Annotated in this window: 41 protein-coding genes; 5 read left to right on the plus strand and 36 right to left on the minus strand. The window is 35.0% G+C overall.

Annotated elements, in window-relative coordinates:
* Together DW196_RS09280 and DW196_RS09285 are read left to right on the plus strand one after the other, a co-directional pair.
* Positions 1-675: Cas9 inhibitor AcrIIA9 family protein (locus tag DW196_RS09280; protein ID WP_118251055.1), on the plus strand; the 675-nt coding region annotated here is incomplete at its 5' end.
* Entirely contained in the window at positions 675-2,024 is a 1,350-nt protein-coding gene (locus tag DW196_RS09285) for a PcfJ domain-containing protein (RefSeq protein WP_118251056.1), read from the plus strand. The genes DW196_RS09280 and DW196_RS09285, both read left to right, overlap by 1 nt.
* 570 nt (positions 2,025-2,594) lie before the next feature.
* Here DW196_RS09285 and DW196_RS09290 read toward each other — a convergent pair.
* From DW196_RS09290 to DW196_RS11400, 20 genes are all read right to left on the minus strand, one after another.
* Positions 2,595-3,026: a BRCT domain-containing protein gene (locus DW196_RS09290; RefSeq protein ID WP_158563565.1), complete on the minus strand. Its 432-nt coding sequence runs from the start codon at positions 3,024-3,026 to the stop codon at positions 2,595-2,597.
* Positions 3,005-3,463 (minus strand): CPBP family intramembrane glutamic endopeptidase, encoded by a 459-nt coding sequence (locus DW196_RS09295; protein WP_118251058.1) that lies wholly within the window; start codon positions 3,461-3,463, stop codon positions 3,005-3,007. The genes DW196_RS09290 and DW196_RS09295 overlap by 22 nt, the downstream gene beginning before the upstream one ends.
* Complete coding sequence (locus tag DW196_RS09300; RefSeq protein ID WP_118251059.1) at positions 3,444-5,414, minus strand: DUF3991 domain-containing protein; 1,971 nt, start codon at positions 5,412-5,414, stop codon at positions 3,444-3,446. Before DW196_RS09300 ends, DW196_RS09295 begins: the two co-directional genes overlap by 20 nt.
* Positions 5,415-5,501: 87 nt before the next feature.
* Entirely contained in the window at positions 5,502-5,723 is a 222-nt protein-coding gene (locus tag DW196_RS09305) for a hypothetical protein (protein WP_118251060.1), read from the minus strand.
* Positions 5,723-6,502, minus strand: a complete 780-nt coding sequence (locus tag DW196_RS09310; RefSeq protein WP_118251061.1) for a hypothetical protein — start codon at positions 6,500-6,502, stop codon at positions 5,723-5,725. The genes DW196_RS09305 and DW196_RS09310 overlap by 1 nt, the downstream gene beginning before the upstream one ends.
* Positions 6,503-6,518: 16 nt before the next feature.
* Positions 6,519-8,504 (minus strand): MobP2 family relaxase, encoded by a 1,986-nt coding sequence (gene mobP2, locus DW196_RS09315; RefSeq protein ID WP_118251062.1) that lies wholly within the window; start codon positions 8,502-8,504, stop codon positions 6,519-6,521.
* A complete protein-coding gene (locus tag DW196_RS09320; protein ID WP_118251063.1) occupies positions 8,497-8,847 on the minus strand; it encodes a hypothetical protein in 351 nt (116 codons plus the stop codon). Before DW196_RS09320 ends, mobP2 begins: the two co-directional genes overlap by 8 nt.
* A 2-nt stretch (positions 8,848-8,849) precedes the next feature.
* Positions 8,850-9,119: a hypothetical protein gene (locus DW196_RS09325; protein ID WP_118251064.1), complete on the minus strand. Its 270-nt coding sequence runs from the start codon at positions 9,117-9,119 to the stop codon at positions 8,850-8,852.
* Between the two features lie 300 nt (positions 9,120-9,419).
* Positions 9,420-10,253 (minus strand): hypothetical protein, encoded by an 834-nt coding sequence (locus DW196_RS09330; RefSeq protein ID WP_118251065.1) that lies wholly within the window; start codon positions 10,251-10,253, stop codon positions 9,420-9,422.
* Between the two features lie 14 nt (positions 10,254-10,267).
* Positions 10,268-10,879: a hypothetical protein gene (locus DW196_RS09335; protein WP_118251066.1), complete on the minus strand. Its 612-nt coding sequence runs from the start codon at positions 10,877-10,879 to the stop codon at positions 10,268-10,270.
* Positions 10,880-10,917: 38 nt separating this feature from the next.
* A complete protein-coding gene (locus DW196_RS09340; protein WP_118251067.1) occupies positions 10,918-12,069 on the minus strand; it encodes a lysozyme family protein in 1,152 nt (383 codons plus the stop codon).
* 217 nt (positions 12,070-12,286) lie between these two features.
* Positions 12,287-14,212, minus strand: a complete 1,926-nt coding sequence (locus DW196_RS09350) for a VirB4 family type IV secretion system protein (protein ID WP_118251069.1) — start codon at positions 14,210-14,212, stop codon at positions 12,287-12,289.
* A 137-nt stretch (positions 14,213-14,349) separates the two neighbouring features.
* Entirely contained in the window at positions 14,350-14,916 is a 567-nt protein-coding gene (locus tag DW196_RS09355; protein WP_118251070.1) for a hypothetical protein, read from the minus strand.
* Positions 14,909-15,241, minus strand: a complete 333-nt coding sequence (locus tag DW196_RS09360; RefSeq protein ID WP_118251071.1) for a hypothetical protein — start codon at positions 15,239-15,241, stop codon at positions 14,909-14,911. The genes DW196_RS09355 and DW196_RS09360 overlap by 8 nt, the downstream gene beginning before the upstream one ends.
* Positions 15,242-15,258: 17 nt before the next feature.
* The gene (locus DW196_RS09365) at positions 15,259-17,259 is read right to left on the minus strand and encodes a pLS20_p028 family conjugation system transmembrane protein (RefSeq protein ID WP_118251072.1); all 2,001 of its coding nucleotides are present in this window, start codon (positions 17,257-17,259) and stop codon (positions 15,259-15,261) included.
* Positions 17,260-17,274: 15 nt separating this feature from the next.
* The gene (locus DW196_RS09370) at positions 17,275-19,839 is read right to left on the minus strand and encodes a type IV secretory system conjugative DNA transfer family protein (protein ID WP_118251073.1); all 2,565 of its coding nucleotides are present in this window, start codon (positions 19,837-19,839) and stop codon (positions 17,275-17,277) included.
* A gap of 16 nt (positions 19,840-19,855) precedes the next feature.
* On the minus strand, positions 19,856-22,096 hold the full coding sequence (locus tag DW196_RS09375; protein WP_118251074.1) for a phage tail tape measure protein: 2,241 nt from the start codon (positions 22,094-22,096) through the stop codon (positions 19,856-19,858).
* Between the two features lie 74 nt (positions 22,097-22,170).
* The gene (locus tag DW196_RS09380) at positions 22,171-22,452 is read right to left on the minus strand and encodes a TrbC/VirB2 family protein (protein ID WP_118251075.1); all 282 of its coding nucleotides are present in this window, start codon (positions 22,450-22,452) and stop codon (positions 22,171-22,173) included.
* Positions 22,453-22,456: 4 nt separating this feature from the next.
* Positions 22,457-22,711, minus strand: a complete 255-nt coding sequence (locus DW196_RS09385) for a DUF5415 family protein (protein WP_118251076.1) — start codon at positions 22,709-22,711, stop codon at positions 22,457-22,459.
* 163 nt (positions 22,712-22,874) lie between these two features.
* Positions 22,875-23,039, minus strand: a complete 165-nt coding sequence (locus DW196_RS11400) for a hypothetical protein (RefSeq protein WP_158563566.1) — start codon at positions 23,037-23,039, stop codon at positions 22,875-22,877.
* A 53-nt stretch (positions 23,040-23,092) separates the two neighbouring features.
* Between DW196_RS11400 and DW196_RS09390 the strand changes: the two genes are divergently transcribed.
* Positions 23,093-23,827 (plus strand): hypothetical protein, encoded by a 735-nt coding sequence (locus tag DW196_RS09390; RefSeq protein WP_118251077.1) that lies wholly within the window; start codon positions 23,093-23,095, stop codon positions 23,825-23,827.
* A 5-nt stretch (positions 23,828-23,832) separates the two neighbouring features.
* On the opposite strand, the gene DW196_RS09395 is transcribed toward DW196_RS09390, so the two are convergent.
* From DW196_RS09395 to DW196_RS09435, 10 genes are all read right to left on the minus strand, one after another.
* Positions 23,833-24,108 carry a hypothetical protein gene (locus DW196_RS09395; RefSeq protein WP_118251078.1) on the minus strand — a complete coding sequence of 92 codons (276 nt, stop codon included), beginning with the start codon at positions 24,106-24,108 and terminating at the stop codon, positions 23,833-23,835.
* A gap of 48 nt (positions 24,109-24,156) precedes the next feature.
* Positions 24,157-24,558, minus strand: coding sequence for a type III secretion system protein PrgE (locus DW196_RS09400; protein WP_118251079.1), 402 nt, complete (start codon positions 24,556-24,558; stop codon positions 24,157-24,159).
* Between the two features lie 425 nt (positions 24,559-24,983).
* Complete coding sequence (locus DW196_RS09405) at positions 24,984-30,233, minus strand: LPXTG cell wall anchor domain-containing protein (protein ID WP_118251080.1); 5,250 nt, start codon at positions 30,231-30,233, stop codon at positions 24,984-24,986.
* Positions 30,234-30,384: 151 nt separating this feature from the next.
* Complete coding sequence (locus DW196_RS11405) at positions 30,385-31,605, minus strand: hypothetical protein (protein WP_158563567.1); 1,221 nt, start codon at positions 31,603-31,605, stop codon at positions 30,385-30,387.
* 39 nt (positions 31,606-31,644) lie between these two features.
* A complete protein-coding gene (locus tag DW196_RS09410) occupies positions 31,645-31,851 on the minus strand; it encodes a hypothetical protein (RefSeq protein ID WP_147408683.1) in 207 nt (68 codons plus the stop codon).
* Positions 31,811-32,050, minus strand: coding sequence for a hypothetical protein (locus DW196_RS09415; RefSeq protein ID WP_118251082.1), 240 nt, complete (start codon positions 32,048-32,050; stop codon positions 31,811-31,813). Before DW196_RS09415 ends, DW196_RS09410 begins: the two co-directional genes overlap by 41 nt.
* A gap of 60 nt (positions 32,051-32,110) precedes the next feature.
* The gene (locus tag DW196_RS09420) at positions 32,111-32,299 is read right to left on the minus strand and encodes a hypothetical protein (RefSeq protein ID WP_118251083.1); all 189 of its coding nucleotides are present in this window, start codon (positions 32,297-32,299) and stop codon (positions 32,111-32,113) included.
* A gap of 20 nt (positions 32,300-32,319) precedes the next feature.
* Positions 32,320-32,613 carry a hypothetical protein gene (locus DW196_RS09425; RefSeq protein WP_118251084.1) on the minus strand — a complete coding sequence of 98 codons (294 nt, stop codon included), beginning with the start codon at positions 32,611-32,613 and terminating at the stop codon, positions 32,320-32,322.
* Positions 32,614-33,071: 458 nt separating this feature from the next.
* Entirely contained in the window at positions 33,072-33,326 is a 255-nt protein-coding gene (locus DW196_RS09430; RefSeq protein ID WP_118251085.1) for a hypothetical protein, read from the minus strand.
* A 552-nt stretch (positions 33,327-33,878) separates the two neighbouring features.
* A complete protein-coding gene (locus tag DW196_RS09435; RefSeq protein WP_118251086.1) occupies positions 33,879-34,769 on the minus strand; it encodes a helix-turn-helix domain-containing protein in 891 nt (296 codons plus the stop codon).
* Between the two features lie 239 nt (positions 34,770-35,008).
* Between DW196_RS09435 and DW196_RS09440 the strand changes: the two genes are divergently transcribed.
* Both DW196_RS09440 and DW196_RS09445 read left to right on the plus strand, forming a co-directional pair.
* Positions 35,009-35,908, plus strand: a complete 900-nt coding sequence (locus tag DW196_RS09440) for a ParA family protein (RefSeq protein ID WP_118251087.1) — start codon at positions 35,009-35,011, stop codon at positions 35,906-35,908.
* Positions 35,909-35,911: 3 nt separating this feature from the next.
* Positions 35,912-36,271 (plus strand): replication-associated protein, encoded by a 360-nt coding sequence (locus DW196_RS09445; protein WP_118251088.1) that lies wholly within the window; start codon positions 35,912-35,914, stop codon positions 36,269-36,271.
* Positions 36,272-36,960: 689 nt separating this feature from the next.
* Here DW196_RS09445 and DW196_RS09450 read toward each other — a convergent pair.
* From DW196_RS09450 to DW196_RS09475, 6 genes are all read right to left on the minus strand, one after another.
* On the minus strand, positions 36,961-37,317 hold the full coding sequence (locus tag DW196_RS09450) for a hypothetical protein (protein WP_118251089.1): 357 nt from the start codon (positions 37,315-37,317) through the stop codon (positions 36,961-36,963).
* Positions 37,314-38,624 (minus strand): Y-family DNA polymerase, encoded by a 1,311-nt coding sequence (locus DW196_RS09455; RefSeq protein WP_233541949.1) that lies wholly within the window; start codon positions 38,622-38,624, stop codon positions 37,314-37,316. Before DW196_RS09455 ends, DW196_RS09450 begins: the two co-directional genes overlap by 4 nt.
* Before the next feature lies 1 nt (position 38,625).
* Complete coding sequence (locus DW196_RS09460) at positions 38,626-38,889, minus strand: hypothetical protein (protein ID WP_118251090.1); 264 nt, start codon at positions 38,887-38,889, stop codon at positions 38,626-38,628.
* 124 nt (positions 38,890-39,013) lie between these two features.
* Positions 39,014-39,280: a hypothetical protein gene (locus DW196_RS09465; protein WP_118251091.1), complete on the minus strand. Its 267-nt coding sequence runs from the start codon at positions 39,278-39,280 to the stop codon at positions 39,014-39,016.
* A gap of 11 nt (positions 39,281-39,291) precedes the next feature.
* Positions 39,292-39,498: an RNA chaperone Hfq gene (locus DW196_RS09470; RefSeq protein ID WP_118251092.1), complete on the minus strand. Its 207-nt coding sequence runs from the start codon at positions 39,496-39,498 to the stop codon at positions 39,292-39,294.
* Between the two features lie 274 nt (positions 39,499-39,772).
* On the minus strand, positions 39,773-40,987 hold a 1,215-nt coding region (locus DW196_RS09475; RefSeq protein WP_118251093.1), incomplete at its 5' end, for a glucosaminidase domain-containing protein.

Raw genomic sequence — 40,987 nt, forward strand, 5'->3', positions numbered from 1 at the left:
AAAAAAGAACAACACCAAACAGAAGTCGGTGTCTTTCAATGGCTCACGTTTTACGCTCACGACACCATCACAGTGTACACGATTGACACGTTGTTAGGTTATCTTGAAAAATTGCCACCACAAGCAACTATCACGAAAAAAACGGAGCTTGATGAATATAGTCCACTGTTTTTATCTATTGACGGTATGACAGATAAAGGGAAAACGTACCAATGGCTTGTAATAAGTGATTGTGTTGAATATGAAAAGTTTTTCGAGCCACAAGAAATTAGTTATACCACGCAAGCACTAGACAAATTGCTAAAAGAAATGGAAACGAACACGTCAGAACAGATTGAACGTGTTCACCAATGGCTTTGTAAACAAACCAATCAAGAACTATTTAAAGGCATTTTGACAGACGGTAAAAGCATTAAGGGAGCGTTAGACTATTGTTCAAAAAAGGCACAAGAACACGCAAAGAACGAGCAATTTGCCATGATTGAAGATGATACGGTGTATCAATGGATAATAGACTATTTCATTAACTATGAGTTACCGAAAAAACAAACAACTAAAAAGAAACCGACAAAAAAAGCAGATAAAAAACCAGTCAACAACGTTAAGCAAAAAGAACCAACAAAAACAGAGAAAGGAGCGAGCGAACAACAAATAGATTTGTTCGCCACAATCTAATGACGAACACATTATCTAAACAGATTGGTAAAACACTCACACCACCTAAAGCCTTTTTCAAGTGGTGTGAGAGCCAAATTCCTATTTATAAATGGCAAAACAAGAAACAAACGATACTTTCTAGTGAACGTGACACAGGTACTATTATTGAGAAACGTTTGACTAAAACATCTCGATTAGATTTTCCAGAAAAATTCTATCCGTTTGGTATCATTCTAGTAAGCAAGACACGAATTGAAATTCAATCATATGGCTACTGGTTAGACATCAAAGGTGGAAAAGAAAAACTGGAATATCGACTAACCAACTTCGAACGTTTTTCAAATAATGCCCATATCAAAGCCTACAATGGATATGATAACTGGTATAACGGACTAGTCGCAAACTACGGATATATGAGTAGTCCATACACCAACACTCTTTTTTATCCGAATGACTGGCAGTCAACACTCAAAAAAAACCAAGACATGATGTACCTTGATTTGCCACCTATTCAACGACAGAATATCGCAAGAATTTACAAGTACCGAGAAGAAATCGAATACCTACAAAAAATCGGCAATTATTCTCTATCAGAAAGTATTATGTTTACTGGTAAGTTGCCTTATGGAAATGATTATTTTAGTACGGTTGATATGAGTATCATCACTAAAAAATGGTTGAAACGTTACAAATCACTGTTAAAAAACTCTGATAAGTCATTCAATGAGATAATGCTACAAATAGACGTACAAAAACATCATGGAAAAATGGTAGACGGTGTCAGTCACTTAGTCCACTACAAACAAATGCGAAAGTTACCGAAAGCCATCAAACGAACGAAATTTTTAAATTATATTAAAAAACAAAAGTTCTCAAACTTTTCTATTAGTTACTATTTAGACTATATTAATATGTTGCAGGAACTAAGCACACCGTTAGATGATAGTATGGTGTTTCCAAAAGACTTACAAAAAGCTCATGATAAAGCAGTTGATACCATCAATCAGTTGAAACGTGAACTCAAACGTCAAACCTACGAAAAACGATTAAATCAAATCAAAAACTATGATAAAGAGATAGACGAGTTTGTGTTTCTTGTCCCTAAAGACCTACAAGAGATTGTTGATGAGGGAAACAAGTTAAGACATTGCGTTGGTAATCAAGATTATTTAGACCGTCATGCGAACGGTCAAACAACGATTGTGTTTATCCGTCAAAAAGACAAACCCAATAAACCATATTTCACTATGGAATATGCCAATCAACGTGTCGTGCAGATACAAGGCAAACGTAACCGAGAAGAAGTCCCAACCAATATCTCACAGGCAGTCGGAAAGTGGGAAAAACACATCAAAAAAATTAGTTAAAAAGAAACACTGTTTTTAGGACGTTGTCCTTAAAAAACAGTGTTTTGATTAACAAATCTCATCTATTTATGGTATAATCAATTTGTAAGGGACGTACGTGAATACGCCCCTAAGTAGAACCGTTAAAGACGGTAGCTGAATTAAGTTAAAAAATAACCGTAAAACTAGCCAAAGTTTAAATGACGGTTATTTTTTTTGTTCTTTTTTATATTCTACAATAGCTTTAACAAGATTGACAATCGCAGTAACTAAACTGATAATTGTCATTGTTAACGCTAAAATAGAGTCAAACAAAAATGCTACTCCTTTCTCTAGTTTTAGGAAGTACAATCATATGCACCACCTCACTTTCGATTAGGTGTAGCTACCGTCATTAACTTTTCTACTCTTTAATTATACCATAAACACACGTCAAAACCTAGTTATATCAAGGGTTTTGACGTGTCTCTTTTTGTGTCTGCCTGTGAGTCGCCTTGCTCCGACCGCCACCACCGCTGTCGGCGACTCAATGGAAAGCTCATTACTCAATCGCTTTCCACTCTTGATTAAAGCCCACTTTTGCTACCTATTCTAGACAATTGGGTAATGCTTTTCTAATGAAAAAATAACCATTGAAATGAACTGGTTATCAGGACAATCATCTAATTCAAGAAATACGTTACTTAATGGTTCCTTCATCCGTTGGATAAATTGACGCTCTTGATTACTAGAAAGGTGCTTTAAATGATATAGCACCCACAGAATGAAGTCTTCTTCGTTAATTTGAGTGATATCGTATTGTTGTGCTGCGATTGTTTTTTTTGACTGATTATCAACATTAAATAAGTCAATTGAAGAAAATCCTTTAACAAGCACCGTCGTATTGGTACTGACAAAGGGCTGATAATGACTACCGAATAGTTCTATCAGTTGAATCGCAATATCTCGCTTGAAAGTTTGTAGTCGTCCAGTAATCACAAAGTGATGAACTTGATTAACTGCTAAAATAATCCCACCTCCCAAAGAAATAAGCCTAAGCTAACTCCATTATAACTGGCGTGTAGTAAAACTGAAAACCAAAGTCGACCTGTTTTTAGGTAGACGTAGGAGTAGATAAGTCCTGCGACAAAATAAGGTACAAAGTAAACTTGCAAGTGACTAAAAGAAAAAAGTAAAGAAGAAACACAGATACTTGCTAGATATGGTAAATACCGATTGAAAAAAGTGATGGCTTTTTTCCGAAAGAGCCACTCTTCAAACAATGGCATGACACTGATAGACAACAACATGGAAAAAATACTAGGCAAGTCATTCGTATAGTAAGTTTGATCCACAGATGGAACTAACCAATCTCCTATTACAACGCAAAGGACTTGAGAAAAAATCAGAACTAAAAGAGATAAGACATAAAACACCATCAGTTGTTTTCTTGTAAAAAAATTATCGTCCGTATCCACCATCCAGTGTCACTCCTTCTCGCTTAGAAAAAGCGTCCTGTCGCAAAAAACGCAAGCTATCATTCCAATCCCATTTTTCAACAGATTCCATTCCATGAGGTTTTTGAGGTATCTCATTCGTCAACAAGTCTTTTTTGATACGTGTTAAACTATTCCAAAACTCATGACCAGCAGAATCATTGTCCACACAGACAGAGATACTTTTAGGTGCTTGATTCGTCTTATTATAGCTACGTTTGACATATTCTAGCATCTTATCTTCCTTGCCATTCTGAATGCCTTCCAAAGAAATTAACCAGGTATCTGTCATATCTTTAGGATGCAAAGTAGCGTAACTTAACGCGTCAATACTTGATTCGAAAAATTTTAAGTGCGACGGTTCACCGAATAGAACATTAAAGCCATGAGTGGAAGATGGAGAGTTTTTTTGAATTCCTTTCCAGCTACCACGCTCATATTTATCTGATTGTATCGTTCCTTGTTCAGTACACCCAACAATCTCACCATTATCATGCCAACAAAACAAGACGTTTCCTCGTTTGTCTTCACGAATGTAACCAGCATCATGAAGATTATCAACAAGAGTTTCATTGATACCACGCTCATTGACTAAATAATTTTTTGCTCGATGAAAGGTGTTGTTTTCTTTTGTTTTATCGTATTGATACGATTCTTTTTCAATCGACTGTCTCGTGATACGTTCAAATGACGGATCATTTAATAGCATTACGGCTTCTTTAAAATCAGTCACACCTAATACTTGTTGAACGAAATGAATTGAACTACCTCCTTTCATCTCAGAATTAGGGGCAAAATCATAGAAAGAATTGGTATCAGTAAAAATTGCGACACTCTTATTGTCTGTCAAACGATACTCTCTATTAGAATGTTTATAAGATTGAATACCATGAAACGAAGCAACATCTAATATACTGACATTTTTTGCCTCTTGAATGGCTTCTTTTGTTAAAGATAATGGTTTGACTGCTTCTTTTGATAATATCGGTGTTTGGTCATAGTCTAATGACTCATAACGAGTATGAATTTCCTCAATAAACGACATAGCAGTTTGATGAACGCCTTTAATTAATTCTCGTTTGTCTGCAATATCTTGACCATTATTTGTCCACTGTGCAATATAACCGATTGATTTTTCATCTGTGTCTAGTCCAAAGTGTTTTGAGACAACATTGGATACAAGCTCCGCTTGAAATTCGCGTTCAGGAGTGGTTAACCCATCTTTTGCATGATGAAGTTTAGAATGTGCCATTTCATGTATCAATGTGGCTAATTTATTACGTGGTTCTAGTCGTTGATTTAATTGAATCAACTGACTACCATCATTTCTCCTAATATATTGTCCTTTTGCGACTGTTTGAATCGGTTTCTCTTGAACAGGAACGCCATTTTGTTGACTAATATCTTTTAACGTTTGTAGCATCTTATCTTCGTTTCCTTCAAATGAGAAGTCATACTGTCGATTAGGAAAAATATTAGGTAAGTCTGCTGGCGTCGCATTCGTTTGAGAAATATCAAACACATTACCTAGCTTATAGGCCATTTCTTTTTTCATTGGTAATTTGTTTTCTTTAATTAATTTTCGTTCTTCAGGGGAGGTTTGATTGTAACGTTTAATATGACCATCTAGCCCCTCATAAACATTGTAGGGTGTTGGGACGAGAACTTTAATGGCTTTCTCTCCCTTATTAACGTGAAAACCTGCATCACTAAATGATTTAAAACTACCGACTGCCGTTGCACCCTCGAACTGGTCATGGATCAACAACTGATTTCTAAAAGAATACGTATGAAATTGTGACATGAAATCAAGTAATTCATTGATATCCGATTGATTTGTAAGGTAAGAATCAATTTTTTGTGTCGCACTGTCGATGTAATGGTTAATTTCTTGTCTAATTTCTTGTGGCGTTTTCTTTTTATATTGTTTTGGCATACAACTCTTCCTTTCTTATTTTAACTAAAAAAAGAAAAAGACATGTCCTAAATAATAGGAATATGTCTTTTAAAATAGTCATTTTGTTTATTCATTAGTTGGTACATCGTGAATAAAGGTATTTGTTTCTTGATCAAACAACATAATCACTGGATAGTTATGACTTGTTTCTAACGCTCGTTCTGCCTCTGCTAAAACAGAAGGACTAACCTTTATTCTTTTTCTAACACCTAACAAATCAAATGTTTCCACTTCAATTTCTTGTGTGTGATGATTAATTCGATGGACATATATTTCTGTTGGATACATTAATCTTCCCCTCCTTTCCCTATCAAATACCCTTCTTCTGTTTCAATGGATGTGACGGACTGTTTTAGTTTGATTCCACTAAATCGTGACTGAACGACAACATCATAAAAAGCATCTGTTGCGACTGGCCCTTCCCAATCTGTACTTAACCGACTGTAACTTCTTCCATCTAACTGTACGTCAACAAAAGGTAACCACTTTTTATTAATCTGCGTAAATTGGTTTGGAGAGTAAACGATATAATTTAGTTTAGAACGTTTAAAAAAGCCAAACTTGCTGGTAGGAGAAATAATATATAGGTCACGTAACAAGTACAATTTTTTAATGTAAATGAGACGTTTTAGAAAGAATCCAATGCCTAAAAAGATATAAAGAAAAAGGACTAATGCTGTCGGCGATATGTATATCGGTAACTGTATGATGCTGATCAGTATCAAACCATAAATAACATTTTTTACAAATGAGGCATAGTCCATTTTGTTAATATTAAAAACAAGAGTACAGGATAGGATACCAAAGAGAAAAACTTGAAAAAGTCCGTAAAGAACATTGGATACCTCATCAAAAAGTATCTTCTCTTCAGAAGTGGGGATACTTTGTCGTAGGTTATTAAGGACGTCAACTGGTATATAACATACCAGCATAAACCCAATCGTAACCAAGCAGGTATTTACAATAGCTAGTAAGAGTTTAGATAGTGCAATGGATTCAATTTGTTTAAACTCTTTTTGAGACATACGGTGTTTTAGTTTAGATAGTGTTGTTTTAATAGTTGTCATGGTTTTCCTCCTAATTTTAATAACCTAATTCTGCCTCGTGTTGTGCAATCGCCACTTTTCGATCTAAGCGTTCTTTCTCAAATTTGTTACGTTCCACGTCATAGTCTTTTTCGAGAAGTCGTGCCACTTTATTGACTGCTCGTTGTGAGTAGTCAATGGCAGATGGTCGGTAAGGTGTCGTATAGGATTTATCTAAATCTTTTTTCAAATAATTCAGCTCAGTCTGTGTGCCTCGTGTGACTTGTGACCGTTCAAAAACGCCTCGTTCAAACGTTTTTTGCTCACCAGTATTAGAATCTTTATAGGTATGAGTGATAAACGTTGGCTTTTCAAAAGTATTAGGTCGATAGCCTAACTTTACCCAATCCTCTAAGGGAAAAACGGTACGAGCATTTGGATGATTTTTTAAAATTTCGTCACGTTGTTCTTTTCGATAACGATAAATATTGGTAGGTAACTTGTTTGTGTCAGTGTTGATTTTTTGTGGTTGACTCACAACAGGTTCTTTCGTATATTGTGATGGAATCGACCATTCTTTTGTTTGAGAAATATCGTAAACATGCCCAACACCAAAATGTGATAACGTCTTACCGTTATCTTTCATAACAGGAACAGATATATCTAAAGGTTCTGCATTAGCTGTAATAAGTCGGCCTTGTTTATGCCAATAATGACGACTACCCACCATGCTAACATCTGGTATTTGTTCCTTTAATTTTTTTTGATTGAACTGAGAATAATGCGACAAGTTTGATTGAGGTTGATGCTTTATGGTTTGGTCGATTTTTTTTTCATCCGCAACAACATTAGGAGCAAATCGTTTCGCTTCGATTTGCTCCTGCTCGACTTGTTTTAAATGTTTAAGTAACGCATTTCCAAGACGAACATCCATGTCCGCCATCTTATTTTTAAAGTAATCCTCTTGCTTGTCGTTACGATACAAACTATTTCTAAATTGACTTTCTTCTTTAACGAGTTGTTTAAACGAATCAAATTCTTTATTGGTCTTTAATATCGTTTGAACGGCATCATTAATCTTTTCTTTCACATCACTTGATAAACGATTGTACTGCCATCTTTGTTTTTCATTTGGTAACACATCACGTAACTGATTCAATTTATCTTTTGCCAAATGGTCATGTGGTTGTTCTCGTATCGTCACAACTAATTGATTTCTTAATTGAGATAGTTTTTCCAATTCATTTGAACGGTCGATTAACTGATTGACAAAAGTTGCTTTCATTTGATTGATAGTTTTCTGCCTTTTAAATCCATTTCTTACTTCTTTTTTTTCACCAGTTTTCTTATCTGTAATAGAAATTAATTCTCGCGTATTTTGAGATTCAGTTGTTGAAAAATGAATGTGGAAATGGTCTGTATTGTAATGAATTGCCCCGACCCATTGACCAGTGTCTTCTAAGTTTTCTAATTCAAAATATTTCTTCATCATTAACCGACCAGCTTGTTTTAATTTTGTACTATCTAACTTTTTTGTATTTGGATCGTACACTCCCTGGTCAACTAAAAACTGTGTATCAAAAGAGACAACATCTTGAAAAAGAAATGCTCCATTCTTTGACGCATCAGCAAAAAAATCTTTGTAAAAATCTTTCTGTTCAGCAGTCAAAAAATCAGACTGTTTGTCAAATAAGCCACGAACTTCTAAATGTTTTTCTTGTGTAGAAGGAGTTGTCATCTTTCCTTCAAATTCGGTCAATTTTTTTTCAATCGTGTTTCTTTCAACTTGTTCCTTGTCAGAAAGAGTGGTTGTTTTTTCTAAGGCTTGTTGTCGCCCTAAATAATTTAAATAAGTCGAAAAATCATTCTCGTCAAGTTGCTTAATCATATCTAACGATAAGATGTCATGAGCTTCTTTCTCAATCCCTGCATCTAAGAACTTATCCTTATCAACTTGTCTGTCTTGCCTATCTAAATAATCGACTGCTCCTGTGTCATGACTCGTCACAAATTCAGATGTCAAAATAATGGATGGACTACTCATTGAACATCAGTCCGTTTTGTTTTCTTTTAATGTCCTTTTCACGTTCCTCGACTGCTTCTTCATATAAACGTGAAAGACGTTTGTCATGTTTTGTGGCACTCATACTTTCTGCCATAAACACCATTAAATGTGATAACACGTTGACTTCCTTATCAATCGAGTTGAGTTTTATTTTTAACTCGGTCTCTTGTTTTAATTTTTCATTGTAGTAGTCATGAATGATTTTCCGAACAGCCTCAGTATGTGTAGCAATATTTTCCTTCTCCATGATGTCTTCAATCATTTTTTGTGTTTCCTCTTTAATATAAATATTTTTTTTTCGTTCATAAGGTTTATCTGTCAAAATTAGTTGCTCCTTTCTTCGAATAGTTCTTGATAAGTTAATGCCAACATTGACACAGCTTCTGTTAGACTATCCATACGTTGACCGACCTTTTCAATTTCCGTTAGCTCATCCCTGAGTAAGTGATTATGATAGTGTTGATTTAATATCAACCCTATCACTTGATTAACAGAAACTTTGTTGTCATCTGACGATAGTTGGTCGGCACGTTCAACTAAAAATTGATACGTGGCTGGTTCAATATTTCGAACGGTTACTCGGTTATCTTTCATGTGTTAATCCCTCCAATGTATCTTGCTAATTAATTTTAAAGAGAAAGAGCATAATAGAACCCTGACGTCACTTTGTTCCTAATAGGCGGTGCCTATTGGGTTTCAAGCCATTTTTAGTGACGTCACTTTTATTTTTTTTAGAACATATTGGAACATACTTTAGAACATCTTAGAACATAGTTCAGAACATATCGGAATATACTTTATGGTACTTTAGAACATAGTTCAGAACATATCGGAACATACCTTAGAACATCTTAGAACATAATCTAGAACATATTGGAACATACTTTTTTTGCCTTAAAAAAGTGAATCAACCTGCGTTTTACTCTTTTCTAGCTCCTCAATTTGAGAATAATGTTCCTCAATTTCCTTTTCTTTCTGTGCAATTTGAGAGCGATAATCTTCTAATGTTTGTTTCGACTCCTCTTTTTCATCTGATACTTGTAGTTTCATATCCGATTCAATATTCGCGATTAAATTGTTCGTTTCTTTGATATCGGAACGTAACCCTTTAATCTCTTTTTTCAAAGTTTGAATTTCTAAATCGGTCTCTTTTAGCTGAGTATCAACTGCTTGTTCTTTGAAGTATTTTGTCTCTTCTTTGATTGGTTTATTAGTTGTTTGACTGTCTTTTGAATACAATTTTATTTCCGATTCGTAGGGGTCACTTTCTGGTGTTGTTCGACTTTTGACCACAATATCTGTTCGGACTGCTTCATATTCTTTTGGAACATTAGATACAACGATTGAAAAATAGCGTCGACCAATACGTGTTACTTTACTCTTTCGTTGTGTCGATAAATCTGTTTTAACCACACTTGTTGCGGTTAATTCTGTTTGATAATCTTCTTGTAATGAGCGGTCACCAGTCAACCATAAAATCAATTGATATCGTTTCGTATTTGGATCATAAAAACGATTAATTACTTTAAATTGACCGTTGGTACTGGACTCAATTACCTTACCGTTTTCAGTTGCTAAATACTTGCCTTCATTTGGATTAGTGATACTTAGTCCAATAATTAAGAGATACAGTGAGGCAATTACTGTAAGCAAAATCTTGTAGTAACGTTCATTGTTTTTCGTAAACTGATTCTTTTTTTTCGGTGTAAAACGGTCTAAAAATGTCATATATTTGCTCCCTTCTACTCCTTAAATTCAATGGTGTGTTGATCCCAAAGTGAGATAATATTATCTGTCATTTTGATATGTGTTAAGGCGGTATAGCTTAATTCGTCACGCTTTGGAAATTGATAAGTTAAATCATATCGAACAAGATAATCACCGTTTAAAGCAGAGTAAAAAGTAATGTTTTTAATAGAGACGGTTTCTTGTTCATCTACCATTTTATAGGTATGGTTGTGTGTTTCTTCTTCAGCACTTGCTGTTGTTTTTTCCGTTGTCTGTCTTTCAACTGGAGGGACAAGTTCCTCAAATACTTCTGGTGTCATGAGTGCTTCAATCGGTTTAAATCGATTATCTTTTGTTTTCGGTGTGTATTCAAACAAGCTATACAACACCTGGTTAATGACTTTTTTATCTGCTTCTACTTTCTCTAGTGCTGTCGATGTATTGGCATCTATATAATTGGTTAGATTCTGAATTTTTTTATCTTTTTTCTCGATATCTTTATCATATTTTTGTTGGATAGTTTCCACTTTTTCGGGTGTGGTAGTTAGTGTGTAAAATGCTAATCCATTCAACAACAAGCTACCTCCTAATAAAAGGATAACGAATCCCATCGCTCTGTTTTTCATGTATTTCCTCCTTAAAAAAATAAAAATATAGCTAACGGTTAAGGTAATTTTAGATAGGGTGCAGGGTCAACGTGATCACCAAACATAGACTTTCTTATTTCAAAATGAAGATGTATCCCTGTGCTGTCGCCTGTCGTTCCGATGATACCTAACACATCACCTTGTGAGACGGTTTGACCAACTTTTGCAATCAATTGACTTTGATGAGCATAGGCCGTCCATGTGCCATTATTATGTTGTAACACAATATAATTTCCGTAAGAATAATGGTACTCTGCCACTACCACCTTACCTGCCATACTCGCTAATATTTTTGTTCCAGCTGGTTGTGCAAAATCTTGACCTAGATGATATTCTGCTTGTCCTGTAATTGGACTGACACGATTTGCAAATGGACTGGTTACGACTGGTGTACCATCAAATGGAATTCGATATTCCCCACTTCCGACGTTCCCATTGCTACCTCCTTGTGCCGTTGGTAGATACTGTTTTACCAAGCCAACATAATGAAAGTTACCACCATTTAGATACAAGTAAGTCCGTCCATCAGCAAGTGATACCGCATTGACATAGTTGTATTTAGCTCCTGATGTATTTCCTAAAGACTTAGATACAACATCACGCGAAAAGGCTTCAGAAAGATTGGTACTATGTGTTTTTCCGTTCTTTCCAGCATAAGATATATAGCCACTTCCAAAGTTATATGCCTGTACCGCAACCCATACATCTGACCCTTGTGCTTCTGCTAGTTTAACGTTTGTCGCAAAGTATTTTATCCCTTGTTCAAGCGAATCAATTGGATTGGTAAAGCCATTCGGGCCCATTCCTGCGGACTTACTACTTTGCATAATGTCTAATCCATTTCCACCACTTTCCACCATGATAATACCGAGTAGAATATCAACGTATTTCGATACGTCATTCTTAGAGGCAATACGTGATACATCATTTTTCCAACGTAAGACGGATTCAGGCAAAGGCAAACCTCCGCCACCTACATTGTCCGACTCATCTGTTGACGTTGAGCCTGACGTAAACAAAATAAGGAAAATCACCCCAACCATGACAATACCTAATAACACAATGAGATTAGATACGATGAATAGGGCGACTTTCCATAATAAGCTAAATTTATCGGCACTATTTGCTTTACCTCGCAATAATTTTTGTAACTGATTCAAGGTTTTCATTGAAGTTCCCCCTCCTTTCGCAGTCGTTTTCTACGACTCCAAATCGAAGGGATAGTTCGACCCAATCGTTGAGAAATTTCTTCATCCGAGAGGGTCGTACTGTATTCCACTAACAACCTATCATCATCTTCTGTCCATTCTCGACGATGGCTAAAATGATAGGCTGAATCGATTTGAGCATCAGAACGTTTTTTCATTGAAACCATCCTTTCTATTCTTAATGGCCACCTGCGAAACGTTCCAATTGTTCAGCCGATGGATCAACATTTATCACGTAACTTTCGTTGTTACCAAAGCTAAAGAATGCTTGCCTTTTCTTCAGAGAACGAATGCTATCATAGTCTGATTCTGAGTACCCACTGCCCATAATTCGTTTCAGTTTACTGATAACCGAATCATCAGTATGTAAGAATATTTTTGTATTACACAACTCAAAAATCTGACTAATCTTTTGAACAGCTTCATCAGACGCATTCTCAAGTAATACCTCTTGAAAGGATTGAGTCATGAAATCAATTCCTGCCGAGAACTTACGCATTTCTTTTAAGAAGTCAATAATGACTTGTACGGCAAAGAGATTTTGTGTGTTCACGACATTTTGACACTCATCTAAAAAGAACTTAAAGAATACGACATCTTCTTCGTTAATTTGCTTTGTTTCCAACAAATATTTTTGTTTTCGTCCGTTCTTCATTGCTTGACTCCAGGTCATATTCAAAGCAGTAAATAACTGTGTTTTAAATATCTCATCGGGATAATTACTAATGCCATCAATGTCCCAAAAGACAACTTGTTCATTCCCTAAGTCACGAATGGTCGTATGACCATTAAACATATTGCCATTATCAAAAGCCATTGACTGTAAGACTTCTTTAAAATCTTCTAACGCTTGGCGTTTCATTGGAGTAACAGTTTTATATTCATTTTTTGTCAATTCATTTTCAAAAAAGTGATAAAATTGTTCCATGATTGGATACTCATTAGAGGGACGTCCTGTGATATGAATATCGTTTCTTTTTTGTTGGAAATTAGATGGTAGTAGTCCAAAATGAACATAGAAATTGTCAATAATTCGACCAATCGCTAATTTATCGACTGAACGAATATCAGGGTTCATGAATGATACCATCGCTAACAATTTAGATTTGTGTTGCTGATAGCTTCCTAATTCATCAATGTGTAAGCCTGTGGTGTCTGTTCGAGTCGCAAATACTTCTAAAGGGTTTAACATACCGTCTGTCCCCGATAAATCAATAATTGTTCCACCTTGCGAATCAATCAAACGATACCAGTCACGATTTTTTTCAATCCCATATATAATCGTATTTCGACCAATGAGACTATCCTCAATTAATTTTAATAACGTTGATTTCCCATACCCCATCATTCCAACACCAAACGAACTAAAGGACGCCCTAGAATCCGTCACACGAAATGGATCATAAACAAAAGCACCATCTGTTTCAGTCCGACCAATATAAGACCCTCTAGGGTCTATTAAGGACTGATGATTAAAGGGATACCCACCACCAATTTGTAAGGCAGTAACAGGTATCCCTTGTTTTCCACTTATTGTTTCTACATTTTCTTCGTATGACTCAAAGAGTGATAACCACTCTGCTTTTTCTTCAAACAAATAAATACTGGCAGAGTAGTCTAAACCACGTAACTTCGTTTGAATATCATACACACGTTCATCTAACTTTTCTAAATTATCTGCACTAATGAATAGGCGTAAATGAACTTCTTTCATGATTTCTCCACCTTGTGTAATCTCTAATCCTAGTTGTTCTAAATTTTTAAACTCAGATAAAGCATCATTTCTGGACGTGTAGGTTCGCTCATTTTCTGTTCGATCACTAAATTCTGACATCGATGTATTTAAACTTCTTATCGTTGTTTGCTTATCTGCCGTTGCAATGGCAATATGACAAATGGTATTTAGGTTTTCTACTAGTTGCATTAACCAAAAGATAGACAATCGTTTTGGTAACTTATAGACGTGCAATATGGCATAACATCCATCACCACCTCGTACGTACTTTGTAGGAAAGTCAATATTGCCCTTTGGATAGACACGTTGAACAAATTCGAAGTCATATCCCTCTTTCTCGTAACGTTTTATTTCTTTTGCAGTTATCACTGTATTTCCTCCCTTTTAAATTGTTGTACTTTACTTACATAGATTCATTGAATAGATAGTTTTGTTACTTTCTGAAGATAGACTATGATGAAAATAAAATTGGCAATACAAAGACGTAGAACTAAAAGTTCTTTTTATTAAATTTCTGTATTCATATTACACAACTTAAAGACTATCTTCTCCACCTCGTCTGAGGTTAAATAAGTGATTGAAAGATCTGAACTAAAGCGATTAATTAAGCGAATATTCCCTTCTAATTCATCTCGTGTCTCACCAAATACCATGAGAAAAAATTCTAGCTCTGGCAAGTTTTTTTCGACCCAAAAGAGTTTATTTAGGTTTTCTTGACAGCTTATTGATTGATACAAATTCCCTTCACTTCTTGCACGAATGAGATGTCGTTGCCAAAACTGGATATTTTTTTCTAATGCTGGAGGAAATTTAAGTGACACAATATTTAAACAATCAACATAGACCCTCAACAATGTCGTTAAACTATCCATTAAACGCGTTTGTTCCTTTTCAGATAAACTAAATACGTTTTGTGTCGAGATACGCAAATAGGCTTGATAGGTATCTTCTTTCGTTACTAAAAAAGAATCTTCCATACGTTTGTATGGAAAATCCTCTAAAATACTCGTTATGGCTTCTTTATTTCTTTTTGGTAAAGAAAATTTAGACTCCTTTTTTAATACATTAGCCATGATGTTGCTCCTTTCCCTTCTTCTTTATGAATAAAAAATCATTGCTTAAAAAGTGTCGCTTGTCCCTAAATAGAAATAACATTAACACACTAAAATTATTTCTATTCGGGTTATTCAATGATGGTAAACACATATACAAACACACTAATAGGTTTGTAATCTGAAACAAAATATATATTTTAGGTGCAAACTGGAGATATTTTTGAAGATAGTCTCCTGCAAAATAAGTTGCTCCTAAACAAGCAATGTCCATCACATAAAACACTGCAATCTTAACTCTTGCACGAATGCTGGTAATGGTTCGCATATTTTTATAGTTATCCATTCTTGCCTTTTTCCTTTCTATTTTTTATCAAAGAAACCGTCATATTTATTTGGTTTAAATTGAACGGTTGAAGCTGTCGGTTGTGAGGATTGTGTGGTTACTTTTGTTGGCTTTACTGATACTGATGACGACTCACCATTCTTTGATTGAGTGGACGTTTGTTGAGTAGTTGGTTGTACTGGACGATCACTTGTTGTGTTTGTACTATATTCAGGCGTAACCAATGGCATATCAGATGATGACTGATACTGTGTTTCTTCTATTGATGGTTGATAAGAGTCAATAGAAGCCTCTGATATCCCCTCTACATTAGAACCACTAGATGTTGGAGTATTAGCTTTTACAGGCTCATTGGTATTCGTTTTCGCTGATTCTTCTACGGAAGGTTGATAGGATTGAACCGTCGCTTTTGATAAATCATCCACATCTGAGGGACTAGGTGGCGTATTACTAAACCTCACCGGTTCATCATTAATGCTTTGTGCCGACTCCAAAGGTTTTTCTGATGTAGGTTGATTAGATTTTTGTAATTCACTCGCTCGTTTACTATGACCTGTAACAACGCCATCCATTTTTCCATCTTCAAAATTATTTTTCACTTCATTAAGTGGTGAAGTAACCGCACTCTTAGCTTGTCCAGCTTTGTCTTTCACTGTATCTGTCACAGCATCTTTTCCATCGGCTAGCTTATCTTTTACTGCACCACCAAATCCACGTTCAGAGACGTGACCCATCGCATTTCCAACACCGTTAGCGACTTTTGGTATTCCTTCACTCGCTTTTTGATAAGATTTTTGAGCGATGTCTTTTGTTCCTTTGGCAACATTACTAACGACTTCACCTGCTACTGGTGCAACTGCTTGACCAGCTTTCACTACACCTAACATTCCCATTGCACCAATAATGCCATCTTTCACAGATGTATTTATACCAAAATATTTTGCTACACTGTCTGAGCCTTTGATAAAACCAACTGCTCCTAAAACGCCGATAATAAAGAACGCAAATAAATTCACTTTTAAACCGACTAAATAGTTATAAAAACTATTGAATAAGACGGTACTTATACCAAGTGCTGCGATTGAAAAAATAGCTCCAAAGATATCTAACATCATCTGTTTTGATTTCTTAGCTGTTTCAATATCACTCATTAAGACAAGTGGTGCGTAAATTTTCATGTTCACTAAATCAACGATGATGATAATGAACTTACAAAACTGCATGAAAAAGAAAACCGTCAACACAATAAAACTAACGTTCATTGCACTGTTATTTGCACCATATCTGAACGTCCCTTCTTCAAATAGTGTAAACCAACCATTTTCTATGTCCTTTTCAGTCATTTTCCCTTGTGCATCTAATGCAATGTACTTACCTAGACTCTTTGCTTCATCATTTTTTGTACTAGAGGCCAATTTATTGATATCTTCAGGTAACAAAATTTCTTGAAAATCGACATACTTTAAGTTTTTTTCTGTGATTTTATTTTTCACGCTATCTGGATTCGATAGTGTGTCATACCCCTCACTGGCTAAATATTCTAAATCCGCAACATTCGTCCGAATGATATTAAATGCCACACTTTGATTTTTACTGTTCGATGTTCCTTCATCTGTCACCAATGACTTACTCTCATTGTAAAGTGTTTTATTTAATGCAACTGTTTTATTCATGATGCCAGGTAAGTTAATCATTAAACTGGTTAAAATAATGACGTAAAACACGCTATCTTTAATTTTAACTTTTTTTCCCATGATCAATTTATAGCCAAGATAGATAACCGTTAGAGCTAATACCGTCCACGATACAACCTGAAATCCTTTGTAAATTGCCCCAACTCGTCCACTATCTAAATAGCTAAACATCTTAAATGCGATGTCTATAAATCCTTCTGCTGCCGCACACATGTGATACATTGCCATCGTAAAGCCCCATTTAACGAAACTCCATATCCATGAGAACAAACTGGCATGCTCCACATAATCACTGTATTGTTGTAAAAATTCTAATGAACTCACAAAACCCCTCTCTTTCTAACTTAATAGTCTGTACTGCTCAATTAATGCCTCAACTTGCTGTCGTTGAGGTAACCGTCCTAGAAAGCTCTTAATTGTTACTTCGATATTGCCCTCAATCGCTTGAACAAACTTATCTCGGTCATCATCTTCAGGAATCATTTCCCATAAGATATCTTTAATTTTCATCAAGATATCTTCTTGTGTTTCTTCAGCGTCGATAACCTGTTCTACTCTTTCAAACTTGATATCTGATGACGTTGTTGTAGACAAGTTAAAGAACGGTACACCAATACTTGCCTTGATTTTGTTATAGTCCCATGACAATTTATTTAGGTCTAAATAACGGTGTGTACAAGGAGTATTTAGCTCCGACAATGGCGTACTCGTATCAATGTACTGACTTAACTCAAACGTATGTCTGAGTGGCATTGACGTCTCTTTTGTATTGAATATTGGGAACGGACGGACGATTTCCCCTTTATTATTCTTTCGATTTAGTCCTGCAATAACAATCGTTTCCCCTTCAAGTAATGTCTGCATACGTGTTTTTTGAATGAGTTCCTCACCTTCTACACGACGTTGACGACTTGCCTCTAACTTATTCGCCTTATCACTAATGGATTGTTCTTCAATCGTTTGTGACCCCAAAAGAGAATGAATGGATTTAACCGTATCATCATCTTTCGACATCACATAACAGGTGTTTTGACAATTATCGAGAATTAATTTTCCAAGTTCTTTTCCATGCTTCTCATAAAATTGGTTGTATCCTTGTACGAAAAAGTTCCATAAGATACCTCGTCCAAGTGAGGCAGTCACATAGTTTGGCATATCCGCAATCAATGCCATATTGCCATATTCTTCTAAAATCATATGTAATCGACGAAAGAGTTGATTGTTGTTATCTGAATAAGAACAAAGTTTAATTAGGAGTTGATAAACCTGACTTATCACAATGGATACCACAGGATGCAAACTCTTATCCTCGTCTGCCACGCACATATAAACAGAAATAGGATGGTCACAGTAACTCATCGTCACTCCTTTTAACAAGTCTCCTTGATTCGTCACTGTCACATCTACTCGGTAATCTTTCGTAAGTGTTGGATCATGCTGATAAATTTTATCAATCGTCACAATACTTTCTAAAGTATCTTGTTTCGTTGAATTAGGGTAACGAATAGTGACAGTATCGCCTTGCCTTAAATCGTAGTCATAAAAATACATGGCCATTCCACTAATAGTCGGTTCAACCACACGCTCGCCTAATAATTTAGACCCTCTATGAAATTGTAACGTCACTTTCTCATAAGCAAGGGATGGATCAAATTGAATCATGATGTCTTTTGGAAAACCAAGTTTTTTAAAGTCTAATGTATTTTGACTCGTTAATTTGGCAATGGATTTTAATTGAAATATTTTCAATCCTCGAATGGCCGTACTCATAATACTTCCCTTTTCTCTATCTCCTGCAAAGTTTGTCGATGAAAATTGAGCTTTGGCTGAGCTTCCTGCAGGTAGTTTCTCAAAATAGACATCCAGTGCATTGTATTCTTTTGGATCAAATTCTACACGCCACTTTTCTAATCCCATCTCAATCATGAATTGAGACACGTTATACAGTGTGACCTTTTCGTATTCTCCATCTTCTTCTGCCATTTCAAGAAATGAGAGAATCACCGCATTAACCACACCTTGTGCTGTTTCGTTAAAGTGTTTGCTTGTCCCTGTATCTTTACCAGTATTATATAAATTGTGTGTTAAAGAATTAATCAGTAATTCTGCTTGATCCTTTTCGCCTATTTGCCAGTAAAAAATAGCTGTCGCTAACAACTGAACACTCATTGACCGCATCGGGTCAATCAAATCAAGAGAATAGGTATCATAACCGCGTGATTCTAACAACCCTTGTGTCCCACGTAGGATTTCTTTTTTCACATCATTAATCATCATTGAGGCTTGTTTTCGTCCTCTTGATAAATTATCAATCAAAGCAAAAATATAAATTTCCGTTTTACCTGAACGAGAAATACCAATTACAACGGTATTAGATGTCGCTGTATCAATGTAATAATAAGCCTTAAAATGACTAATTGGCATGCCACCGTAGCCGTCAAATCGCTGACCAACATGTGGAATTTCTTTAAAATTCGACTGAATATCTTTAAGCTCTAAAAACTTCATGTCTCCTTTTTGCCCTCGATTTAACTGCTTAAATCTCATTGAAAATGACTGATAAAAATAAAAGCCAACAACAATAGAAATGAGTAACATCAGAAATAATATAATCAAAGGTAATGAATATACTCTGATTGTTGATAAACGCCACCACGTATCAGATTTAAACACTTTAAACACGCCTTCTTTGGCAATAACATGAGCAAATCCATTAATGGTTGACCCAACATACACCATGATAAAGAAGAAAAAACATGACACAGCGATACTCAAATAGCGTATCCACGACTTTACTTGACGTTGTTCTGAAGGTAGGTCTTGTCCATCAATTTTCCGACGGAATAATTGTCTAACTTTAGAAAAAACTGTCATATTTTTACCTGTTTTTTGTATTTTTGCCATTTTCTAACACCCTTTCTTAGTCATCTTTCAAGGCTTCCTTTGGCAAACGTAACTCACGATCTCCAGGTAAACGTGTTTTGGTATTAAGTTTTTTGTATTCTTCTATCATCTTTTTTTCATTTCCACTTAGAATCGCTTCATCTAAATGGCCGTATTGACTATCATGAGATTTATTGAAAGCAGTGAGTGATTTTAAGTCATTTGCCTCATACATCGCATTTTCAATCTTATCTAGTTCAGTACCATACAATTCAATCGCTCGATCATACTTCCCTTCATCTAACAGATTAGCGAGTGTTTCTTTACTGTTGACGACTTGTTGTTTCAATTGAGTATTCTCAGAAGAAATACCCTCAAGTGAACGAGTTAAGTCTTTTGTGCTTTCTTGTATCTTAACGATCTCAGATTGAATGGATTTTTTATCCTCTGTTGATTCATATAACTTAAAACCTAAAAATGAAACGGTTAAAACAGATACGACACCCACCGAGTACAACAAACGACGTAAAGTCGATTGATTTTCCACTGGAGGCGTTGGTTCTTTTGGTACTGTAACTTCTATTGTTTTAGGTTCATCTGTTTGTGTTGCCTTTAAAATTTGAGCTTGAATTAAACTCATCATCAACTCATGTTGGTCAGTCTGTTGTTTTGACTTTTGATTATTTTCATTAGCCAAAATATTGACTTCTTCCTCTTTAATATGTAACTCCTTTTCCTTCAATAACCTCTCCGCTTCTTTTTCTTTAGCCATTTTTTCCTGTTCTATTAATGAAAGAAATTCATTTTCTTTTGATACCAGTTCTTCCAGTAATGACTCGATGTACCTTTGTTGTTCTTTGCGTACCGTGTCAATTTCTTCTAGAATGGCTTCTTCGCGTTTAGCTAACAGCCTTTCTTTCTCTGACAACAACTGTACAGATAAATCATGTTGACGTTCAGATTGTAGCGTTGACCGATAAGAATTTAATTCGGTATGAATCGTCTCACTCAACGTATTTTTTAGTTGGTCTAATTTATCAGTTGCATAAACACCAAAGTCAGTGATAACTTGTTGTTTTTCTTCCGACTGTCTCGCTTTTAATTCTTGAATTTCACTATCATGTTTCACTTCTAACGCTTGTATTCGCTGATTTTCTTCCTTTTTCAATTCGTTCTTTAAATCATTTACCTTAGATTCATTTTTAATCGACCATTCTTTTTCTTTTTTTGTGACTTCCTGTGTCACAAATGTATTTAAATCATGGTCAGATAATCCACTGCTTAAATAAAGAGATTCTAAAGTTGATGTCAACGCCACTGATAATTGATTTAGGTTATCTGAGAATTGAACTTGTAACCGTTGAAATAACTGTCTGTCTACATGTTTTCTGATATATGCCAACTGTTTTTCTTCTAACGGTGTTGGGTTGATATCATTAATACCTAATGCATCCGACACTTTTTTTACTGGGTTAGATACAGCCTCAGTTAAATCCATTTCAACACTCGGAACATAACGATTTTCGTCTTTTGTTTGTAAAAATGAGGCGAAAGTTAACGTGGTTTCAACTGATTGAGACATGGTTTCTTCTTGTATCGGTTGATTCTGATTCGTATAATCATCTACTTGATATGTACCATTATTTGCTGGTAGATCGTTTTGAATTGGTTGATTGTCATCTTCTTGTAGCTCATCTTCCCAAACAGGTGTTGTTTGAGGTAACGTGCGTTCTTCCTCAATGACTGTTTCTTGTTTCTTTTTATTGTCACTATGTGATGAGGTTTGGTCAGTATCAGTTGAATAGGCTGGCTCTTTTGTTGATGATTTCTTTTCTTTTTTAGATGGTTTTTTTAATGATGACAACATGCCCGACACCTTTTTAAGTCCACGACTGTTTAATTCATCTGCCTGTTCTTGATAAGGCGTAATGTCTTCTGCTTCTTGATCCATCTGTTTCGCAAGTGATAGCGATAATTTTCTTAACTGTTCTGCTTCTTCAAAATCTGCCTCCTTTTCTGTCTGAATAATATCTTCATTCAATAAATACAAGAGTGAATGTTCACTGTTTCCTAGCTCTAGTTTAGGAAACGATATTTCTTGTTTTCCTTGCGTTAAATCAAGTACAGTTAACGATACTTCAATCCCTTTCTTCGATTGAGAAACTAATTGTTTAAGCTCACTGTCCATAGTTACTAACGGATAATAAGTATTAACTTTTACTGTCTGTCCTTTGATACGTGGCTTAATTGATGTCGCTTTTATGAGTAGACACTCCATCGTCTCATTCCTTTCTCCTAATTTTTATAAACAAAAAACGAAAACCTAAAAAGGTCTTCGTTTTCCTTATGATATTAAAATTTAGCTGCACCCTGTAAATAAGTTGCTAAAGCCATCGCTCCAAAAATGAGCAACGAACCAATGATAATATAAGGTAGTGCTGACTTTGCTCCTTCACGACTTTTATTTGAATACATAAACATGAACCCAATCACTATAACGGCAAGTGCAATTCCAATCGGGGCAATACTTTTTAATTTTTCGATTAAATCCTTACCCGTGTTAGTGATTGAACTCCAAAAATCATGCCGTGGTAAAATAAAACTCATTGCTTTCATCATTAAATACTGTTTCATTTTCTTACCTCATCCTTTCTAAAACTTTTGGAAGCTCTTTTTCTACATAATCGTTGCAAATCTTCTCTAAGATGATGGCTTCCAGTTGTGGATTTTTACCTTGTAGTAAATCAAATTGTTGCTTAGTTAGCTGGTCTTTTTTCCACTCATTGTAATCAACTCCTTTCTTCGCCAAAAGTTCCCAAGCAACGACTTCATACGGCTTGAGAGACTTTGGTCGATTCTTTTTTATTGGTTGGTTAGATGATGATTGACTCATTTTTTTCCTCCTAATGACTTAAATGTTGTTTTTAGGGTAAGTAAAAACCTATCTACTATTGATTCATATCAATTAAGAGATAGGTTTCTATTACTCTATTTAGTTTTGTTTATCGTGATTGAATATCAGTGTATTTTTATATCCGAAATCTTTGGTTTGATAATCATACTTCATAGCTTTTTAAGTTTTTTTCTCCGTATAAATATCCACTTTGTTTTAAGTGTTTCTCATTTTTAAAATATTTAAAAATGGTTTTTTCATTACCAAATATTTTTTTTTTACAAAAATTGCCACTTAAATCTTTCACAGTGATGATTCTTTTGTTCATAATTACCATCCTTTTTTGTGTTATAATTGTTTAAAAAACAAAGGGAGGATAACATGCCTATCAACTATTCCACTCCAAACTATGAATATATTGAGTTTAATTATGATGCTTTTTTTAATGATTTAAGCCACGTTGATTTCTTTAAAAATAAAGAAATAAATCATATTTTTTTAACTCATTGGAAAACACTTCTTGTAGAAGCAGACATTGATATTAAAGAAAACTTTCATTTACGTAACTATGAAACCACTGAACATTTTCCTACCCCACTATTTTTCTATACATCATTAATTGGGGCATCAGCAATTAATATAGATCGCTGTGAAGAAGAAATATTTCAACGACGTTTAAAACCTAATAAAATGGGATTAGAATATTTTTGTAAGAAAGAAGAATTTTTTAAATTAGATGTTCCTCCCTACGAGTTCAAGCATCCAATCTTATATAATCATTATCCATACAATCCTAATATATGGCCTATACCAGTTATTATCTTTGATACTGATTACTCGAATCATGCTGTGACTATTGATGGTAACCATAGAATTAGTTACTGCCTAAACATTAATAGTTCTCAAGCAGTCGAATCGTATATTGTAGATGAAAATTTCTTTAAAGATGAAAGTTTCTTTATGGATAAATACAGCTTTCTTTTATTTACATTTTGGAAAGAAATTCACTTTTTTTTAACTATTAGTAATAAGAAGAATCTTTTCTCGACAACAAAAAAGTATAATAGGCGAAATATCTTACAACACTCTTACCTATCCAATATTATCGAGTTTTAACTCTTTTACTTAATCAAAAGATGTAACGGAATCATTGAATATAACTGATGAATCGTCATTTTAGAAACTATACTAAAATTCATTATTATTTCTTCTTTTAAAAAAAAGGGGAGAACTTTATTATTTAACACACAGTTCAACCCTTCTTTTTGTTGAGCACACAAAATAAATTCTGTACTATGATCTACATTTGATAATTCAATCAACTCCCAATTATCAATCAACTCTTCTTGATACTGTTTGATTACTTTTTCTTCAATAGGTGATTGTGTTAACCACAATCCGTCTTTATAATGAGCAATATAAATCGTAGCTCCCCCCTTTCCACATCATAAAAATTCCTTTTCTTCGTACTCTTCCCGCATAAGAAAAGATTCTACTTGAGGTTTAGTCACTCCTTTGTATTTTTTCATCTCAATTTTGATAAAGACTTGCTTACCTTTTAGAAATTCATACGTTTGTCGATTAAATCCATAACTGATATCTGGTATTTCAACCTTGTTTGATTCGATACTAGCAAGCAAGTAATTCATATTAGATTGTGTGTACACCGTTCCAAACGTTAGAAAGTAAGACACTCGTTCACCCTGCACCCCTTCTAACGTTAAAACAAACATATCTTGTTTCTTTTTCGACTTTTCACGTCTCACGGATACAATTTTTGCCTGATAAACACCTTCTTCGAACTCTTTTGAAATCGTTCGACGTGGTATTGGACGTTGATATTTCATCCCTTTCCTCCTTGATATTTATTCCGCCTAGCCTCACCATAAGACCGTTTTAAGTGGTCACGCTCCGAACTAGAACGTGTACGTGCAATAATATGAATGTATTGATTGCCTTCTGTGACATAAACGTCCGATACACTCTTCACACGTAAATAATAGTTTTGATTTTTATCTAACTTAAATCCAATATCAAAAGGAGACTGTTTGAGAGATCAATTAGTCGCTCCCAGTCCCCTTTATAATCTTTTTTATTTAATCGAAAATTCAATGTTTTTTTTAAACTGTCTTCCTTACACTCCGTAAATTCGGACAAGTGAAACAGCCCTAATGAGACACGTCGTTTAATCACTGCCTCCCTCCTTAATTCCTTTATTTGTACAACAAACAAAGACATGACTCACTTTTACGAGGGACATGCCTTATGTTGACTATTCTTGATTGTCATAGACTTCATCTTCTTCTTTTTTGAAGAATGAACGAATACTATCACGTTTTACCCAAACAACCGTCGCAAGAACAGTATATCCCAATAACTTGATTGCTAAAGTTGCTGGACTATCACCAGTTTGTGGTAAGACTGCTTGTCCCACTTGTTTTGCTTTTTCAGCAACATCTTTTACGACAGATGGAGTTTTCACTTTATTGACACGTTTTTCTGTGATGTGTTCTCCCTTGTCGCCATCAGCATCTGCCCATTCCTGTTTCGCCGTATTAATGATGTCAACACCTGGTTTCACATCTTTCTTCACAGTCACTGGGACATCAATTTTGTAGTATTGACCAAGAGCTAACTTGTCAGTATCCACAATATTAACTTTCTCGCCTTTAGTGCTTGTTGATTCTCTAAACACATTGGCACTAGTTGTGAGAACACCGTCTTTGTCTACGATATTAAAGAAATCAGTCACGTCTTTTCCTTCTTTGTCATAGACTTTGATATTTTTCACATCTAACTCAACAGATGCCTCATCGTAATAATCCGCCATACGTAAATACGTTAATTTACTAGTCACATCAAACGGACGAGCGTCTAACCACAATTGATACACCAATTTTTGACCAGGTTTCACAGTCGCTGTATTGATGTTGGCTTTCTCATTGTTTTTCTCATCGTCTTTGTAAGGGTCTTTGTTAGACTCTTCGTAACGATCCGCCATTTCTTCGTCATCATCCAACAATTTATCGCCACTTAAATCATATTTACCTTCAGATAAATCGAACTTATGAGGTTCAATCGTTGGTGTTTTTGTTTCCACTTCATTAGATGTTTTGTTTTCATCGTCAATCGTTTCCGTAAAGACGTTAATGACTTCATCTGATGATTTGTAACGGTAGAAGCTCGCATGAATCATAAAGCCAACTTCTTTGTCTCTATTCGCATTCACAACCTTAATAAAGTCTTCTGTGGCAGTAAAAATGACACGTCCATCTTTTTCTTCTTTGGCTGTAAAGAATGTCTCAGGCAATTCGTCCCCTTTTTTGTACTCACCAAAATCAGTTGAGGCGTGGGCATGAAATGCACCGTTGTAACGGTCAAACGTTTCATCGTAATTGTCATTAATTGACCAAGAAGTCATAGCCTCACGATTTGCTTTTAGTGTACTTGACTGTAACACGTAGAAGAAATCAGAGTTTAATGCGACATCCCCTTTGTTGATTGACTCGCCATCTTCTTTTTTGATGACATCTTTAACTGGAGGGTCTGAAGGGTCCACCTTATTCACACGTTTTTCTGTGATATGTTCTCCCTTGTCGCCATCGGCATCTGCCCATTCTTGATTGGCAACATTCAGAATGTCTTTGCCGACTTCAACATCTTTTTTCACTTTGACAGGGAAATCAATTTTGTAGTATTGACCAAGAGCTAATTTGTCAGTATCCACAATATTAACTTTCTCGCCTTTAGTGTTTGTTGATTCTCTAAATACATTGGCACTAGTTGTGAGAACACCGTCTTTGTCTACGATATTAAAGAACTCAGTCACGTCTTTTCCTTCTTTGTCATAGACTTTGATATTTTTCACATCTAACTCAACAGATGCCTCATCGTAATAATCCGCCATACGTAAATACGTTAATTTACTTGTCGCATCAAAGGCTTTCGTATCTAGCCACAATTGGTACACCAATTCTTGACCAGGTTTAACATTAATCGTATTTAAGTTCGCTTGATCATTGTTATCGACCTTATCATTGTAAGGATTGTCGTTTGTGTCGCCGTAACGATCTTTTAATTCACTATCATCATCCAACAAGTCTTTTCCTGTTAAATCAACTTGTTCTTTGCGTAAATCAAACTTATGAGGCTCAATCGTTGGCGTGTGTGTGTTCACTTCATTTGAACGCTCATTCTCATCATTAATCACTTCATCAAACACATTCACCACTTCGGTTGAAGAACCAAAACGATAGAAACTAGCATGAATCGTAAAGCCAACTTCTTTGTCCTTATTGTCGTTGATGACTTTAAGGAAGGCTTTTTTAGCCGTAAAAATCAATCGCCCTTTTTCTTCTTTTACACTAAAGAAGTTATCAGGCAATTGGTCGCCTTTTTTGTATGTCCCAAAATTAGTTGCTGCGTGCACATGATACTCGCCGTTGTAACGGTCAAACGTTTCATCGTAATCATCATCAATGACCCATTCGGTCACTTCACCACGTTTAGCATTCAATGTAGATGAATTTAATACATAGAAGAAATCAGAGTTTAACGCGACATTTCCTTCATTAATTGACTCGCCTTTTTCTTCTTTGATGACATCTTTTGTCGGTAAGACCACTGGTTCAACTGGTTTATCTTCAGGGTTATCATTAAAACGCAACGTAGACAAACTAATTGTTGGCACGCTAGGTGTCACTTGCCCAACTGTTCCAGCACTATTTGGATTTTTTTCAGTCGCACTATCTTGTAACGCAAATGAGCGTTTAGAGAATGGTTCGCTAAAATCTTTGTAGTAGCTAGCAGTAATCGTTAGAACATCTTTTTTGGCATCTGTGACCATATGAATGTAGATAGGCTTAATATCGTCATATCCTTCCACACCACTTGATTCATTCAACACCCAATCGCCATACACTAAGTCGCCTGAAGCATAGCCATCGTCACCAGTTATTGGATTCACACCTGTTTTAAAGACCACAGGGTCGGCTTTAGTGCCTTCTAATGGTGTCGCGGTAAATTCGATGTCATTGTATCCTGAACCACCTTGACTGTTAGGTAACGTCACCATCTTATCTAAGGTAATACGTGCTTTGATAGCTTGTTCTTCACTTCGCTTATCTTCCGCAACAACCACTTGTGTTTTGTCATCTTTTTTGGTTAATTCAAAGGTATGTTTTGTTGGATCTACGACGTACCCCTCACCTGCATCGACTTCTAACCAGTAGTATTTACCTAATGCTAAGTTTTCAACGCTTGCAAGCAAGGCATCATCCGTCACATCCACCACAATTGAGTCACCAAAGTTAACGTCTTTCCCACCAATTATCGCAGACGTTACTTTTTCGCCTTTAACTAATTTAGGTTTAGGAATGTCCGTCCATTTCACTGGATCATTCACTTTATGTGGGCTTGAACCAGTTGACGTATCATTATAGAATAATTGGTATTTCGCCGTTTTTAGATTAGCTTTCCCATTTTTTTCTTTTTCCGTTTCCTTATCGACTTTTTCAAGTGTGGTTTTTCCTTTGATTTCTTGGTTAGTTCCTGATGTTTCACCAAAAACAACGGCGGTTTGTTGATCTTTGTAAGTTAACGTCACTGTCTGAGGCTTAAACGTATTCGCCAATCCTGCCGAGCTTTTAACTTCTTCAATCACATATTCACCTAAAGGAAGATGCGTTGCTTTTGCGACACCTTGTGCGTTAGTTTTAACGGTTACCACGCGTCCATCTGTTTTAGAAGTCAACTTAAATTCATTTCCTTCAAGCGAATACTGTTGATTCCAAAGAGACGTTCCCGATTCAACACCTGCTTTTTTAATGGTGATATCCCCTGTAACCTCTTGATTTGTTCCGTTAGCGGTTGTAAAGACTAATTCTGTTTGATTGTCTTTATAGGTTAGGTTAACCGTTTGTTCTTCAAACGATAAGACAAATCCTGTTGAGGCTTCAATTTCTCTAACAGTGTATTGACCAAGTGGTAAGTCCTTTGTCGTTGACGCCTTTCCATTTTCATCCGTCGTCAACACTTTTTTAATCTTACCGTCGGCTGATGTCACCTCAAACTTGTTGCCTTTTAAGGTGTATTTGTTGTTCCAAAGGTTAGTACCTGTTTCTTTCCCCTTCTTCACAATAGAAATTTGTCCCTGAACCGCAGTATTAGTTGGTTTCACTGTGACAGTATCTCCTGACGGAATAGTAACCGTTTGATTCTGTCGTATCGTTTGACCCGAACTCGACCAGTTTGATGATTTCTCACGTAGTGTGACCTCACCAGCTGGTAATCGTTGCGATTTTCCCTTACCGTTTTTATCGAGTTTAATCGTATCAATCACTTTTCCATCTTTATTGACCACTTCAAAAGTCAATTGAGAAAAGTCATATTGGTTATTAGGAAAATTCTTACCATACTGTGTTGTGGACTTGTCGATTTCAATGAATCCACCTAGTAAGTCACTTAAATTCCAGGGCGTGCTACCAAACTGACCAGTCACAATATCCAAGTGGTCATTCTTACCATCGGTATATTTGTACTGCACACTATTTGAGTTATATTGTTTTAACACGATATAACTGTTTGAAGATAACTCAATTGTGTCCTCAACAATCGCCCCATTTGATGAAGACTTAAAGCCATTACCTGAGGGTGTCAATGCCGTATCTTTTGATAAGATGTATCCTTTTGCCCCTTTACTTCCCATGGTGGCTAACTGACTGGCATCAATGTCTGACATCTTAATTGGCATTAACGTGTCATTAGGTAAAGGCTGACCTGTATCAGTATTTATTAATGTAATCGTATAGTGAATCGATTCAATAAACCAAAACCCTGTCCCATCACTCGTTCCACCGTTGATACCGCCCCCTTCGGTAGACCCACCACTAGCACCGGACCCAACATTGGTCGTCGCACCCCATGCCAGAGTGATGACCCCATTTTGAGATTTTGCCCCCATTAACACGGGTGATTTGGCATCTCCCCCAGGAGCTGTCGCTCCATCAAATGTTATTCCCATTGATAAAGGAATTTTTTTCCCTGTGGCCGTATCCACTGCAGAGCCAACATTTTTAATGACTGCACGATCACCTGTTTTTAATAGAATCGCTTTATCAGTTGGATTAAACCCATCTTGCCCGAATACGTAAGTTGGTGATTGCCCAAAACTAGATAAGTTCTTTCCATTAAGTAAGGTGGATTGACTATTCCAATATACTTGATCCACGACATAAGGTGGGGTACTGATTCCTTCTAATAATCCTGAAATAATACCAGTAAAACTTGGATGACTCGTGTCATTAGTCGGTGACTTGATGACTGGGGCGTTATTAATCGTCCCGACTTGTGTTGCCCCACTCGGTAGAGTAAGGGCCTCGACTACGCGTGAGCCGATAGGCGAATTGGTAAGTTGTGTCGCACCAAATCCCAATCCAACAATCGCCGAGCCTAACGCAAGATACTTAACCGCTTGTTTCTCCTTTCCTAGAATATATTCCGAAAATAGCTTTCGTTTCTTCATTGACGACTCTCCTTTGTCTTTTTCTCTACTGTTTAAATTGTCGTTTCCTTAAACAATAGGTAGTTTTTCGTCGTTACGGACAAAATAAAAAAAGACACCTAAAACAATAATTTCTTGTTTTAAGTGTCTTTTATTTAACTACTTAATAAAGCTATTTAAAAAAACCTGACCAATCAGCATTTGACGCATCTTCTTCTGCCTGATCTAACTGGTCCTGATTAGCATACCCACCGCCTGATGAGCTGCCGCCACCATTTGATGAACTTCCTCCGCCATTTGAGCTACCTCCACCTGTTGCGGGTGGATTGTAGTTATTCCCTCCTGAAGAACTGCCGCCACCATTTGATGAACCACCGTTTGAATTACCTCCGCCTGTCGCAGGAGGTGTGTAGTTACTTCCGCCATTTGAATTGCCTCCACTTACATTGTTGCTGTTTGAACCAGCATGACTGCCTTGATTGTTAGTTGAGGCTTGATTGTTGTTTGAGACTTGATTAGAGGTAGCTGCTTTCTTAGATTCGTCTTCTTTTTTCTTCTTATCTGCTTCTTTTTTCTTGTTTACGGCTTCTTTTACTTGATTGAATTTGTCAGTCAAGGTTTTCTTAGTTGCCTCATTTTTAATGCCTGAAACAGCTTTTTCAGCGTCTTTTAACGCATCATCACTTGTCGTATCGACTGGTTTACCCTCTTTAAACAACGCATCCACTAATTTTTGTGTCTCAGCGATTGACTTAATTTGATTCGTTGCACCATCTAATAAGTCTTGAATGGCTTCTTGCCATGATTGACCTTCAACCGATTTATCTTTTACTGGAATGTATTCTAATTGTTTGGTGTTGTTGAATTCTTTAGCGACAGCATCAATGTCTTCTTGTTTCAGATTATCTTTGATACCTAACTCTTTATCGACTTCGTTGCCATTTATTGCCACTTTATCCTTGCCTTGATAAAGTCCATTGATTTTATCTTGAATGGTTAATTGGAATGTCGTTGCATCTGCCAATTTTGTTGTTTGATTTAATAGTGCTTTAAATTCTTTTGCTTGTTGCTTTGTATCATTTAAGTCGTAGTTAATCTCTTTTTTCGCTAGTTTTTTTAATTTGGTCACAATAGCCGTCACTTCATCTTGTTTGACGTCTTTTGTTAGAAATGACGGATTATCTGTTTGACGCAACGCGTCAAGCTCTATATTTAGTTTTTCTAATTGTTTCGTTGCCTGCGACAATGATTTTTTTGTTTGAGAAATTTCTTGTTTTTGAGCCTGAGCTGTCGAATAACTGGTAGCACCAACGCCTCCACCGATAACTGCAACTGCCAATACTGACCCTAATATGATTTTTTGCTTTTTTGTCCATTCACTTAACTTTTTCATTTGTTTATCCTCCTTTTTACCTACGTTTATTATACATGATTAGTTGAAAATTGTGTCCGACTCATTGAAATTAATAAGTGAATCATCGGGTATATAGTTAATATCTACGACATCCTCACTTCTAAATGGGATAGCTTGTTCATTATAGGACATTAGAATATAGTGTCCTTCCTCAATACAGTCAATGATTGTCCCTCTTACTCCATTAAACAAACTCACTGTATCGCCAATTTCGATTGTTGGCATGATTTTCTCCTTTCTCAATTCTAACTATTTTTCCATCAAAGATCATGGCATCTTCTTTTGCCTTATTCAATGAATCGTAACGTTTCGCAAGTGACATAGCACCAGGCTGATTATCTAAAACAAACGTCACCTTATTATCATCATATCCTGAAAAAAAGCCATTACCTATTTTTATGATGAAAACATTTTCCAATGTCATACGCCTACGCCCCTTTTTCACAATAAATGGTGTTCTTTCCAAAAAACAAACTCTAGTGACTCATTTTGATTTAGTTCCATTGCCTACTCTATCCTTCGTCATAATATAGATAAGTGTGATAGCAAGTATCGATAGGATAATCGATACAGCATTCAACATAGTGATGTAACCCCTTGTTGCAATTGAAAAAATAGCGACAAGTATATTGATTGCGTTCACTGTATATACGGTGCGTCTCATAATTGTCATGTTTATCATTCCTTTCTTAGCTACATTAGGTCTCTGTCGATTGCGAGGACTTCTGTCTTATCATCAATTAACTGATCTAAAATTTCAGTGTCTGTCAAAGTATCGCCATCTTCTGTTTCGAGTTGTCTCATCTTGTGTATCGTTTCTGAAAATGAAAGTTCTTTTAGTGACTCTTGAATAACCTCAATGTCTTCTGTTTCTATATCAGCAACATACTTTTGGTAAGTCGTGATTGCTGAGTCTTTATCCGTTGCTTTAAGCAACGCGTAATAAGGTGCATCTGATTGGAACTCATAATATTTGATTGATTTCATATCGATTCCTCTTTTTTTATTTTTTGTGTTCATTCACTTCATTCATTAGCAAACGCCCTTATTTAAGTCCACCGACTGTAATCTCTTTGTTGTGAGAGATCAATCGTCATGTCTTTTATAGATGTTAAGGGACACCTGATACCTTTCTCCTGTTGTCAAATTAGCTTAGAGCTAATCGAGGTATCTAACCATGATGACATCCTGTGCCATCAAGTAGCGTTCACTCTTCCACCAAGTTACTAGCATTAGGCTGCATGTGGTTGTCTTGTTTATACTGGTACTTGTAAGGTCACCTTGCTTCCCCTTACCACAAATCCTTTAAATAGCGTCTCCTTTCACGTTACGCACCAGTTTTATTCAGTTTTCAAAGAACGTTGTCATTTAGAAAAGTGGAACTTATTATTAAAGTTAACTGTTTCTTTGTTTGCTAATCAATGAAGTCAATGAACATCAGTGATTTAGGCTAATTGTTTGTTGACCTGCCATTTTGGCAGACGTTCCTTAGGATGCTTCTTCGCTATGATTTGATTGTTGTACATGACTGTTTTGACTCTTTCATAAATTTGGATGGATGATTCGCATATTGGTTCTTGTGACGTTGACGTGTCGTATCGCATAAATCGACCATCTGTCATGTTAATCCATGTATAATTGTCTGTTGTCTTGACTGATTGAGACTGTTGTTCTAAGTCTTTCACTGTAAATATTTTCATCGTATCCCTCCTAAGTAGTTTATTTATGTACACAAAAAAGAGGAGAAGTTAACTTTTGTTAGTTAACTTCTCCCCTACTGTCGCTCTCTTTTTAACACCAGCTATCATTTAATAAACTCGTATCAGTTTGATATTCTTCTTTGTGTAAGCCAAAGAAAGTTATCGAAACTTTATCGAATGTTTGATATACTATTCATGTTGTAAAGAGATTTGCGACAAAAGGAGGCGTCACTAACAACAGGTACTTTGTTGTTGGCGAAGAATGGTTTTCCGTTGACTCCGATAAGAGTTGGACGCTCTTGTCGTGACGAGGGAAATCATTTGCCTCTTTTCTATTTACACAAATCACATTTAAAGTTAATCATGTTTAATTAACTTTCGTTAAGAAAACAATATCACGACTTATAATTGATTGTCAAATAGAAATTAGACAGATTTTTACCACACCCCATTTTTTACGGATACTGATTATCCGTTTTTTCTTTCACTAAAAAAGAACGTACGTTCGCTTAAAGTATATCAATTAAAAAATTAAGTGTCAATGAGAAAAATCTAATTTTCAAGCCAATTATGCATAGGGATAACAGGAGATATCTCATCTTCTAATCCTAATTTATTTTTTAAATTTCTCGCAATATCAGTTGATGGGTCAACAGAAGCATTATCTAGTCTTTTTTTATATCCGTTGATAAAATAGTCAGCAAATGAGCTAATACCCGTATCTGATTCACTTTTAATCTTCATCCAGCGTAGTTGTTGTTCAATGACATCAGGGTTTAGTAAATCTATAGCAGTTGAAAAATAAACAAGTATCTTTAATATTTCCATTTCATCAATTTCAGAATAAAAAAGTTCTTGAGCAAGGTAACGCAATTCATCCGATGATTGAATCAATTTTCGAAGGTCTTCAAGTTGGTTATTATTTATATTTTTTTCATCATCATCAATGGTTTTAGTTGTTACTGTTCTATTGTTATTGTTCTTAGTTGTTACTGTTAATTTATGACCTTCATTTTGGGGGATACCCCTATCCTTCATTTTGGGGGATACCCTATCCTTCATTTTGGGGGATACCCCATCGTTATCTATACAACTGTCATTATCAGATAATTCTTTGGGATTTGTGTGTAATGTATAAACATTTTTGTAGATAACTTTTTTTTCATTTCTAAAAGCCTCAACTGAAATATAACCACAATCGATTAATAATTTTCTATGACGATAAAATCGATTTTCCCCAATGTTTAAGTCTTCAAGAATTGTCTTCAATTTTGGAAACACAGAATTACCAGCACCAGCATAGCTCACAAAATAAGCATAGATTGCTTTAGCTTCAATAGTGAGTCTTTTATCTTTTGCGACTGCTTTAGGCATGATACCATATCCCATAGAATTAATACCTTCAATAACTAATTTATCTTCAAATTCAAAATTATTTTCCATTATTTTTTCTCCTGTCTTAAAGTCAATTAAAATGTAACCTAAAAAAATTAAATAGTAAAGCCTAATTTAAAGGGAATTACAAAAGATTTACACATTTACACATTTACACAAACATAAATGTGTAAATGTGTAAAAAAATATTTACAAATCATCGTGAGTTGTGGTATTATAAAATTACACAAGTGTAAATGCGTAAATGTGTAAATGTGTAAATGTACACATAAATATAGGAGGTAGCTATGAATTATATTGATTTTCCAGAGGAGTTAACCAAATTAGCTTCTCAATTAAAAAAAAGTAGTAGAGTTATAAATGTTGCAAACCAAAAAGGTGGAGTTGGCAAAAGTACAATTGTAAGAGTATTGCCAACAATGTTATCAATGCTTGGTTTTAAATGCCTTGTTATTGATTTAGATATGCAAGCGAATGCAACTAAATCTTTCTTTATAACACGTAATAACTTACATGAAGATGAAATAACTATATTTGAAAAAACGTTGATGAAAGGAATTGCTGAAGGTTCGTTAGATAAATTAATTATTGATATAACTGACAATCTGCATTTCATACCTTCAGCGATGGATTTAGAAAGTTTTCCAACCTTTCTAAGTAAAAGATTTGGTCTAGTTGATGAGTCAGACTCTGATTATTACAAGGTTAAAGAAAAACAATATTCATATTTTCAATCTTTAATTGATCAAGTAAAAAATAATTATGATTTTGTATTTTTTGATACACCACCTTCAGCGTCAGATTTTACAAAGGCATCAAGCTATGTAAGTGATTATGTTTTAATAGCTTTTCAAACACAATCAGATAGTTTAGACGGTGCTGTTGACTATTTAAGCAATACACTAACTAAATTGAACCAAAACATGAATACTCATTTTGAGGTTCTTGGAGTATTGCCAAATCAATTTTCAAATAAAAAAATTGATATGACCACTATAAATGATGCTATTGAAATTTTTGGTGAAGCTAATGTATTTCAAAATATCTTACCTAATATTACAGAAATTCAGAATATACCTCGTGATGGACTAATTAATGATACGTATTGGAATAGTCGTATGTATAAAATGTTAATACCGGTAGTTCAAGAATTTCTAACACGTATATACATAGCTGAGGAGGAATAGGTAATGAGTAATGAAAACAAGGTAGGACAAAATTTATTTGCAACATCTAAAAAAAGTAATAAAAAAGGACAATATAAACAACCAATAGTTCCAAATGAATTGTATGATGGAATTAAAAATAGTATCAGTCTTTCTAAAGAAAGAGGGACATTTAGAGTTCCACTTGAACAAAAGTTAGAAATAGATGCTTTACTTCAAGTTTCAACAGAATATAAGTATGTTTATGAATTATTAGCAGAATTAGTTTTTGAAAGAGTTTCAACTTTCTCCAAAAGTGATAGAGATAAATATAATAATATTCTTTCTGATTTAAAGGAAAAAGAGATAAAAAAACTAGAGAGAAAAGCAAATAAAAGTAAATGATTTTACACAATTACACATGTGTAATTGTGTAAAAATATCCTTAAAATCTTGAAGCTGCTGAAAAGAAAAAATAAGTATGACAAATAAAAAAGTATTTTTAGATAGTATTGATATATTTCAATAATAAATAATAAATAATAAATAATTAATTATTTATTATTAAGGATAAAGGAAAAAAACTAGTAATTTTTATATAAATATAACCATACGTATCCTTATACATATAAGTATGCGTATGGTTATTTGCATATTGATATACATAGTATGATGTTTTTACATAAGTTCCAAATGAATTATATGATGGAATCAAAAATAGTATAAGTCTTTCTAAAGAAAGAGGGACATTTAGAGTTCCACTTGAACAAAAGTTAGAAATAGATGGTTTACTTCAAGTTTCAACTTTCTCCAAAAGTGATAAAGATAAATATAATAATATTCTTTCTGATTTAAAGGAAAAAGAGATAAAAAAAATAGAGAGAAAAGTAAATGAATTTACACAATTACACATTTACACAATTACAAATGTGTAAAATTTATATCCTTAAAATCTTGAAGCTGCTGAAAAAAATAAGTATGATAAATAAAAAACTAGCAATTTTATATAATCATAACCATACGTATCCTTATACATATAAGTATGGTTACTTGCATATTGATATATATAGTATGATGGTTTTACATACTTGGTTTTATTCAAACCATTTGTTATTGTTAGTAATAGAAACATGACGTATGCTTTCGATAGGTAATGAAGAACCCTCTAAAAATAACAAATATTCACTATAACCTCTGACATTACCAGTGATGTCTTTAGAAAAACTTTGTGTGTTAAAATGACGTTCGTTTAATTGGACACTCACGCATAAATTTTTCAGTATGGCATGCCCTAATATATTAAATACTTCTTCTTCACTCATTTGTCGTTTAGGTAAATAGGTTATATTTTTTTGCTTTGTTTCCTCTTGTTGTGTAGATGTATGTTCAGACAAATAAAAACCCATAAATTTTTTCATTCCTCTATCTTTATAATAATCATTCAACCTCATGTTATCCCATCCATTCCGCCTGCATGGCCACCAACTAAATGACTACGATCAATCGCAGTTGCACCTTCTAATAAACTACTAGCATGTACGATTGAATCAAATCCAAAACGATTTCTTATCATATCAATTGATTTATCTAATGAAGATGTGTTGATTGTTTTTTCTGGCGTATCAAATAAATTTAGTTGAAGGGCTTGTGCTGGTTCTAGTTTAGAACAGCTAACAGCTAAGTTCCTTACCGCAAAAGGTTTGTATTTTTGCTCAAAAAGAGCCAAACAGTAATCAGCAATCATCTTAGATGAATTAGTTGGTGTCACACTAAGTTGTTTTGAAAATCCTTTTTCTACTTCGTTTCGTGAGTACCCAACAGAAATACCAATACAACCAGTTTGTAACTCTTTTTTACGTAATCGAGTCGCTACTTGTTCTGCTATTTCCCTTAAAACAATCTTTGTTTCATTCGGATTAGTATAATCTTTCGTTAAGACCTGACTATTTCCTATACTAGTCGATTTTGGTTGATACTTTTCTCTTATGTTAGATCGATCAATCCCCCAAGCGTGTGCAACTAACTGTTCACCCATCACACCTAAAGACGACTTCAAAGAAAAGTAATCATAATGAGCTAAGTCATATACTGTATAGATACCTTTGTCGTTTAATCTTTTTTTAGTTCGTTTATTAATTCCCCAAAAATCAGTTAACTCTTTAATTTTCCAAACGGTGTTTGGAACGTCCTCATAGTGCCATTCTGCAATCATATTTCTATTATTCTTTGCTTCATTGTCTAGAGCTAATTTACTAAGTAACATATTATCGCCAATTCCAATTGTACAAAATAGACCTAATTCGTGGTAAATCTCTCGTTGAAATTGAACGGCGAATTCATGTGGTGTCATATTAAATAGTTTTTCAGACGCGTCTACACGAATAAACGTCTCATCGATTGAATAAACATGAATATCTTCATCAGCCACATATTGTCTAAAAATATTATTAATATGTGTGTTTTTCTCGATGTATAGGTTCATTCTAGGTGGAACAAAATATAAGTCAGGATGATTTGGTATTTCAAATCGTCTAGAGACATTACTGATTCCAAGTTCTTTTTTTGCACGAGGTGACGTTGCTAATGCAAGACCTCCAGGAGAATCCCCACCACTCATTACAACCAATAATGTTTTGAGTGGATGTAACCCTCGTTCAACGCATTCACAACTGGCATAAAATGACTTCATATCGATACAAAGGTAGTGATGTCGCGGTTCATTATCATAGTCAAAGTATTGTTTCATTGAAACACTCATATTAAGCACCTACTTTATAGTAGTCAGAGGGGTTAATGTGATAGATCATCTTCTCTACTACTAATTGACTTCGACTATTCATATGACCAGCGATTGAAATATTCTTTGTTCCATCAGGTATTAATAGAACTTGTTGGCTAATTGCTTGATTGCCAACAATGCAATTAATGTTTCCTGAAGAAGTGTCTAAAGTAAATCGTACTAATAGTCGAGGAAAGGAGGAGATCACTTTAATTTTTTTTATCCTACCCTTTGAATAAACCATTGTAAAACCACCCTTTCTTAATACTTGTTACTCTAATTATAAGAACATACGTTCTGTTTGTAAAGGAGTTTTTTGAGTAAAACAAAAAAGCCTAAATGAGAAAGTATCCCATCCACGCTTTTATCTAACTATTTTTTTTAATGACAAAGCCACGCTTTTCTTTTTTCTTCTCTTCTTTTCTAGGTGGAATATATTGAGTGACCAACTGCAAACCACTCTTAAACATGATGATATCTTCCCCATTTTTATTTTGAGATACCAGGTAGTCGTCACCTAATTCAATGATTTTTCCTACAATTACTTCACCATCTAAAAAGCGAGAGGTTGTCATCAGTCCTTTATATCGTTTCGGTCTGAACCTATCATAAGGTGTACGGTATTTTTTAGCCATCTTAAATCACCTTATTTATCGTCGCTGGTAGGCGTAATATATTTAATCGCATGTTTGTAGATCATATAGATATTTCCCTTCGCAGACTTTAAATAAATTTCATATTTTTTTATGTAACGTATTTCTCCCAACATTGCTTTTCCATCAACGAAAACAATTTTAACCTGTTTTCCTACAAAGTTTTCTATATTATATTCTTTTTCTAATTCTTCTGACATAGGATGACCTCACTTCTGTATTTTTCTTTATTTTACCATAAAAAATGATCCTTTTTTTGTCTTAAAATCCTCTGTTTGAGTTCACTATTACAGATATAACAACGCAAAATAAAGAAGTCGTTAGGCAGATGGATAATAAATGCTTATCTATCAGCTTTTTGACTTCCTTATTTTGGTCAGTTTCGTGAACTGTAATATGAATAATTTATCTTTTAATTAAACAGTAGACACAACAAAATCAGTGACGTGATGTATCACTGATTTTGTATCTAGTTTAAAAATTCAATACTCTACTTGGATCAACAAACTCTCTCCAAGGTTGTTTCCCTATCGCAAAGTGTAAATGAGGTCCTGTTGAGTTACCCGTTGAACCAACTCTGCCAATGGTATCTCCTGTTTGAACTTCTGTACCAATCATCGTATCAATTTCATTCAAATGGAAGTAGTGACTATAGTAGCCATCACTATGTTTAATAATCACATAATTACCTGCAGAAGGATCATAGCCAGTCTGGACAACTAAGCCATTATTTACACTACCTACTAAGGTACCCGTAGAAACAGCTAGGTCAACTCCATAATGAATTTCACCTGTGCGTTGTTCTCCAAAAGGGCTACTAATGTGATAACTTTCTTTCAGAGGTAACTGATAACCATGAGGTGAGGTAGTCGTTGATTCATTTAATACATGACGTTTTAATTTTCTCTTACCAATAACAATGGATTCACCTGGTTTGATTTCATCACTTTTTTCTAGTGACTCATTCCATCGTCTTAGTTCCTCAAATGTGACGTCGTAATCACGAACTAAATCATCTAACGTATCATCTTCTTCCACCACATGAACTTTTTCTCGGTAAACAGCTTCTATTTTACCTTCACCAGAATCATTATCGAACTGTGTTAGGCCATAAGCCTCAATGATGCCATTTAACTTAGTCGCATATTGACTATCCGTAGCATATCGCCCAGTTAAAAATTTAGTCGCCTCTTTGTAAGAAGAGGTTTTAGACTTCCATGTTCCTTGATAAAACTGTGGATTACCTGAAATACCTCCTGATAATAAAGCAGCATAATCCATCATCGATTCTTTATAAGATGGATAAGCTCTAAAGCCAGCTTGAATACCATACATCTGACCATTCTCTTCTTCTAAAGTTGCCATAGAAACAGATTGACCTTTATAGGTTCCTTTCACACCAAATAAATTGTAGTGTGGTGCAAGAGATAAGCTGCTTGAACCAAATCCGGATTCAAGAGCTGCCTGAGCTAACATAACAGAAGCATATAAATTATTTTCTGCCGCAATTTTTCTGGCATCTTTTGATAACAAGTTAAAGAACTCCGCGCCACTTAAGGTACGACTAATCTGATAAGAGATTTCCTTGTCTGACTGTTCCTTAACCTCTGGGTTCTTTTGATCTTTTATTGTTTGTTGGTCTGTTGATATGTCTTTTGTTGTTGATTCATTTGTCTCTTTAGGAGTAGA

The sequence above is a fragment of the Vagococcus sp. AM17-17 genome (assembly GCF_003471765.1).
Classification (GTDB): Bacteria; Bacillota; Bacilli; order Lactobacillales; family Vagococcaceae; genus Vagococcus; species Vagococcus teuberi.

Bases quoted from the DNA above. Each gene is read 5' to 3' on its own strand.
- DW196_RS11400 (WP_158563566.1), bottom strand. From the start codon at position 23,039: ATGAACAAAAGAATCATCACTGTGAAAGATTTAAGTGGCAATTTTTGT.
- DW196_RS09325 (WP_118251064.1), bottom strand. From the start codon at position 9,119: ATGAAAGATAACCGAGTAACCGTTCGAAATATTGAACCAGCCACGTAT.
- DW196_RS09450 (WP_118251089.1), bottom strand. From the start codon at position 37,317: ATGAGGTTGAATGATTATTATAAAGATAGAGGAATGAAAAAATTTATG.
- DW196_RS09430 (WP_118251085.1), bottom strand. From the start codon at position 33,326: ATGAAAATATTTACAGTGAAAGACTTAGAACAACAGTCTCAATCAGTC.
- DW196_RS09455 (WP_233541949.1), bottom strand. From the start codon at position 38,624: ATGAGTGTTTCAATGAAACAATACTTTGACTATGATAATGAACCGCGA.
- DW196_RS09425 (WP_118251084.1), bottom strand. From the start codon at position 32,613: ATGAAATCAATCAAATATTATGAGTTCCAATCAGATGCACCTTATTAC.
- DW196_RS09335 (WP_118251066.1), bottom strand. From the start codon at position 10,879: ATGAAAAACAGAGCGATGGGATTCGTTATCCTTTTATTAGGAGGTAGC.
- DW196_RS09375 (WP_118251074.1), bottom strand. From the start codon at position 22,096: ATGGAGTGTCTACTCATAAAAGCGACATCAATTAAGCCACGTATCAAA.
- DW196_RS09470 (WP_118251092.1), bottom strand. From the start codon at position 39,498: ATGTCAGAAGAATTAGAAAAAGAATATAATATAGAAAACTTTGTAGGA.
- DW196_RS09385 (WP_118251076.1), bottom strand. From the start codon at position 22,711: ATGAGTCAATCATCATCTAACCAACCAATAAAAAAGAATCGACCAAAG.
- DW196_RS09410 (WP_147408683.1), bottom strand. From the start codon at position 31,851: ATGCCAACAATCGAAATTGGCGATACAGTGAGTTTGTTTAATGGAGTA.
- DW196_RS09405 (WP_118251080.1), bottom strand. From the start codon at position 30,233: ATGAAGAAACGAAAGCTATTTTCGGAATATATTCTAGGAAAGGAGAAA.
- DW196_RS09465 (WP_118251091.1), bottom strand. From the start codon at position 39,280: ATGGCTAAAAAATACCGTACACCTTATGATAGGTTCAGACCGAAACGA.
- DW196_RS09440 (WP_118251087.1), top strand. From the start codon at position 35,009: ATGAATTATATTGATTTTCCAGAGGAGTTAACCAAATTAGCTTCTCAA.
- DW196_RS09285 (WP_118251056.1), top strand. From the start codon at position 675: ATGACGAACACATTATCTAAACAGATTGGTAAAACACTCACACCACCT.
- DW196_RS09330 (WP_118251065.1), bottom strand. From the start codon at position 10,253: ATGACATTTTTAGACCGTTTTACACCGAAAAAAAAGAATCAGTTTACG.
- DW196_RS09340 (WP_118251067.1), bottom strand. From the start codon at position 12,069: ATGAAAACCTTGAATCAGTTACAAAAATTATTGCGAGGTAAAGCAAAT.
- DW196_RS09420 (WP_118251083.1), bottom strand. From the start codon at position 32,299: ATGACAATTATGAGACGCACCGTATATACAGTGAACGCAATCAATATA.
- DW196_RS09380 (WP_118251075.1), bottom strand. From the start codon at position 22,452: ATGAAACAGTATTTAATGATGAAAGCAATGAGTTTTATTTTACCACGG.
- DW196_RS11405 (WP_158563567.1), bottom strand. From the start codon at position 31,605: ATGAAAAAGTTAAGTGAATGGACAAAAAAGCAAAAAATCATATTAGGG.
- DW196_RS09295 (WP_118251058.1), bottom strand. From the start codon at position 3,463: ATGGTGGATACGGACGATAATTTTTTTACAAGAAAACAACTGATGGTG.
- DW196_RS09415 (WP_118251082.1), bottom strand. From the start codon at position 32,050: ATGACATTGGAAAATGTTTTCATCATAAAAATAGGTAATGGCTTTTTT.
- mobP2 (WP_118251062.1), bottom strand. From the start codon at position 8,504: ATGAGTAGTCCATCCATTATTTTGACATCTGAATTTGTGACGAGTCAT.
- DW196_RS09355 (WP_118251070.1), bottom strand. From the start codon at position 14,916: ATGGCTAATGTATTAAAAAAGGAGTCTAAATTTTCTTTACCAAAAAGA.
- DW196_RS09390 (WP_118251077.1), top strand. From the start codon at position 23,093: ATGCCTATCAACTATTCCACTCCAAACTATGAATATATTGAGTTTAAT.
- DW196_RS09400 (WP_118251079.1), bottom strand. From the start codon at position 24,558: ATGAAATATCAACGTCCAATACCACGTCGAACGATTTCAAAAGAGTTC.
- DW196_RS09360 (WP_118251071.1), bottom strand. From the start codon at position 15,241: ATGGATAACTATAAAAATATGCGAACCATTACCAGCATTCGTGCAAGA.
- DW196_RS09460 (WP_118251090.1), bottom strand. From the start codon at position 38,889: ATGGTTTATTCAAAGGGTAGGATAAAAAAAATTAAAGTGATCTCCTCC.
- DW196_RS09300 (WP_118251059.1), bottom strand. From the start codon at position 5,414: ATGCCAAAACAATATAAAAAGAAAACGCCACAAGAAATTAGACAAGAA.
- DW196_RS09445 (WP_118251088.1), top strand. From the start codon at position 35,912: ATGAGTAATGAAAACAAGGTAGGACAAAATTTATTTGCAACATCTAAA.
- DW196_RS09370 (WP_118251073.1), bottom strand. From the start codon at position 19,839: ATGGCAAAAATACAAAAAACAGGTAAAAATATGACAGTTTTTTCTAAA.
- DW196_RS09310 (WP_118251061.1), bottom strand. From the start codon at position 6,502: ATGACAACTATTAAAACAACACTATCTAAACTAAAACACCGTATGTCT.
- DW196_RS09435 (WP_118251086.1), bottom strand. From the start codon at position 34,769: ATGGAAAATAATTTTGAATTTGAAGATAAATTAGTTATTGAAGGTATT.
- DW196_RS09305 (WP_118251060.1), bottom strand. From the start codon at position 5,723: ATGTATCCAACAGAAATATATGTCCATCGAATTAATCATCACACACAA.